Raw genomic sequence first — 51,263 nt, 5'->3', positions numbered from 1 at the left:
TCTTATATGCGGGTTCGTATCACCAAGAATTTCCGACCTACCTTCGCCAGCCCACTACCCAGTATCGCCCATATTTTCATTCCTCAGTGGTGCCGCGCAGCAGCATGGGGGTCTTATATTTGCAAAAAAACTCCCGCTCTCCGCCAACAGCGGAGCCGGAAGTTCTATGTTCCCATGCGCTTATTGCCATAACCGCCGGACCCATGAGAGCAGGCGGAGATCCTGTCCATATCCGCCGATCACGGACAATCCCAGCGGTAGCCCGCCGGGACCCGCCACAGGCAGCGTTACCTGCGGCAATCCTGCCAGCCCGGCAATGCAGCTGAGCATCATCGCCCCGCTGCGGTTCAGTTCCAGCTGCCGCAGGTCCCCGCCGCGCAGCGGGGCGGGTCCAGGCACGGTAGGGATGACGAGACATCCGTCCTCCCCAAGCAAATGACGCAGCCGGGCCGTTATATCGTCACGTTGGGACTGCGCCCAACTGTGATCCTGCCCGGCCACACTTGCCGCCCAAGCGAAGCGGGCAGCAATGTCAGGCCCAAAAACCGGCTGCTCCCGCTCGATCCAGGCTCCGTGGGCTGCCCAAATTTCAGCACCCTGCAGCTCGCGGAACACATCCATCCAGTTTGTTAATCCTTCCGGCGAAACTTCAGTCTCCAGCGTTTGCCCGACTCCTGCCTGGAGAAGATCCAAGCCTTGCTTCAGGCTGGCCGAACTCTCCGGCCCAGCCAAGGCCCAGCCATCCATGCCGATGAACAGCTTGGCCATTTGCTGCAGGACATTACTCTTCCCGGAGGAATCCTCCGGTTCTCCCGCTCCGCCTTCCACTCTCCCGAGCAGAACCTCGCCTACCTGCAGCAGCATTCCGGCGCTGTCTGCGATCCAGCCCACGGTATCAAAACCCGGTGCCAGCGGGATTACCCCGTCTATCTCCACCACCCCGTGGGTCGGGCGGAAGCCGTAAACGCCGCAGTACGCCGAAGGAACACGGATGGACCCGCCTGTATCGGTTCCCAAGGCAAAGTCCACGCTTCCGGAGGCTACGGCCACCGCCGAGCCGCTGGAGGAGCCTCCGGGAATACGCCCCTCCGCACGCGGGTTGACCGGCGTGCCGTAATGATAATTCTCCCCGCCCAGGCTGTACATCAGCTCATCGGTATGGGCGGCACCGCGCAAGGAGGCACCCGACTGCAGCAATTTCAATACGGCTGCGGCATGTGCCGATGAAGGCTCATGACTGCGCAGCCAATGCGGATTGCCTGCGGAAGAGCGGTGCCCGGAGACCGCGAACACATCCTTAACGGCGAAGCTCAGCCCATTCAGCTTGCCACTCACAAGGTTCGGCACCTCCAGCTCCGGGTCAATATATGCGCCGAAACGGTTATTAAGGACCATCTCTTCCCTCCTCCTCCCGGACTGTCCGGGGAGCTTCATTGTTTACTCTTACTTGTTGGCTGCTCTACCAGCCGATGGCTGCTCCGTCGCAGCGAGGATCAGTGCCGCCGCTGCGGAAGCCGTTGCCATCTATGGCAATCGCATGGGCATGCCCCATGATTCCGTCATAGTCTGCGGCTTGGCGGACCAGATGACCGGCCCCGGCCAGCTCTTCGAGCACTTGCGGAGCTACCCGCTTCTCCACCTTCAATTCCTGGGTCGGTTCCCCCCAGGTTCTGCCCCAGACGAACCGCGGCGCATTCACCGCCTCCTGCGGATTCATGCCATAATGCAGCATCCGTGTCAGCAGCAGACTCTGCGTCTGCGGTTGCCCTTCTCCGCCTTGCGTGCCGTAGAGAATGGCCGGCTTGCCGTCTTGGCAGGCCATGGCCGGCATCAGCGTGTGGAACGTGCGCTTATGCGGTTCAAGCGTATTGATATGCGAAGGGTCCAGCGAGAAGAAGGAGCCTCTATTCTGCAGCAGAATCCCTGTATCCCCGGCGACCCTTCCCGAACCAAATTCAAAATACAGGCTTTGGATAAACGAGACGGCATTCCCCTCCCCGTCAACTACAGCGGCATAAGCTGTATCCCGGCCAACCGGCTCACTGCCAAGCGCAGCCGCCCGGCGGAGCGAAATGGAATCTGCCAGCTCCATGGCATACTGCTTATCCAATAGCCGCTCCAGCGGAATCGAGCTGAATTCAGGATCAGTCAGCACCTGATCCCGGTCCCTGAAGCTCAGCTTCAGCGCTTCAACCAGCAGATGATAGTACTCGAAGGACCCATGCTCAATCTCTGCGAGATTAAACCGCTCCAGTATGTTCAGCGCCATCAGCGCAGTGAAGCCCTGCGAATTCGGCGGCACCTGATAAACCTGATGCCCGTGGTAATCCGTGGAGATCGGCTCCACCCAATTGCCCTTATGGTCGGCAAAATCATCACGGGTGAGATATCCCCCGGAAGCCAGCATATCCTTGCTTATCTCCTCTGCGATCACGCCCTTGTAAAAAGCATCACGCCCTCCCGCCGCCAGCGTCCGCAGCGTCCGGGCCAGCTGCTTCTGCACAAACTTCCCACCGGCCCTCAGAACCTTGCCGCCGGGCAGATACACCGCCGCCGCGCCGGGGGACAGCGCGGCTCCCGCCAGTATGCTGTTGCCGTGCTGATCCGGCGACAGCGGAAACCCATCGGTGGCGTAGCCGATTCCCGGCTCCAGCACCTCCGCCAGGGTCAGGCGGCCATACTGGCGCTGGACCGCCTCCCAGCTGTCCGCCATTCCGGGCACCGTAATGGCGCTGCGCACACCCCGCCGGGGAATGGCACTTTCCCCGGCATAGCAGTCCCTGCGGACGCCGTAGCCGGATCGTCCGCTGCCGTTGTAGGCCCGGACGCGCCCTTCACCGGCGCTGTAGGTCAACCAAAAAGCATCGCCGCCAAGGCCCGTCATATGCGGATAGACCACCGCAAGCGTGGCGCTGACCGCTACCGCAGCGTCAAAGGCATTGCCGCCGCGCTGCAAAATACGCGCTCCGGCGGCAGAGGCCAGATAATGGGGACTGACCACCATTGTTTTTGTACCGATTACCGGCCCTATTGTCATGACTCCCAGCTCCATTCCCATGTCAATCAAGTTAGTGCCATTTAACAGCAGATCAAAAACCCCTGTCAATCGGTTACGCACAAACTCAAATTCCCCGGCATTATTTTGTGAACGGTGCACAAAGATTAATCGAAATACACCCTATCCTGTAGTTGCAGTCATACAAATTGATATAGAATGGGCACAAAAAAGCTAAAATCCGTTTATCCCGGAGGAGGAATCCCGTGAAATCCATCAGTAACGAATATGTACAGATAGCAGCCGCGATGTTCAGGACGGGAATTCTCGGCTATGGCGGGGGCCCCTCCGTAATTCCACTGATCCGGCATGATGCCGTAACCCGCTATTCCTGGCTGAGTGATGATGAATTCGGGGAGACGCTGGCCATCGCAAATGCCTTGCCCGGGCCCATCGCCACCAAGATGGCGGCATATCTCGGCTACAAGCTCAAAGGGGTAAAAGGTGCGCTGCTTTCCGTACTGGCGCATATTCTGCCTAGCTGTATTGCGATGATTGCCCTGTTATCCGCGGTGAATTATTTAAGCGGCTCCAAGGTAGTGGCAGGCATGATTGCTGCTGTCTCTCCCGTGATTGCAGTGATGCTGGGAATGATGGCTTACGAGTTCGCGCAAAAAGCGTTCAAAGGATTGGGGAAATGGATCGGGGCTGCTTTCCTGCTGCTGGCACTGGTACTGCTTGAGGGGCTTCACCTGCATCCTGCCATCGTGATCGTACTTTTTCTTGGCTATGGAACGGTTCATTACCGGATACTGGCAAAGAAAAATAAAGGAGGAACCGCCTAATGGAATGGCTCAAACTGATTTACGGCTTTTTTATGGCCAATCTGCTGGGCTACGGCGGCGGCCCTTCCTCCATTCCGCTCATGTACGAAGAGATCGTGCCGCATTACGGATGGCTGAACGATGAAGAATTCTCCAATATGCTGGCGCTCGGCAACGCTCTGCCCGGACCGATTGCGACCAAAATCGCCGCTTACGTCGGCTATGACGTCTATGGCTGGTTGGGACTGAGCGCTGCTCTCGCTGCTACGGTTCTGCCCTCCGCTGCCGCACTGATCATCCTGCTCGGCGTGATGCAGAAATACAAGCAGTCGCCCGTCGTTAAAGGAATGACCTTGCTTGTACAGCCGGTGATTGCCATGATGATGGCCGTCCTGACTTTCAAAATGGCCAAAGGTCCAGCGGACGTTATCGGCATCTGGCAGACGCTGATCATTGCCGCAATTGCCTTTTGGGCTATGAAGCGGCTGAAGCTGCATCCCGCACTCGTGATTCTTGCCGCTTTTGCTTATGGAGGGCTGGTACTCCGGTATACGGTCTAGCGGCGGCTGCCGCAAGGACCTCCTATTTCAAAATGTACTGCGAAAGCACCGACTGAACCTCATAGATATTGACGGATTTATTGAACGTCTTCTTCAGCGGCAGTGAGCTGCCGGATACATAAAGACACAGCTCTGCATCCAGATCAAAGTGCCCCGCCGTCTCCACCGAATAATGGGAGATGTTTTGGTAGGGAATGGAGTGATATTGCGTTTTTTTGCCGGTGATCCCCTGCTTGTCAACGAGAATCAGCCGCTTGTCCGTAAAAATGAACATATCCCTGATCAGCTTGTAGGCCCGCTCAATTTTTTCATGGGGGGTCAAAATCCGCGCGTATTCACGCTGCACTGCCGCCAGATCAACCTGCGTTGCATTGCCCAGCAGTCCATTAAAAAGTGCCATCACTGTTCCTCTTTCCTGTTGCTGATTTGGTGAGCTGCCTCAGCCATATAACATCCTATTGTGCAATTCCAATTATATGCTGTGGTTCATTCCGCTTTTTTTCTATTGCTATTATTGCGAATATTAGGTAAACTACTGTTAAATTTGTATCGAAGGAGGTGTAGAGGAATGGATCGCAATTGGACCAACAGTGTTATTAGCCGGCTGCCTATCGCTATGGCTGGCATCGTTCATGTAAATGCCGACAACGGGAGAAGTCTGTCCATTTACAAGAATTTAATAACACTACACAATTGTGAAATGCCTTTCCTGCCTACACTTCAACGGATCTCATAAACCGGAGAACAAACAGACCGCAGGGAAATTTCCCTGCGGTCTGTTTTTGTTTCATGATGTCCTCCTGGAGGCATCCCCTTTGAAAGACAGCGGAGACAGGGCATTCTTAAAAGGAGAATACCTATGATCATTTCATGTCAAAACGTACAAAAATACCACGGTGCCCAGCTTGTGCTGAGCGATATCACCTTCGATATCCGCCAAGGCGAGAAAATCGGCCTGATCGGCCGCAACGGCTGCGGCAAAACCACCCTCTTCCGCCTGCTGAGCAGTGAAGAACGCCCCGATCAAGGGCAAATCTCCATCCGCAGAAACAGCATCATCGGACTGCTCTCACAGATCCAGGAAGCGGACGGCGACGAGACGGTATATGCCGTGCTCCAGCGCAGCTTCGCGAAACCCCTGGAGTGGCAGCAGCGCCTGCGGGAACTGGAGCAGGAAATGTCCGGGCTGAACGCCGGAACGGACGAACAGGACTGGAACAGGCTGCTCAAGGAATACGGCAGTCTGCAGGAGAAGTTCGAAGCAGCCGGAGGTTATGAGATTGAAGCCTCAATCCAGCGTGTAGCGGCAGGCCTTGGAATCGGAACCGGGCAATACGACCGCCGGTTCGCTTCCCTCTCCGGCGGGGAGAAGACAAAGGTCGGCCTTGCCGAGTTGCTGCTGCGCCGTCCCGATATCCTGCTGCTGGATGAGCCGACCAACCATCTGGATATGGAGGCCATAGAATGGCTGGAGCAGTTCCTCCAGACTTATGACGGCACAGTCCTTGCAATCTCTCATGACCGCTATTTCCTGGATGCCGTAGTGAAGAAGGTCATCGAGATTGAAGATGGCGAAGCCATCACATATCACACGAATTACAGCGGATACCAAGTGGAGAAAGAAGCCCGTCTGCTTCAGCAGTTCGCCGATTACCAGGAACAGCAGAAGAAAATCAAGCAGATGCAGGAGAGCATCAAACGGCTGATTGAATGGGGCAACCGTTCCAATCCGCCGAACCCTTCGTTCCACCGCCGGGCGGCCTCCATGCAGAAGGCGCTGGACCGGATGGTCAAGGTCAAACGTCCAATTTTGGAGCGCAAATCGATGGATTTGCAGCTGCAGCAGGATGACCGGACCGGCAACCAGGTCGTCATCCTCGACAGGATCACCAAAGGTTACGGTAACCGCAGGCTGTTCTCAGAGGCCAGTGATATCCTGCGATATGGCGAGACTACCGCACTGATCGGCGGCAATGGCGCGGGCAAGAGTACGCTGCTGCGGATGATACTCGGCCAGGAGTCCCCGGATAGCGGAAGCTGCACCCTTGGATCAAGGGCTGTCGTTGGTTATCTTGCCCAGGAGGCAGTGCCGGAGGGCGGCGGACAATCGGTGCTGCGCTATTTCCGGGAGGAGGCCGGACTTGAGGAAGGCGAAGCCCGCGGGCAGCTTGCCCGGTTCCTGTTCTACGGCAGCGATGTGTTCAAGGACATCACCAATCTCTCCGGAGGCGAATGGACGCGGCTGCGTTTCGCGATACTGATGCACCGCCGTCCAAATCTGCTCATTCTGGATGAGCCGACCAACCATCTGGATATTGATTCCCGAGAAGCACTGGAAGAAGCGCTGGAGGAATTTCCCGGCACTGTGCTGGCTGTTTCCCATGACCGTTATTTCATCAACCGCTGCTTCGGCAAGCTCTGGGCGATTGATCAAGGCCGCTTCACCTCCTTCTCCGGAAATTACGAATATTATAAGGAAAAGCAGGCTGAAAAGGCTGCCGCTGCAAGGCTGCAAACCGAAATGAGCGACCAAGGCGGCAAACAAGTGCCGAAGCCGGATACATTGCTTAAATCCAAAGTCCCTGCTGAAATAGCTGAGGCTGCGGGTTCACGATCTGGCCTCCCGGCAAAAAGCGGGTCCAAACCTGAACGTTCCACCGATTCCCGCAAGCAGCGATCCAGTATCTCCTGGGAGCAGGAAATAGCCGCAGCGGAGGCGCAATTAGGCCTTATTGATGCTGAGATGCTGAATCCCGTTATCGCCAGCGATGCGGGAAAACTGGCTGAGCTTCAGCATACTAGAGATGCCGCACAGGAGAAGCTGGATGACCTCTATGCGTCCTGGTTGAGCGAAGCAGAGACACACCAATAACATCCTTAAACATAGAGAAAGCAAAGGTGATAACCATGACAGACACTCCGGCCGTGGAGGCCTATTGGAGTACTTAAATTAAAGCCCATCCCGAAGCTGCAGAACTGTATGACAGCGCGTGGTCCTTCGGCGACAATCCCCGGCTTGCCAACGAATTGCTTGAGCTGGTGCTGAAAGGAATTAAGACAGGAACCGCCTCCGATTTTGATTTGAACGAAATCCGCGGACTCACCCAACCCTTTGCCCACGGCCATTCCATCCTTCTGGATGCCAGCGGCGAACCACGGGCAATCATCGAAACTATAAAGGTAGAAGTCATTCCTTTTGACAAGGTAACTGCGGAGTTTGCCTATTCCGAAGGCGAGGATGACCGCAGCCTGGAATCATGGCGCTACAATCATGAGCTGTATTTTACGAGGGAACGCAAAGCCTATGACAAACCCTTCGATCTTCAGATGAAGGTGGTCTGCGAGAATTTTCAGATTGTCGATATCAGACAGCCCCAGTAATTCTTATATTTTCAAAAATGGCTGGCCTTCCTTATGTTAAGGAGGCACAGCCATTTTTTGTTCATTGCTTATGTATACACCCTTGTATCGTCCCGAAGTTGAAATAAGTTCTGATCCATTAAAAAAGGCCGCTTCCTCATGACGAAGAGACAGCCTTCATTGTATAGTTACAATTAGTGTAAGTTGAATCCTTAGGATTAAGGTTTAGTGCCAGATCCCCATGATCCAGCCAACCACCGAGATCCATAAAGGAATGCTAATCAGAATGCCCCAGACCAGTCCGGTAGCAATATTACCTTCTGCAGGACGTGTTGCATTCTCCTGCGTTAGCGGAAGTCTTAACTCTTCTTGTTCCATGCGATCCCCTCCTAAATTTCTTATCGACACAGTAGAGGAAAAAATGTAGACCGCCTGACCCAAAAAGTTGTGTTTCCAAATATTTTTTTAGATACAAAGGCTCAGCGGTCCTTCTATGCAAAGGCTTACATAATTAATATTAACCAATTTTTGTCTCAATTAAAACTTATATTTTATCTATTTCGTACATTATATGCAATTAACTAGTCCAAAATTACCGGCTTTTGCGGATCATTCAAGAATTGAAACATTGTTCGCAGCTGCTCTGCCGTATTCCGCTCCACGGACAGCTCAGGCAGCTCATCTTCAGCGAAAAAATCCACCTCGCTGGTCTCCACGCCTTCCGCTGCCTCCCCGCCGACAATCTTGCACAGGATAAACATTTTGTAGACATGATAAGGCTCCGGGGGATGATTATGAAATTTTTTATCCAGCACGGCCAGCAGACGGACTGCTTCCGCCTGAAAACCCGATTCCTCGGAGATTTCCTTAACAACTACCTCACTCGGAGACAGTCCAATATCGGCCCAGCCGCCGGGAAGCGCCCAATTGCCGTCCAGCTTCTCGCGGACCAGCAGAATTTTCCCCTCACGGAAAATAACGCCGCGCACATCTACCTTCGGTGTGCTGTACCCGCCTTCACCTGCAAAAGAGAGCCGGATCCGCTCCTTGCTCTCAAACGTATAATTCGCCAGAATGTCCACGCTCAGCTCACGCAGTGCTTCATAACGTTCGATGTCGTACACGTCTTTGGCGTAGGTAAGACCTGTCTGGGCAATTCCCTGAATCTCCTTCGCCCAAGTTAACCATTTCTGTTCCATAGTTTTATCGCCTCCATTAACATATCGAAAAGGATTATTGGCATAGCATTAAATGACGGGAGAACATCCCCTTTTTAGCAACACAGCGGTCGATAATTTCAAATCCTGCTGTCTCTATCATCTCATCCATCGCTTCGATAGCCACGATGACAACCCTGTCTGCAATCCGGCGGGCGTTCACGAGTATGGCATACTGTTCCTCAGGGGTAATGCTGGAATATAGATTGTAAGGCATGTCCACGATGGCTGTGTCATAATGTTCCTTAATGTCTGCAATATCTCCCAGCGCCACTTCAGCCTCGAAGCCGAAATGGGCAATATTCGTCCGCGCTCCCGCCGCAATAAAGGGATTGATATCACGGCCAACGATATTGATGCCCATCGATAGTGCCTCTACCATTACTGTCCCGATGCCGCAGCAAGGATCAATGACTTTGACGCCTGCCGGAGTTGGGACCGCCATATTGACAGCCGCACGGGCCACTCTTGTGCTGAGCGCAATGGAATAGCTGCGCGGTTTTTTCATCTGCCGGAACCAGGTTGCCTTGTTCTTGTGATAAGCCCCGAAGTACCAGCGGCCGCCCAGCGTTACTATACCGTATACTAGCTCCGGATGGTTCACATCCGCTTCTCCCTCAATCCGCAGGCCGATTTCCCGCTCAATAATTCTGCGTTCATCATACTCTATTTTATCCGCAGGGGACAAATCATTGGTTTTCACAAAAATCACCTTGAAGGTTTTGCCGTTCAACTCCACCTGCTCGGTCTGCTTATAAATTTCCTGCAGGCTGTCCCCCCCGTACATCACGTCAATCCGTTCCTTAATAAAAGGGCTGCGGCTGACATCCGCTTCAATCTCACTTGCAAAAATGGCAGGCGGAATCTCCTGGCCAAACAGGCAGCGCAGCTCCATTCCGCATAAAGAAATCTCGTCCTCCGAGCATGCGTAAGTATAGATATACGCGGGATTACCGCCCTTATTAGGCATGTTTGCTTCTTCTTTCAGATCTGTATATGAATTCAATGACACGTTATTCCGCTCCTATCGCTCCCGCTGCTGGCGGGGCTTCTGTTTCATTTAGAAATTCTGCTGTATCGGCACCGGTAGGCCCGTTGTCATAGCTGATCCTCGCCCCGGCGATTTCTTCACGATTTCCGTTAACCCATTCAACAAGGGCGGTCAGCGGTTCCAGCAAGGACTCGCCCAATGCTGTAAGACCATATTCAACGGTCAGAGGCACGGTAGGCGTCGCTTTGCGCCAGACTATTCCGTCCCGCTCCAGATGGCGGAGCGTTTGGGTGAGCATACGCTGCGAAATTCCGCCCGAGCGCCGCTGCAGCTCCTTGAACCGCAAAGATTCCACACCTAAATTCACGATAATCAGCACACTCCACTTATCTCCAACCCGGTCCAGAATCTGCCGGGCTATGGTGCAGTCCTCAAGCATCGGCAGCTGACCGTCTTGCTGAGTCAATAATCGATCCATTATGGTTACCTCCATGTAACTTGAGCATATAATAGTGCCTTCTTGCTGCACAAGCCAACTAAGTTTATCATGGTTACTGTTAGTAATCAACAACCGGAAGGGAACTGATATCAAGTGAAAACAATCGCTATCGTAGGGGCAGGTCCGGGACTCGGACTCTCCATTGCCAAGAAATTTGGTACAAACGGTTTTCAAGTCGCTTTAATTTCCCGCAATGCGGACAAGTTAAATCATCTGGTGGACGAATTAAAGGGGCTGGGCATCGAAGCGACCGCCTTCCCTGCTAATCTTTACAATAAAGAACAATTGACTGCCGCTTTCCAGGGGATCAAAGAAAAGTATGGCTTCATCGACGTGCTGGAATTCAGTCCAACCAGCGGCAATTATCCGCCGACTCCGGCGTCACAGGTTACGGAAGAAAATGCACTTGATGCGTTCCAGGCACTGGTAGTAGGCGCTATCCGCAGTGTGGAGCAGGTCTTGCCGGAAATGCTGGCCAAAAAAGACGGGGCTATCCTGTTCACAACCGGCCTCTCTTCCCTCTATCCCATACCGATGATGGGCAATATCGGTATTGCGCTAAGCGGACTGCGCAACTATGCCAACAACCTGCACACCGACCTTGCTCCTCAAGGGATTTATGTCGCTCACTTAGCGCTGGGTGTATTCATTAAGCCAGGTACAGCTACAGACCCGGGTCTTATCGCTGATGCATGGTATGATTTATACACCAGCAAGTCACAAGCCGAGGATACCTTCCCGCAAGGCGTCACTCCGGCCACAATTATCTGGTAAGCCATTTCACCAATCCATTTTGATCCATAGTGAGTTCTCCAGTATAATGGAAGCATTACACTGCCAAACCATGACGGCGGTGCATTGCCCTGAGCTCTAGGCTCAGGGCTTGTACTGCCTGTTTTGCGCAGCGAACTCCAAGGAGGTACATATCACTATGTCTTATGAAACTTATTTTCAGACTGAGCGTGAAGCTCAGCTTGCCGAATTGAAGGAATGGCTGGCCATTCCCAGCATTTCCGCCCTGTCCGTTCACAAGGAAGACGTCAATTCAGCCGCACATTGGCTGATGGACACACTGAAGCGCGCCGGGCTGGAGAATATCGAAATCCATCCCACTGCGGGCCATCCAGTAATCTATGCCGATTATCTTCACGCGCCGGGCAAGCCGACCATTCTGGTATACGGCCACTATGATGTCCAGCCGGTGGATCCGCTTCATTTGTGGACAACCCCGCCGTTTGAACCGGAAATCCGTGACGGCAAGCTGTACGCACGCGGAGCAACAGACGATAAGGGCCAGGTCTTCATGCACATCAAAGCGATCGAAGCCATTCTTAAGCAGGAAGGCACCTTGCCGGTCAATATCAAGCTGTGCATTGAAGGCGAGGAAGAAATCGGCAGCGTGAATTTGCCGCCATTCCTGGAAGCAAGCAAAGACAAACTGGCTGCGGATGCCGTGCTTGTCTCGGATACAGCCCTGCTGGAACGCGGACGCCCTGCCATCTGCACCGGGCTGCGTGGATTGTGCTCACTTGAAGTCAGCGTAAACACCGCATTGACAGACCTGCATTCCGGCTCCTACGGCGGCGGTGTGCCAAATGCGCTGCATGCACTCGTTTCCCTGCTGAGCTCGCTGCATGATGGCAACGGCCGTGTTGCCGTCGATGGTTTTTACGATGGCGTCCCTGAGCTTTCTCCTCTGCTGCGTGAGGAGTTCGCCAAACAGGGTGTGAATGAAGAGAAGATCAGAGAAGCCCTCGGCCTTGAACAGCTGTACGGCGAAGAAGGCTACAGTTTTGTAGAGCGTGTCGGCGCCCGTCCAACCCTTGAACTTAATGGGATTTACGGCGGTTTCCAGGGTGAAGGCAGCAAGACGGTCATCCCTAAGGAAGCCCATGCCAAGATCACCTGCCGCCTTGTCGGCGACCAGGATCCGCAGCATATTCTGGATGTTGTTGAAGCTCATCTGAAAGCGAATATCCAAGCCGGAGCGAAACTGCATGTGAAACAAATGGAAAAAGCGCGTGCCTTCAACATCGACCCGTCGAATCCGATTCTGCAGACTGCGGCAGACGCTTTTGGAAAGGTATACGGCACTCGTGCACTCTTCACCAAAGACGGCGGATCCATTCCAATCATGGAGAGTTTCTCACGTATCCTCAAAGCACCGGTTGTTCTGATGGGCTTTGGACTGGATGACGAAAACCTGCACGCTCCGGATGAACATTTCAATCTGGAAAATTTCGATAAGGGACTGCTTACGATTGTCGAGTTCCTGAAGACAGTTTAAACAAGAAGCCATTCTCCGCTGAGAGTTGCTTATCTAAAAAGGCCGGATTTCCCGTTATTGAGGGAAATCCGGCCTTTTTTTCTGATTCTTTAATAGCCATTAAGTAGAACAATCCCAACCCGCTGTGCAAAATAAAAAACCCTTGCATGACAAGGATTTCGGAGTTAAGTGTATGGAGCGGGTGATGGGAATCGAACCCACGCTATCAGCTTGGAAGGCTGAAGTTCTACCATTGAACTACACCCGCAATGCAAAGTGAAGACAAAAAGTATTGTATCATTCCTATGAATAAAATGCAACCCTATCGGCTCACGGAATTGCTACGAAGACGGCGATGCCACTAAGGGTGTGAGGAAAGCCTGTTCAAATTCAGCCGCCTTGACAGGCTTGCTGAAAAGGAAGCCTTGCGCCTCATGACAATGCTGTTGGCGTAAAAATTGCAGCTGCTCCTTGTTCTCGACACCCTCAGCGGTTACCTTCAGCTTCAGGTGATGCGCCATGGATGTGATCGTCGATACAATCGCTGCGTTGTTGCTGTCTTCCATAACTTCTGAAACAAAGGACCGGTCGATCTTAAGCCGGTCGATCGGCATATTCTTCAGGTAGTGCAGCGAGCTATAGCCTGTACCAAAATCATCTATGCTGATGAACAGCCCCAGCCGTTTCAGACGGTTAAGCTGATCAAAGGCAGTTTCTTTGTCGAGAGTCATGCTTTCGGTAATTTCCAGATCAACATAACAAGGATCAAGCCCGATCTCCTGCAAAATGGCAGCAATTTTGCCGTCCAGGTTCGGTTGAAGAAACTGACGCATGGACAAGTTGATCGAGACACATATCGGCCGGTACCCTGCTGTCTGCCACTGTTTGTTCTGGAGGCAGGCCGTTCTAAGGACCCATTCACCGATTGGAACAATCAGCCCGCTCTCTTCAGCAATCGGAATGAAATCGATTGGCGAAACAAGTCCGCGCTTGGGATGATCCCAGCGCAGCAGTGCTTCCATCCCGACAATTTCTTCGGTATCCAGCTGCACCTGCGGCTGATAGACGAGATAGAACTCATTACGTTCAAGCGCTCTGCGCAGATCATTCTCCAGCTTGAAGCGTTCCTTGGCCTTCATCTGCATGGCCGGGATGTAGCGGCGGATTTCTACGCCCTGTTCTTTAGCATTATGAACAGCGGTATCTGCGTTCTGAATCAGTTCTTCTGCTGTATCCCCGTCTCCAGGGTAAATGCTCATTCCGAGACTTAGTGAAATGTGATATTCTCCCGACTCCAGCTTTACCGGTGTTTCGAATAACCGCAAAAGCTCTGTTGCCCGGACCAGACAGTTTTCCACACCGGTGCGGTCTGTCATCAGAAAAGCGAACTCATCGCCACCCATGCTGTACATTTCTTCGTTTGACTTCACTTCATTTCCTATGCGCTCTGCCACCATCTGCAGCAGCAGGTCCCCTGCGTAATGACCAAGAGAATCATTGATGTTCTTAAAGTGGTTGATATTCATAATCAAAAACGCTGAGAACCCCTGAGTCTTGTCTTTTTCACCGCGTTGAACGATTTCTTCGGTGCGCTGCATCAGACACCTTCTATTCGGCAGTCCTGTTAATTCATCATGATACGCCAAATAATTGATCCGCGCTTCCGCCTGTTGGTTCTCATGAAAAGGCTCTTCAATTGTCAGCCGGTAGACGCCGGTAAGCAAAAGGTAATAGGCTACTCCGCTGCTAAGCATTCCAAAGAGATAATCCATCTCGCCGATACTGAACAGATTCATAAAAAAGACCTGGCCCATGGCGAAGAAGATCAGCGCACGGATAATAATGAGCAATGACGCCGATTTTTCAATCTTGCCCGGGTACACGATAATAGCTACTCCAAGCAGATAAACAAAAAGCACGGCCATATCCACAACATGCTTTAGTGTGTTAATCCATGAATACCCCCACTGTTCCGCAGCAATAGAGTGGCTGAAAATTACTCCCCCCAAAGAAAGTACAATCAGCAAAATAGCAACACTGAAGACCTTCTTCTTGCCTCTAACAGATACCGGCTGGTCCTCTCTGCTAAAAATAACTAGGATTCCAAGTGCACTTGCCAAACGGGAGAAGGTGAGCAGCCAAAGCGATTGTTCTGAAGTAATATACGAAGAAATCCCGGGAATACCTGCAAAGCTTAACGTGTGTAAGAAATCAAAAATACATACTCCAAAAAATAAAGCAGAGGTGTAAAGTCTTGCCTTGGATAATTTATCGGAGAAAAACAGCCAGCCCTGAGCAAAAATTGCGAAACCAAAAGCAATATTGCAACAGCCAATCATAAGATAGAGGGCCGAAAGCCAATTCTGATTCTCAATATTACTGAGCGGTGTACGAAAAATCTGAATTAGAAGGAACAGCACAGCTCCTACTATAGCCGCTTGAATGGTCTTTCTCTCTTCTTGTCTCATAAGTCCCTCGCGTCTGAAATGATATCTATTTTAAAATATACGGATATATTAAGTCCTATGTATAAATATCGGCTTGGCTACCCCATAAAGTTACATTCAGCTTTCTGCATTATAAAAAGAAAAAACAGCAAAAAAGCACCTTCCCCTGGCGTAGAGGTCAGTGCTTCTGCATGTAGTCAATTATTTATCTCCGAAGTTCACCTCAGGAGTTGTAAGCTTGTCATAAAATTCTACAGCCTTATCTTTGTCTTCCGAAGAACGCAGCGCCATTGCAGAGCGCGGATGTTCATCCAGTGTTCCGGTGATCATGTAAGGAATAATATATCCCCATTCTTCCTTCTCGCGCAGAGGAATCATCAACCGCTCAACGATATCCAGAACAGGCCGCAGCGTATATTTTGTATTTTTCAGATGGGTAACCAGCAGCTCGGTCGGGCAGTTGCCTGCGGCGCGGCCCATGCCGTAACAGGAAGCATCAAGCAGTTCTACACCCTTCTCGGATGCAATAAGAGTATTGGAGAAGGCCAATTGCAGATTGTTGTGGGTATGTACGCCCAAACGTTTATTCGGCAAATGCGTTCTGAACTTTTCCACCAGATAATGAATATCATTATGATCCAGGCTACCGTAAGAATCTACAATATATACAACGTCAACCACGCTCTCGCGGATTTGTTCAAATGCCTCCAGCAGCTCATTCTCCATCACATTCGACAAAGCCATAATATTGATCGTTGTCTCATACCCAAGATCATGGAAGGTCTGCACCAGCTGCAAGGCCTTGTCCACATCCTTGCTATAGCAGGCTACACGGATGAGATCCAGCATGCTCTCACTGCGCGGCAGAATATCATTAACATCCACGCGGCCGATATCTACAAGCGCGGAAAGTTTGGTGTTCCCCTTTTGCGGGATGACCTTGCGCAGGAAATCATCGTTCAGAAAACGCCACGGGCCTGCTCCCTCCGCTCCCTTAAGCAGCTTCGGCGAATTTTTATATCCGATTTCCATATACTCAACACCGGCCTCGTTCAATCCGGCGTACAGATTCTGCACAAATTCAACACTAAAATCCCAGTTGTTCACCAGTCCTCCGTCACGAATGGTGCAATCTACAATTTTACTCTGATTACTCTTCACTATTTGTTCTCCCTTCCACATATCCTTCATTATTGCCGCCACCATAGACTTACTATGCAATCATTATCGTACAATCATACTTTAGTGAAGAAGAAGTTGTAAAGAAAATTCCAGGTTTCTTTCATATCCTTTTTCACAACAACGTGACAATGACATATATCACAGTAAATCTCTATGCGAAATGCTACAGTACAAGAAAATGAATGAGATTGATTATCAGTCTCTCTCGGAGGGATAGAAAATGGCTTCTACATCCTGCTCCTTACTGCGTTTACAACCGGGCTCTACAGGCTCCATCCATAAAATAGAAGGAATGAACCCCATATTACGGCGCCGTCTGGCTGATCTAGGGGTGTCCGAAGGCGTTAATATCCGGCTCAAGGGAAAAGGACCTTTCTGGGGGCCTGTTACTCTGGAGTGCAACGGCCAGCTATTTGCCATTCGGCGGAAGGAAGCCTCCCGCATTGAGGTGAATGTATCATGAGTTCAATAGCACTTTTGGGAAATCCCAATACAGGGAAAACCTCACTTTTTAATACACTTACTTCTTCCTATGAATATGTAGGGAACTGGGCCGGTGTAACCGTGGAGAAAAAAGTCGGCAGCCTGAAAAACGGTGCAGGAAAGCTGATCGACCTGCCCGGAATCTATTCGCTGCATCCGCTCTCCCGGGATGAGGGGGTAGCTGCCCAATACCTGATCGATGAATCGCCAGAGGCCCTGATCAATATTGTGGATGCCTCCCAGCTGGAACGGAACCTGCTGCTTACCCTGCAATTGCTGGAATACGGCAAACCTACCGTGCTCGGTCTGAATATGATCGACGTCGCCAAAGCACGGGGCATTGTTGTAGATCATGAAATATTGCAAGAGCGTCTCGGCATTACCGTGCTGCCCCTGATCGCCAGAACCGGCAAAGGAAGCGGACAAGTGCTCAGTGTTCTGGAGAAAAGAACGACAATTCCCCCGGTCAACTTCAAACTTGATTATGGTGAATTGGCTGAAGCGGCCATTTCTTCGATTGAGCAGGAATTACAGCATACCCCGGGTTTACCAAACCGCCGCTGGGTCGCGCTCCAACTGATGGAACAAAATCCTGTCGTCCTTGAACTGCTCAAGAAACGTGTAAATACGGACCGCCTGCTGATGATTTGCGACAACTGTCAAAGCGAACTACAGAACAAGAAGCTGGCGTTGACCCTTCCGCAATGGATTCGTTCAATCCGTATGGATTATATTCGTGCCGTATGTCTGGCGGCGATGGATACAACAGCACAGAAACCGCATAATCTGACGGAAAGACTCGACTCCATTTTGACACACCGTTTCTTGGGATTACCTCTGTTTATCGCCTTTATGTACGCGATGTTCAAAACAACCTTTGACTGGGTAGGCGGACCTTTATCGGATATTGTAGACGGATGGATTTCCGGTCCGATCAGTGAAGGCGCCACTTCCCTGCTTCAAACGATTGGAGCTTCCGGCTTCACGCATGCGCTTATTGTAGACGGTATTATCGGCGGTGTTGGTGGTGTAGTTGTTTTCGTTCCACAGATCTTCATCCTGTTCCTGATGATCTCCTTCCTCGAGGACTCCGGTTACATGGCGCGTGTCTGCCTGTTGATGGACAGCACGATGGAGCGGATGGGTCTTAACGGCAAAGCCTTCATCCCGTTCATTATCGGCTTCGGCTGCAATGTGCCGGCCATTATGGCTGCGCGCAGTATTGAACAGCCCAAAGACCGTATGCTGACCACACTGCTGATGCCGCTCATGTCCTGCTCAGCAAGACTTCCGGTATACCTGCTGTTTGCAGCGGTTTTCTTTCCGGCCCAGCAGGCCACTGCCGTACTGGCAATGTATGTTATGGGTGTCGTATTTGCCCTAATCCTATGTAAGCTGTTCTCCAAACATCTGTTTAAGAATGAATCGTCCATCTTTATTATCGAACTTCCTCCTTACCGGATGCCGCAGCTCAAAGCGCTTGGCCGCAGTACCTGGGAGAAGGGCAAGGGCTTTCTGCGCAAGGCGGGAACTATTATCCTCGCCGGCTCGGTAATTATTTGGCTGATGTCTTACGCAGGTCCTGGCGGATTCAACGTTGAAATGGATCACAGTTTCCTGGCAAAATTCGGGGGAATGATTGCACCACTGCTATCCCCGCTTGGCTTTGGGACCTGGCAGGCAGGCTCAACGCTTGTACCCGGATTCCTGGCCAAAGAGGTCGTAGTATCTACCATGAACATCATTTATCATGCTCCGGATGCTGCTGGACTGGAAGGACAAATTTCCCAAGTCTTTACTCCGCTAAGCTCAATCAGCTTCATGGCCTTTATCCTGTTGTATATTCCTTGTCTGGCTACTGTAGGGGTTATTAAGAAGGAAACAGCGTCCTGGAAGTGGACCTTCTTCTCCATGGGCTACTCCCTCGTACTGGCATATATCGTATCTCTGGTTATTTTCCAGGGCGGACGTTTATTGGGATGGTCGTAGAATCTGCAACAAACAGATTTCTTGATGAAAGCGGGGCTTGGCAATGATAATAAATATTTTAATTATAGCGGCTGTGTTTGGTTACTCCGGCTGGATGATTTACCGGCATGTTCAAAAGGGCAAACAGGGGGCTTGTGCTGGCTGTGACAAGGGAAAAACCTGCTCGGCAGCATCCCTGGACTCTCCGTTCTCCTGCGGTGGAGGAGCAGCCAATAACAAGCTTTAACCGTAAGCACGGACGGACAGGAAGAAATATACGGGTTTGAATTCCCCGTCATACGGGTATGTTTGTTATAAGCAACTGCAACGAAGACCAATACCCAAGGAGGAATAACCATGAACACCAAAAAAACGTTATTTACCACGGTAGCATTGGGAGCAGCCTATTTACTGAAAAATAAAAATACCCGTGACAAAATCATGAACGGTATACAGTCCTTTACTTCTCAAGTAAAAGCCAAAAAATCCAGCAGAACCGTATAGGCCGCTCTGCCGGATGAATGATCAGCATTGGAAAAGCCGTAGAGCTCCGTATGATGGAATTTTACGGCTTTTTGTTTGATGAGATCATCCTCTAGGAATGGGGCTGCTGACTTATTCCCAGCAGATATTCCAGCAACGTCCGGACCATTACACCCGTGGCACCTTTGGGATTAACCCCCCGCTCCCTGGAGAGGAATGCCGTTCCGGCAATGTCCAAGTGAATCCAGGGCAGGCCTTCAGCGAACTCGCCGATAAATAATCCGGCTGTTGTGGCCCCCCCGAATCTCCCGGCAGCATTGCGGACATCCGCGACCTCGCTTTTCAGCATCTCACGGAACTCGGGATACACCGGCAGCTGCCATATCTTCTCCCCGGACAACCTGGAAGCCTCCAGGAGCTCCTGCATAAAGGTCTGGTCATTGGTAACGGCTGCTGTGGCAACATCCCCCAGTATGGACAACACAGCCCCTGTGAGGGTAGCTACGTCTATAAACCGTTCCGCTCCCCACTCCCGGGCATAGGTAAGTCCGTCTCCCAGTACTATCCGGCCTTCGGCATCGGTATTTAGCACTTCAATGGTTCTTCCACTGAGAGAGGTCACAACATCACCTGGCTTAAAAGCACTGGCTGAAGGCATATTTTCGGCAGAAGGAATCACTATTACGGCATTGAGCTTCGGGCGCAACCTGCCCAGCGCCTCTGTGACCCCAAGCACGGCTGCCGCACCGCCCATATCGCTGATCATTTCTTCCATGCCTGGTGCTCTCTTTAGTGAAATGCCGCCGGTATCGAAAGTGATGCCCTTGCCGACAATTCCCACGACGTCCTTCCACTCGTTTGTTCCCTGATAACGAATGACGATCATCCGCGGCGGATGAATGCTGCCTTTGCCGACAGCAAGCAAGCCTCCCATGCCCTTCTGTTCAATCTCCCGTTCATCCAGCACTTCAGCGGGAAATCCATAACGTTCAGCCACATCAATCGCCGCGGCCGCAAGCGCAGACGGTGTCAGCTGATTGCCGGGAAGGTTAGTTAGGTCCCGGGCCAAATTGGTTGCTTCGCCAAAGGCCAGCCCCCGCTCGATCCCCTGACTCCAGCTATTCCCCTCAGCTTCTTCCACCTTAAGCTCACTATGGAATGTAATGGAGGTCAACCCTGCAAACGGAGGCTGCTCCTGCTTATAATGTTTGCGCTGGTACGCCCCCAGTACAAAGCCCTCTGTAAGCGCCTGAGCAGTCATTTCCGGCTCTTTCACCTTTAAGCCGGCAGGTAACTGGATCACGAGTGTTGCCGCCTTTAACCGTAATACAGCCCGGGATACTTGGGCCGCCAGCACCCTGATCTCCTCTGCATCCAAATCTCCGCTGCCGCTCCCCGCCAGCAGAATGACAGGAATTTCAAATGCCTCCCCTGCAGGCAGTGTATAGGTCTGATTCAGCTTGCCCGTAAAAATCCCGGCTTTGACCAGAGGATTCATTCGCTCCTTCCACTCTGTTGCAAGACTGCCCGCCTCAATTTCAGTTTGTGAGACTATATAGCAAAGAACATCGCCCTTTATGGCAGCTATTGAACCGCCGCAGCTCCATTCAATATTCAATAGAACCCCTCCAATCATCTTCCATTTTAATAATCCGTCTAATAACGCAGATAAGGCTGATTCCTGCACTAAGCTGTGCAATGCAGGAATCAGCCTCTTTCGCTTATTAAGTATAACTCAGTATTGTCCAAAAATCCGCCCAGAACCCCCTTTTACTGAATAAGCGGCAAAGAAATGACAAACCGGGTGCCTTCGTTGACTCTGCTGCTGACAGAGATGCAGCCGCCATGATTTTTGATGATCCTGTCACTTACGGACAGCCCAAGCCCCGTCCCGTTTTCCTTCGTCGTAAAGAAAGGGTTGAACAACCTGTCCAGTGTTAAGATATCCATCCCTTTGCCATTGTCGGAAATAAAGATACGGACCTCCGCCCCTTCCCGGCGTGCCCCTACCTCAATCTTTCCAATTTGGTCATCCTCTCGCTCTGTAATCGCTTCCATTGCATTTCTAATCATATTCAGCACCACCTGCTTCATTTGCTTGACATCGCCGGAGATGATCATATCGCCATGTAGCGGGTGGAGATTAATCTGGCAGCCTTTCATCAAGGCTTCGCTCTCTGTAAGCAGGACAACCTCTTTAAGTAATGCCGATACAGGAATCATGCTGACCTGCGGGACCGAAGGTTTGGAAGAAGTCAGGAATTCATGAATAATGTCATTGGCGCGGTCAATTTCAGCCAGTATAATTCTGCCGTATTCTTCTTTGCCCAGTTGATGCAGATGAGGATGCAGCAATTGAATAAATCCGCGGATCGCTGTGAGCGGATTACGAATCTCATGGGCGATGGAAGCAGACAGCTTGCCCAGCATAGCCAGGCTGTCATTCTGGTAAGCAGTTTGCTCAATCAGCTTGTAATCGGAGATTTCTTTGACCGTAAACAAATAACTGCCCTTCATTTGCTCTCCGCAGCATAATGAAACCCGCCAGTAACGGCCGTATTCATCTACGAATTCATAGCTCTGCTTCCCCTTTTGCACCATCTCCCGATAACTCCGCAGTACCTGCTTCTTCTTAAAGCGGCCGAGCTGGATGTGGGATAACAGATGGGCCATCGTGCAGCCCAATAGAGAATGGCGGTTCAGTTCAAGCATGCCATACATTTGTTTATTAACAAAAGTTAGAACTCCCTCTTCATCAAAAAGTAATATCCCACTGTCAACGTGCTCCAGAACATCCTCATATGTAGTGTCCATTGATCCGGATTGAAACGTTCTTGCCGGTAAAAGCAAGCTTTCTTGATATTGGCTTATCACGATACGAAGTTCCCCCTTTTACTGCATTTGACGAAGACGCTTAAGCGACATCAAATTACTATGTATTTGAGTATATGACGAAGCCGCCAGAACATTCGGAAATCGTATTATATTATCCAACCGTTTCAACTATATTCCAATCATATCCAAGAGAAGAAGACAACGCAATCGGAGAAACTGTCGAATCCTAAAAATATTTCTAAAATGATTCTTAAGACACATTAAATATCGATCCAAAACAAAATTCCGCTCTTTTTCCGTACCAAAGGTTGTCCATTATTAAGGAATACTACAAAAAAAAGCCTTCGCTGCCGCGAAGGCTTCCGTAATGAAATATTCCAGGGCTATCCCATCGTATTCTTGGTGACCTTATGCTTTCTGCTGCAAGCGATGGCGCCGCTGGCTCATTACGGCCAGGCGCTTCTTAAGCTCACGTTCCCATTTGGTATCTTCGATCTGCTTGGCAACAGCCAGCAGGTCAAGCGCCATATCGATCTGATTCCGCACAATGGCGAGAGGATCTTCACTCTCCACATTAATGACGTTTTCGAAGATCGCTTCCTCGTCTTCCATCACATAGTCCTGAAAATCAACATCGGTTACCCCGTCGCCATGAGCATACTCTGCCAGAATCTCATACTCGTTTTCGACTTTGTAATGCACCTCTACCCGGTGGCATACCGGACAAAAAAGCAGGGGAACATTATGGACTTGCGTGCGATAATGTTTTAGGGTTCCCTTAGTTCCAACCATACTCGCTCCACAGCAAAAGCTCATACTTGTTCACCCTCCTTGGTAAGTTCCATTGATTTGGTATTATTGTATTACAAGATGCGTGGAGAGATTCCTCTCCTTCAGGCTATATATTAACCTCTGCGCCCGTTTTAAAACGAAATACCGTTAAATGAGGGCTCTTTGTTGCAAAAAACCCCCTTTCCGGGAATTGCTCCCGCAAGGAGGTTCTCATTAGTATATCAAAGAACGCTTAAAGACATAGGCTTACAGGTTCTTGTCACCTGGTTTCCAGTTCATAGCGCACAGTCCGCCGGATTGCAAGGCTTGCAGAACACGAAGCGTTTCTTCCACGCTGCGGCCTACATCATTGTGGTTAACCACTTGATATTTCAATTCACCTTCAGGATCGATGATGAACAGTCCACGAAGCGCCACGCCTTCTTCTTCGATCAGGACGCCATAGTCACTGGCAACTTTCTTCGTGATGTCCGAAGCAAGCGGGAAGTTGACTTGTCCAAGACCATTCATATCTTTTGGTGTTGTAAGCCATGCTTTGTGGCTGTGGATCGAGTCGATGCTCACACCCAGAATTTCTGTATCGAGTGCTGCAAAATCAGCAGCAGCATCGCTCAATGCTGTAATTTCCGTCGGGCACACAAAAGTGAAGTCAAGCGGATAAAAGAAGAATACAAGCCATTTGCCGCGATAGTCGGACAAGCTTACCTTACCAAAATCTTTACCGTCGCCCGTTACTGTTTCCATAGTGAAATCAGGAGCTGGTTTACCTACCAAACGTTCTGCCATTGCTTAAATCCTCCTTTGATTATGTAAGAAAAACAACCACTTGTGACAGCTCCGTGAGGAAACCGGCGCAATATGCTTTTCTTGAATTATGATGGTTGGTCAATTTCTTATTGCTATAGACCAAATGGTATCATCGTACAAAATCAAAGTCAATATTACATTCATTACTTTTTTATAATTATTATAAATAAGCAACTTTCTGTGAAGTTTTTTGTTTTTCTGAGTCAAAGGAGGTAAGCTGTGGTACCTTACGCTTTGCGGATCGCCGCAACAATCAGATCGCCCATTTCGGTTGTGCTGATCGCTTTGCTCTTGTCTACTGCAATATCGCTCGTACGGTGTCCTGCATCCAGCACTTCAGCCACAGCGGTCTCAATTGCAGCTGCTGCCTCCTCGTAGCCAAAGGTCGTGCGGAACATCAGCGCAAGAGACAGGATGGTCGCGATAGGATTGGCCAGACCTTGGCCGGCAATGTCAGGCGCGGAGCCATGGACCGGCTCATACAGGCCATAGCTGCCCTCACCCAGTGAAGCTGAAGCCAGCATACCGATGGAACCGGTCAGCATAGCCGCTTCATCACTCAGGATATCTCCGAACATGTTCTCGGTAACAATTACATCGAAGCTGGAAGGACGGCGCAGCAGCTGCATTGCACAGTTGTCCACGAGCACATGCTCCAATTCCACCTGCGGATATTCCGGAGCAATTCTGTTCACAACCTCACGCCATAAGCGGGATGTTTCCAGGACATTCGCTTTATCGACACTCGCCAGCTTATTTCGGCGTTTACCGGCAATTTCAAAGGCCTGGCGGACAATACGTTCCACTTCCGTTACGTTATATACGCAGGTATCAACAGCTTCTTCCCCATGCTCACCTTGGCGGCGCAGCTTCTCTCCGAAATAAATGCCGCCCGTCAGTTCGCGCACAACCATGAGGTCAGTGCCTTCCAGCACTTCCGGTTTCAGCGTTGACGCATCCTTCAGGCAATCGAATACAACAGCCGGACGCAGGTTGGAGAACAGCCCCAGTGCTTTGCGGATACCTAGCAATCCTGTTTCCGGACGCAGCTCCTTCGGATTGTTGTCCCATTTCGGTCCGCCGACGGCTCCGAGCAGCACTGCATCTGCACTGCGGCAAATTTCCAGTGTATCTTCCGGCAGCGGGGTTCCCCGTTCATCAATCGCAATGCCGCCGAACAGCGCATGCTCAGTTTCAAAGGTGTACCCGAATACCTCTTCCGCTTTCTTGAGTACTTTTTCAGCTTCAGCTACAACTTCAGGTCCGATACCGTCCCCGGCAATTACGGCAATTTTTTTAACCTCGCTCATTCCAGTCACTCCTTAGATTGCCTGCTGCACGCAGACATAGTTCTTCTTAATATTGTTGTATCATACCGCCGGGAAAAGGACAAAGATATAGATTCTATGGAAGTGATAGGTATCTCCTATAAGTCAACCAGACTTGAAGTAAGTGCTGTATCCACAAGTTCGCACAAAAGGCTCCCCAGTCATCTTCTTGCGTCTGACCGGAGAGCCCTTTTACCACAAGCTTGTCATTGATGGATTAATGATTATCGAATCTGATCTTAAAAGCATTCTGCGAATTGGCATTGGCGTTCTTTACGGTGACTACCAGAGAGGCATTCGGAGCCAGATAATTGTTGAGTCCGCCGGACAGGCTGGAACCCCCAATCGTTCCCAGGTTTATTGTTTGTCCGTTGGCATAAACAAGGGAATAGCTGCCTTGAAATTTACCCGTTACCTGGTCGGTTCCCGTATCCAAAGGACCTACGTTGGTAATTCTGAAAATTGCAGTTTGCGTTGTACTCGAAGTATTTTTGTACTTGAAGGTGACTGTATCATCATTTTTCAGGCTGTGCTGGACAAAATAATCCAGGTTGGGAATAAGAACGGTGGAAGAGACAGCGAAAACGGAAGACACCATACTGAACATCATTACTAATGCGACTACAGCAGATAAAAAGCCTTTTCTTCTCATAATCTTCCTCCTTTAGAAAATGTAAGCGTATTTATACGCTTGTCTCCATTCTACCATTATGGTTAAATTTGTATATATATTTTTTACTGATTTCTGCAAGTGCTGCTGTGTTTGCTCTTGTTTCTTAAGTTGTTTACAATTAGTATGCAGTTGTTCGTCAAAATGGATTGAGGGAGTGGTTGCGGAGTGCAATACACGAAGCTTGGCAAGTCCGGTCTGAAGGTCAGCCGCCTATGTCTGGGAACGATGAACTTTGGTCCGATTACGGATGAGAAGGAAGCCTTCCGCATTATGGATGCTGCGCTGGATGCCGGGGTCAACTTTTTTGATACCGCTAACATTTATGGATGGGGTGAAAACTCCGGACTGACGGAGACGATCATCGGCCGCTGGTTCAAGCAGGGCGGCGGCCGGCGTGAAAAGGTTGTGCTGGCCACCAAGGTCTACGGAGCAATGAGCGACAAATTGGACGGACCCAACGATGAAGCAGGCCTGTCCTCCTATATTATCCGCCGCCATCTGGAAGGCTCACTACAGCGCCTGCAGACCGATCACATCGAGTTGTACCAGATGCACCATATCGACCGTAAGGTTTCCTGGGGCGAGCTGTGGGGTGCATTTGAGCTCGCTGTAAGCCAAGGCAAAATCGGCTATGTCGGCTCCAGTAACTTTGCCGGATGGGATATTGCCGTGGCGCAGATGGAAGCGAAAGCACGCGGTTTCCTAGGTCTCGTATCGGAGCAGCATAAATACAGTCTGACCTGCCGTCTCCCTGAGCTTGAGGTGCTGCCTGCCTCGAAGAATCTCGGCCTCGGCATTATTCCGTGGAGCCCGCTCGACGGCGGACTTCTTGGCCGCAATGCGCTCAAGAAGATTGAGGGCAGCCGCAGCGGCGGCAACTCTGAACGTGTAGAGCAATACAAGAGCCAGCTTACGGCTTTTGCCGATTTAAGCCGTGAGCTCGGAGAGCCACAGGATAATATCGCTCTGGCCTGGCTGCTGGCCAACCCTGCCGTAACGGCGCCGATTATCGGGCCGCGGACGCTAGAGCAGTTCGAAAGCGCCCTGCGCTGCCTGGAGATTGTGCTGGAGGAATCCGTGCTGAAGCGTCTGGATGAAATCTTCCCGGGACCCGGTGGGGAAGCCCCGAAAGCCTACGCCTGGTAGACGCAGCGGGCCGTTAACTTCAGCCAATCGGCAGAAGCAGACCGGCAGAACCCTGTCCTTCTATTGATCTTATAAAGCAATAAGGAGCTGCCCCCTTACTGGGGAACAGCTCCTTATTTTTGTTATTCAGTCGTATCCACGGTCACTGCACCGTTGCTGGTTGATAAAGATACCTTATGAGTTCCGTTGCCAAGTACGGCGGTTCCATGGTTATCGCCGTCGCGCTGCCAATTGATATTTCCCTTCAGCGCACCGTTGCTGGTGTCGGCAGTAATCTTTGCATCGCTTGCTGCCGGCAGGCTGGCGGTAATTTTGCCGTTGCTGGATTTGAGATCCCAGTCGCCTGTAGCCGCCGAGTCAATGGTAATCCTGCCGTTGCTGCTCTTGGCCGTTAAGGAGCCGTCTATATTCCCCAGGGTGATCGCTCCGTTGGAACTGACAAGCTTCACTTCCCCCTGGACCTCCTTCATCACCATCGTGCCGTTACTCGTGTGGGCATCTACACCTCCGGCAACATCATGAATATCCAGGGTGCCGTTGCTGGTATCGATTTCAATGCCGGCCTTCAGGTCTGAAGCCTCAACTGAACCATCGCCGGTGTCAACCTCCACAGCCAGATTCATAGGAAGATTGACGTTCAGGTACGGATCCTTGAAATTAAAACCGATTTGAATATCGAGCCAAGTCGTTTCTTCGTCCAGCTCCAGAGTTAGGGTGTCTCCTTCCGTCGTCACCTTCCACTTCTTTTCCAGCGCACTTGCTGCTTCACTTGCCGATTTACCCGGAAGCTCCAGGCTGCCTTCATAATCAAGCGTGCTGCCTTCCACACCTTGAACCTTAACCTTCCCGTTCGGCAATTCAATCTTAATTTTCTTGATTTCCGGCTTTACCTCCACGGTTCCGCTGAGCGGAGCCAACTGTGTCTTGCCGAGAATGCGGCTTATTGAGCCGCCGGTCAGCACAGTCTGTGCTCCACTGGCTGCGACCAGCACAATGATCAGGACAACTGCCCAACCGCTGACACGGCTCTTAACCTCTGATCTGATGAAAAGCCTGAGCAGCATTTCCAGGCCGAACAGAATGAGCAACGCAGGCCAGATAAAACCCAGTGCGTCATACGTTACTACATCAAATTGGGCAAGTACTATAATGACACCCAGCACGATGCAGCCAATTGCGGCCGTGAAACTGCCGATTTTCCATCTCCCCATGGATCATTTCCCCATTTCTCTATACTTTAGGATTTTTTCTAAGCATACTAAGCCCGTACCCGATTAAACCAAGCGACAGCAGAATTGCCCCGATGTTCATATCTGTGAGAATGTGCCAGAGCCATGGGAAAGCAGTAATCAACAGCAGCAAGAAACCCACTACTACACAGCCGATCCCCACCCAGACCGGATTCAGATCGTCATGCGGATAATCTGGAGCCGCAGGCATCCCCATCGTCCACGGCGCTCCGAAACTGTCTGGATGAAACATCATCCGCTCATGCTCAGCGGCGGATACTTTCATCCAGGCCGCTTTCTGCAGCGCATCAAACAGCTGGTAGAACCATAAGGCCGCGAGGGCGAATGGAAATACCGTCGGCATGGAAGGAATAAGTATGATGCAGAGCGATGCTCCAATCATATACTGAAGGCCCAACTTTTTGAATCCCAGATATAAGTGGCCAATCCCTGGAACCATCGCGAGCAGAAACGTCAGCCAGCGTCTTTTTTTAATCATCTAATATGCTCCTTTAGTGTTAATTTTTCTATTTAGCGCTTCCCTGAGCATTAAACCAGGAAGTGACTGAAGTTGACATATGCCCGTTAATTTCATTGATGCCATAAGCCAGATTCTCAAATACTCCAAGTTGCAGCAGCAGGAAGGTTAAGCAAGCAGCAAGTCCATAATGCATCCATGAGGTTCCCGGTGCAGTCCGGCGTCTGGACATAGTCGATTTAACGGTACGCTCTCTGCGCCCGGTTTCAAGCTGTTCAATACGTGACATCACATCAGCAGTAAAATTGGGATACTCGGGAAGATCCACCGGCTCACCGCCCGTCTCCATCTCGCTCCACAGTGCCGCCAGCCCTCTGGCTTCTTCCAGCCATTGCGCGCAGTCGGGACAAGATTCAATGTGCAGACGAACATTCAGCTCCACTTCTGGAGATAGCAAGCCTTCGATATAATGTGGCATCCATTCTTTTACTGTTGCACAATTCATCGCCATTCCTCCCCGCTTTTACGCATCATCTGTCTGGCCCTGTAGAGCTGCGATTCCACTGTTTTGACTGAAATCCCTTTTTGATCAGCAATTTCCTGATAGGAGTGACGCTGAAAATAATACAACTGCACGACCGACCGGTACGGTTCTGTGAGGTTGTTCAAATTCTCGTCCAGCTCCTGCGAGGCTTCCTTGCGCAGCACCGCAGATTCAGGTGTTTGCGTCGTTACCCAGTCATTCTCCGTGTAATCCGCCATACTGCGGTGCCGCCACTCCCTGTCATTTGCCCGTTTCCAGTCGAGACAGGTCCGGTAAGCAATCCGGTACAGCCAGGTGGAGAATGAAGACTGCCCCCTGAAGGAGGGAAGTGCCTTGTAGGCTTTTATGAAGACTTCCTGGGCCATATCCTTGGCCGACTCGGCTTCTCCCGTAATTTTGATACATACTCTGTACACCATGCCTTGATAACGATTGACCAGATGCCCAAAGGCTTGGTGCTCGCCGCTTAGCACAGCAGAAATCCACTCCGTCTCTTCCAGTATTCTCCCCTCCTTCAGCTTCATAGAGTTAGACGCCGGGCAACCGGAGTTCCCTGCAACGTTTTTAAATTTTTTTTGTCGTGGACATTCAAGCCCATTATGTATATCTTACAACAGGATAAATTCCTTTTTGAAGGATTAATGCCTTTTCTTGTCGAAATCACCTCATTTATTATGGCAAAAGCAAACTTATTCTAGGGATTGCCTTAACAACCCGAACTAAAAACTCATAGTAAATTGGCGGTGATTCAATGATTCGCGCAGTGCTTGTGGATGATGAGCGGCTTGCTCTCATGAACTTGAAGATGATACTGGAGGAGCTGGAGACTGTTGCGATTGTAGCTACCTTCACAGATTCAAGGAAAGCCGTCAGCGAAGCTGCTTACCTGAACCCTGACGTTATCTTTCTCGACATCGATATGCCCGAATTAAACGGACTGCAGGCAGCAGAAATCATTCAAATTCACTGCCCCCGGACGAGCATTGTCTTTGTGACTGCTTATAACAGCTATGCAGTGGATGCCTTTGAGCTTCATGCCCTTGACTATGTTCTGAAGCCTGTGCGAAGGGAACGGCTGATAAAGACCCTCTCGCGCGTAGAGGAAAAAATGCACCAGGAGCCGCAAGAAAACAACGGGAGTGAAATAATGATCCGTTGTTTTCAATGTCTCCGGTTCGAACGGAACGGACTGCAGCTGCACGACATCCGCTGGCGCACCGCAAAGGGGCAGGAATTATTCGCCTATTTATTTCATCACCGAAACCGCTTCATCAGTAAAGACACGCTGATTGATCTGCTGTGGCCTGATTTCAGTTTAAAGAAGGCTTCCAACCATCTGTATACAACTATTTATCAGGTGCGTCAATGCCTAAAGCAAGGGAAGACAGATCTGCGGATCAGCAATCTAAGCGGCGGGGAAGGTTATAAGCTGGAAACAGGAAGCAAGCTGGTAGACAGTGCAGAATGGGAAAAAGGAATCCTCTCCCTTGAGCCGATAAATGCTGGCAACTATGGGCAGTACCAGTATTGGTTTGGCTTTTACTCGGGCGATTATTTGGCCGACTATGATTATTTGTGGGCAGAAAGTGAACGCCAGCGCCTGCGAAGCATTTGGCTGCATCATGCGATGGAGATGGCCGAGTTCTATATCGGCTGCGGAAAAATCCCGGAGGCGGTGACCGTGTATCAGAGGATTGTACAGCTGCAGCCTTATTTTGAGCAAGGCCATTTAGGCCTCATGAAGGTCTATGACCGCATAGGAGAACGTTCGGCGGTAGAGGAGCAATACAACATCCTCACGGATTTGCTGAACAGGGAGCTCAGCATTGAGCTGCCCGTAAATATTGAGCGCTGGTATCATAATTGGAAGCAGCACATTCACTGAATCTTCTAGAATGCCCCTTCCTTTTTTGCAATCAAAAAAGCTGCCGGTACAGCAGACATTATTCCACTGTACTGACAGCTCGATAAGAACTTGTTTAGAGACACTGGACTTCTTTACAGCTGGGCGTGATCACGCTGCGTGTAGGTTTTGCGTTTCTCCAGCAGTTTGTTGAGCGCATCCAAATAGGCTCTGGCACTGGCTTCCAGAATATCCGTGCTCAGTCCGCGGCCCTGTGCGGCCACTTCACCCTGCGACAGTACGACATGCACCTCGCCCTGCGCGTCTTTGCCCCGGCTGACCGCTTTAATCGAATAATCTCCGAGTGTCACTTCCTCGCCCGTAGCCTGATCAATGGCATTATAAATCGCATCCACCGAGCCGTTGCCTTCGGCCACCGCCACAATCGGCTGCGCCTCCTGGCTTTTAATAACCACCTTGGCGGTTGGCGTAGCTTCATTGCCATAGGTAACGTAAATCGTCTGCAGGCTGAAAATTTCCGGCGTATCAATCAGCCTCTCTTCCAGCAGCGCCATAATGTCCTCATCGGACACTTCCTTCTTCTTATCCGCAAGATCCTTGAACCTTGCGAAGGCAACGTTCAACTCTTCTTCAGAAACATCGTATCCCAGATCGCTAAGCTTATCGCGGAAGGCATGACGTCCAGAGTGTTTGCCAAGCACTAGCTTGCTCTCTTTGAGGCCGATGGTCTCAGGTGTCATGATTTCGTAGGTAGTCTTCTCCTTCAGCATGCCATCCTGATGAATACCCGATTCATGGGCAAAGGCGTTGGCACCAACAATCGCCTTGTTACCCGGTACCACCATCCCGGTCAGCTTGCTGACCAGACGGCTTGTGCGTGAAATTTCCGACAGCACCAGCGAAGTTTTAGCATCAAAAAACTCACTGCGCGTCTCCAGCGCCAGCGCGACCTCTTCAATCGCCGTATTTCCGGCACGCTCACCAATACCGTTGATTGTGCCTTCGATTTGATCCGCACCATTCTGAATCGCAGCAAGCGTATTGGCAGTAGCCATACCCAGGTCATTATGACAGTGGGCGCTAAGCTGAACCCGCTCGATGTCCGGTACATTGTCCTTCAGGAATTTGAAAATAGCCCCGTATTCCGAAGGATTCAAATAACCTACCGTATCAGGAATATTCACTACATTGGCACCCTCACGGATGGCCATAGCCACCATCTCAGCCATGAAGTCACGCTCTGTACGCCCCGCATCTTCCAGTGAAAACTCCAGCTTGGAAAAATATTTCTTGGCATAGCGGATAGCGGACTGCGCGGTCTCCAGCACCTGTGCTTTATCCATGCGCAACTTGTGCTGGCGGTGGATGGGTGACGTGGCAAGAAAAATATGAATGCAGGGGTCCTGCGCTCCCTTCAGCGCTTCTTTCACCGCATCAATGTCACTCTCTCTGGAGCGGGAAAGACCGATCAGTGTAACATTCTTCACGGCTTTTGCCACTGCGTTTACCGCTGCCAGATCACCCGGTGAAGCCGCAGGGAATCCCGCCTCCATCCGGTCAATGCCCAGTTTTTCCAGCTGGTAAGCGATTTCGACTTTCTCTCGTGTGTTGAGGTTCACACCCGGCGACTGCTCTCCGTCACGCAGCGTCGTGTCGAACACATAAATTTTCCGCATGCTGAGCACCTCCTGAAAATTGTGCTTAAACCCTCAAATGCGGCCCGCAAAAGTTACGGCCGCATCTGAGGATTGCACTATAGTTTCAATAATCTTAAGTATATGAGCCTATTTCTTAATCCAGTGCATCATTTCACGCAGCTGGCTGCCTACTACTTCTACCGGATGAGCAGCTTCGTTGCGGCGGGTAGCTGTAAGGAAAGCACGGCCGGACTGGTTCTCAAGGATAAAGTCACGGGCAAATTTACCTTGTTGAATATCGGTAAGCACAGCCTTCATTGCTTTTTTGGTTTCATCCGTAACAATGCGTGGGCCGGTTACATAGTCGCCGTATTCAGCAGTGTTGCTGATGGAATCGCGCATAGTGGCAAGTCCGCCTTCATACACGAGGTCAACGATCAGTTTAAGTTCATGCAGACATTCAAAGTATGCCATTTCTGGAGCATATCCTGCTTCTGTAAGAGTTTCGAAGCCGGCTTTGATCAGAGCGGATACACCGCCGCAAAGTACAGCCTGCTCGCCGAACAGATCGGTTTCGGTTTCTTCACGGAATGAGGTTTCGATAACCCCTGCACGGGTACAGCCAATGCCTTTGGCATAAGCAAGGCCGATTGCTTTGGCATTTCCGGTTGCATCCTGCTCGATGGCGATCAGGCCAGGAACGCCGAAGCCTTCAACATAAGTACGGCGAACCATGTGACCCGGGGATTTCGGTGCTACCAGCAGCACATCTGCATCCTTAGGAGCAACGATTTGGCCGAAATGCACATTGAAGCCGTGGGAGAACATCAACGCTGCGCCGCTTTTGAGGTTCGGTTCAATTTCATTCTTATATACGGATGCCTGTGTTTCGTCCGGCATGAGAATTTGCACTACATCTGCACGGGATACTGCTTCAGCTACCGGCAATACTTCAAATCCGTCATTTTTGGCGGTTTCGAAGGATTTACCTTCGCGCAGGCCGATGACAACCTGAAGCCCGCTGTCGCGCAGGTTTTGCGCCTGGGCATGCCCTTGGCTACCGTACCCGATTACTGCAATTGTCTTCCCTTTTAACACACTAAGTTCTGCATCCTGTTCATAGTACGTTGTCACTGCCATTGTCAATATCCTCCTTTAATTTGGGACCCATCGTAAAGAGCGGGTACTTCAAGAGCGCCAACTCGCGGTGGTGATCCGGATTGAGATTCAGGCTGCTCCTCAAGTCCCCGCTCTTTAGCGGGGAAATTCAAAATGATCTTATCAAATTAATGCAAACCAGCAGTAATCCGTTAAAGCCGTAAATTATGACAATTAGGCATTGCCGCGAATCATCGCTGTAACTCCTGTACGGGAAAGCTCCTTGATGCCGTATGGCTTGAGAAGTTCAATCATTGCATCAATCTTCTGAGTGTCTCCCACAACCTGTACCAACACGCTTGTTGTACCGATATCGACTACAGAGGCACGGAAGGTTTCGACTACGCCCATAATTTCTGGACGTTCAGCCGGATCAGCTTTGACCTTAATCAGCGCCAATTCACGGGCAACCATCGGTTTGGCGCCAAGATCCACTACCTTAATAACATCAATTAGCTTGTAGAGCTGCTTCTCAATCTGCTCCAGAGTGTGCTGGTCACCAAGTGTAACAATAACCATCCGGGATAATCCAACCTCCTCGGATTGGCCCACAGTAATGCTCTCAATATTGAACCCCCGGCGGCCGAACAACCCTGAAACCCGCTGCAGCACACCTGGCTGGTCATTCACAAGCACAGCAATCGTATGTCTCATCACTGTCATTCATCCCCCATCAGCATTTGATCAATGGTTGACCCTTGAGTTACCATCGGGTAGACATTTTCGTCTTTGGGAACAACGAATTCTACCAGAACAGGTCCCGGCGTTTCCAAAGCTTCCTTCCATGCTGCGCCAGCCTCTTCCTTGTTCGTGGCCCGCAGTCCCTTGACGCCATAGGCTTCAGCCAGCTTTACGAAATCCGGGCTGCCAGCGAGGTCGGTATAGCTGTAACGCTTCTCATAGATCAGATTCTGCCACTGCCGGACCATACCAAGCACCTGATTGTTAATAACTACAATCTTGACCGGAATGTTATTGATAGCACAGATGGCAAGCTCCTGGGAACACATCTGCATGCCGCCGTCCCCATTGATCGAGACAACCAGCCGGTCCGGATGCGCCATTTGCGCTCCGATGGCTGACGGAAATCCGAAGCCCATTGTTCCAAGTCCCCCGGAGGTGATCCATGAGCGGGGATGATTAAATTTATAATATTGTGCAGCCCACATCTGATGCTGCCCTACATCTGTAGTAACGATAGCTTCACCTTTGGTGGTGTCGTTTATCATTTCAATAACCCATTGCGGTTTAAGCTCAGTCTCCGAATCCTTGTAGCGAAGCGGCTGATCCAGCTTCCACTGGGCAATTTGTGTTCTCCAGGCATCGGCACCTGCTGCCCGGCGTACATCGGGAATCAGCATCTCCAGCACTGTCTTCACGTCGCCAACGATCGGAATGTCAGGCGATACATTTTTGCCGATTTCTGCCGGATCGATATCAATATGAACAATCTTGGCTTTTGGCGCGAAGCCGTCCAGCTTGCCGGTAACACGGTCGTCAAACCGGGCACCGATATTAATCAGCAGATCACACTGTTGAATAGCATTGTTTGCGGTATATGTGCCATGCATGCCCGGCATTCCCATCCATAGCTCATCCGCACTCGGGAAACAGCCCAGTCCCAGCAGAGTTGTCGTAATCGGAATTTCCGTCCGTTTTACGAATTCATACATCTCTTCATGCGCTCCGGAGTAGATGACACCGCCGCCTGCAATAATAATCGGACGTTCTGCAGCATCAATGGCCCGGATCAGCTTATCGAGTTGAAGTTTGTTCGGAACGGTCCGCGGGTTATAACCACGAAGGTTAACGCCTTGCAGCTGCACCGGATTGAATAACATTTTGGCTGCCGAGACATCTTTGGGAATATCAATCAGCACCGGACCTTTACGTCCTGTATTGGCAATATGGAACGCCTCATGAATGATTCGCGGCAGATCCTCAACATCACGTACCAGATAGCTATGCTTCGTAATCGGCATTGTGATGCCTGTAATATCCGCTTCCTGGAAAGCGTCGGTTCCAATCAGGCTGGAGAAGACGTTCCCGGTGATGACTACCAGCGGAACAGAATCCATAAAGGCGGTGGCAATGCCGGTTACAAGGTTGGTAGCTCCGGGTCCGGAGGTAGCGATGCATACTCCCGCTTTGCCGCTCGCTCTGGCATATCCGTCAGCCGCGTGAATAGCGCCCTGCTCATGCCGGGTCAGAATATGTTTGAAATCATCGAAGCCATGAAGCGCATCGTAGATGTACAGCACAGCCCCGCCCGGGTATCCGAATACAGTATCAACACCTTCCAGTACTAGACTGCGCAGCAGGACTTCGGATCCCGTAATCACCTCGGGATTCTTCCATTTCTCACGTAACTGCTCTGTAGACCGCACTTCCGGTATATTCGCGCTCATCAGTATTCCTCCCTTCGATATTTAACATTCATTATGCAAATGACAGACCGTCTTTTATACAGCTGTAAGAATTGGCTATGCTCCTTGAAAGTTAGTGTTCACCAACCCAGTGCAGCTAACCATCATCTTATGGGCAACAAAAAAACCTTCCGCCACCCACGCGCAAAATAGAAGCGCGTGAGGGACGAAAGGTTGATCTTCCGTGGTACCACCCATGTTTGCATTACATCTCGCGATGTAACGCCTTATCAGGTAACAAAAATCCATCGATGTAGGCAGGGCCCAAATCTTTGTAACCTGAAGTCCCTAACGCGGACTAAACGATTCCCCCTAATAATTCCACCACTGTTGCCGATGGACCTTTCAGGAAAACAGCTCCGAGGTGAGCTCGTATATAAGGGATTCTGGTGGAGGTTGCAGCAATTCCTCTCACTCTCTGAGCAAAAGAGCCCTTAAAACTTCGTCCTCATCATTGCCGATGCATGTATGTTCGATAAAATGTTTAGACACATTATATGATTCCTCACACGGTTAAGTCAATACCCTTATTTCCGTAACTGACACAAATTGTTGTTCTGTTCTACCGTAACGCCCACACCACCCTGGGCATATGATGTACGACAATGCGTGGAAAGGAGGCGCTCTATGATTCGTTACCGTAGACCCAAGCAGGACGACACCGTCATTCTGGATCTGATTGAAAAGCAGCTCGTCCCTTTATCCCATCTCCCCCAAACCGTAATTAATCAGGTAAGAAAAGATCTGCCCCGCCGCTTGGGGCAAGGAGTTACACTGGTAGCCTGCCCAGACTATGAGAGCGATCCGCTGGGGTTTGTCCACTTTATGCTGCACGGTGATCTGCTGTATATTGATATGCTAGCCGTAGCCCCTGCAGCTAGGCGCAAACATTGGGGGAATATGCTCATGGACCGCGCAGAGCGATTTGCATTATCTCGCGGTTGTCAGCGGGCCAAGGTTGCTGTTGATACTGGAAATACTGCCGGTATTTCCTTTTATCAAAAAATGGGCTACAGAGTAGCCCGTTATCAGGCGCAAAACTACTGTTATGAGTTTGAAAAGCAGTTCAATTGACTCTGCTGCTTATAAACTTCTTAGAAAAAGCCAATCGGAGGTACCAGAGCTCCGCCATAAGGTCCAGGAGCATATCCTCCATACTTGTTATAACCGTATCCACCATATGGATTGCCTCCATACGGGGAGCCTCCATAACCTGGGCCATATCCGCCAGCATAAGGGGCCGTACCTATGGCAAGCAAATCAAACAGCACCAGCGGAATCAATGCTTTGGTTTGTACTTTCTTACCGCTGACACGCTGTAGGATCAGACGGTTTCCAGAAATGCGGAGCAGCTTGCCCGTCACTTTAGAACCATCTTTTTTCACTGCAACGATATTTCTGCCCACCAGCTTCATTACCTGTTTCTTTGTAACCGGCTGTGCCATAATATCCCTCCTAAAATTTTATAAGCATCTGCTTACACACCTGTCTCATATGCATTCGCATAAGTTTCAACACAGTTTATTCGGCGCGTCTGCCGTTCGCCTGTACACATGCCCTGTCCAGCGAAAGAGTAGCAATAACTTGCGGTTTAGCCACACTGCATCCTCTGCAGATATGGCTCAAAGCCAAGTGGAAACGGCTTTGCCGTCCTCAAAAGGACGGTATCCGTTTCAGCGAGATTTATAGCGTGAAGCATATAAATTCTTATATTCGCACAAAAAAACGCATTTTCAGCAACAGCCGGAAATGCGTTTTTGAATAATACTGCTATTCAAATCAACTGCGGGTCTAACGTTTGCTGGGATCGTATGGCTCACCGAGCGCTTTTGGCGCCGAAGAGCGGCCGACAGCACTTACCAGTACTATAATCGTCAATACATAAGGAATCATAAAGATAAATTCCTGAGGGATACTATTGGACCATTCAAACAACTGCACATAGTTGCGGATAGCCTGGGAGAATCCGAAGAATACTGCGGCTGCAAATGCACCAAGCGGATTCCATTTGCCGAAGATCATCGCTGCAATGGCGATAAAACCTTGACCGGAGATCGTATTGTGCCCAAAGGTACCTGTAGTCGTCAGCGTAATTGTCGCTCCGCCGATACCGGCCAGCAGGCCACTCAGCATAACTCCGATATATCTCATCCGCTTTACATTGACACCCAGCGTATCTGCAGCACTCGGATGTTCGCCAACTGCGCGCAAGCGAAGGCCAAACGGAGTCTTAAACAGCACAAAGTAAATGACAATAACCAGCACAATCGCCAAATAGGTTGTTGGATAGGAATTAAAAATCCCTTCGCCAATAACCGGAATCTTCGAAAGACCTGGCACCGGTATTTTTTTGAAGCCATCCAGCAGCGGTGTTTCACCAGCGCCGTCAAAAAGCAGCTTAACTATATAAAGCGTGCTGCCGGCAGCAAGGAAGTTAATTACCGTACCGCTGATCGTCTGATCGGCTTTAAAGGTAATTGCGGCCACCGCATGAATCAATGAGCCAATCACACCCACAGCCATAGCGCAAATCACACCAACCCACGGAGCCCATGCCCCCATTCCGGCATCCTGGGCATAATATCCGCCCACGGCTGCCGCAAAGGCACCAAACATCATCAAACCTTCAAGACCGATATTAACTACCCCGGAGCGTTCAGAGAAGATGCCGCCCAGCGCGGCAAAAATGAGCGCTGTGGAGAATACAAGCGTTGTATTGAGCAGTTGTCCTAACGTCTGCAGATCCATCTATAACACCTTCTCTTTCTTGCGCTTGAAGTAAAACGGTTTAAGCACCCAGCGGACAATTCCTTGTGCCGCAATAAAGAATATAATTGAACCGATTACGATACGAATCAGGTCCGGTGGAACATCTGCTCCAAAGCTCATGCCTGCCGAACCATACGTCAGTATTCCATATAGGATAGCGGCCAATACGACTCCAAGCGGATGAGTCAGTCCAAGAAGCGCGACGGCGATGCCGTCAAATCCATAACCCGGCGAGGCTGCGAAGACAGATTGATAGTGGAATACGCCCAGCACCTCACCTGCTCCCGCCAGCCCGGCGAAGGCGCCACTGATGAACATCGCCTTCACTACATTGCGTCCAACATTCATCCCGGCATATTCTGCGGCATGCGGATTGAGTCCAACCGCACGCATTTCATATCCCTGTTTGGTCTTCCATAAGTACACGTAGAAGAACAGCGCTGCAGCAAGCGCAATAACTGTACCCCAGTGCAGACGGGCGTTATCAAACAGAGAATTCAAGAAGTTCATGGAAAGCGAAGCGGGAATATCCTCCGAACGGTTTTGCTTTGGAAGGAGCAAAAATGTTTTGACAATGTAATTTGCCAGATAGAGCGCGATCCAGTTCAGCATAATGGTAGTGATAACTTCATTAATGCCGCGTTTCGCCTTAAGGAATCCGGCTATTCCGGCCCACAGACCGCCGCAGAGCCCTGCAGCGATAACAGCAAGCGGGACCAGCAAGAACGGCGGCAGGCCAGCCAGCTTAATACCGATCACTGAAGCGGCGGTCATACCGATAAGCACTTGACCATCCGCACCAATGTTAAACATTCCTGAGCGGAAGGCAAATGCTACGGCAAGCCCGGTAAACATCAGCGGCGTCATTTCACGTATTGCCTCACCGAAATCATAAGCACTGCCAAATACACGCTGGAACAGGGATGAATAAGCGAGGATAGGGTCATATCCGCCGACCAGCATCACGACAGCTCCTACCAGGAAACCCATTATTATTGCAACAATCGGCACAATATAGCTGTCTGTCGCAAATATTTTTTTCAGTCTATGCACCCGCTTTTCCCCCCCGCTTCAAGCTGCCCGCCATCATCAGACCCAGTTCCTGGTCATTCGTATCCTGCGGCAATACTTCGCCGACGATTTGCCCTTCATAGATAACGGCTATTCTGTCGGAAACATTCATAATCTCATCCAGCTCGAAAGAAATCAGCAGCACAGCTTTGCCCTGATCACGCTGGGCAATCAGTTGCTTCTGAACGAACTCAATCGCTCCGACATCAAGACCACGTGTCGGCTGAGCCGCAATCAGGAGTGTCGGATTTTTGTCTATTTCCCGCGCAATAATCGCTTTTTGCTGATTACCGCCTGACAAAGAGCGGGCTTTGTTCTCAATGGAAGGCGTACGCACATCAAACTGTTTGACCAAATCTTCGGCATGCTGATTGATTACGTCTTTCTTCAGGAAGCCAGACTGGTTATACGGACTCTTGTAGTACGTTTCCAATACCATATTTTCACTTACACTGAAATCGAGCACAAGCCCGTGTTTATGACGGTCTTCCGGAATATGGGATACATTCATTTCCGAGATTTTGCGTGGAGACAGGTTGGAAATTTCTTTGCCGGATACGGTAATAGAACCGGAATCAATTTTGCGGAGTCCCGTGATGGCCTGGATCAGCTCACTTTGTCCGTTGCCGTCAACGCCTGCAATCCCAAGGATTTCACCGGCCTTCACTTCAAAGCTGAGGCCATTCAGCACAGATACGCCTTCCTTGCTCTTGCTGCTGACATTGGACAGCTTAAGGACGCTGGATCCCACATGCGGAGCCTGCTTGTCCACTTTGAATGTCACGCCGCGTCCGACCATTTTTTCGGCCAGCTCATTCGGATTCGTCCCGGCAGTCTTAACGGTATCAATCACCTTACCACGACGGATGATTGTAACCCGATCGGAAATCTGCATGATTTCTTTAAGCTTATGTGTAATTAGAATAATGGATTTGCCCTCTGCAACGAGCCGCTTCATGATCGCCATAAGCTCAGTAATCTCCTGCGGCGTCAATACAGCGGTAGGCTCGTCGAATATAAGTATATCCGCTCCGCGATACAGGGTTTTCATAATCTCTACCCGCTGCTGCATGCCGACCGAAATGTCATGAATTTTGGCATTCGGATTGACCTGCAAGCCATATTGCTCCGATAGTTTGCGAACCTGCTCAGAAGCGGATTTATAGTCGATTTTAAGTCCTTTTTTCGGTTCCATGCCCAGAACAATGTTCTCGGTGACCGTAAAAGGCTCTACAAGCTTGAAATGTTGGTGGACCATACCAATGCCAAGCTCAATAGCTTTATTAGGGCTATCGATAATAACCGGTTTCCCGTCGATTTCGATGCTGCCTTCATCGGGCTGGTATAGTCCGAATACGATATTCATCAAGGTGGACTTGCCTGCACCGTTCTCACCGAGCAGCGCATGGATCTCCCCTTTTTCCAGCGTCAGACTTATAGAGTCGTTCGCTACAATACCGGGAAAGCGTTTTGTGATTTGCTTCAACTCTACGACAGGAGCCGCAGCACTCATGGAATCACCCTCATCACAGAATATATAATAGACATACAGACACGGCTGTACCGCCCCTTGCGAGGCGGCACTGCTGTGTTCACGTATAACTTTTAACAGGGAACAAGGCCAGCTTTAGAACCGGCCTTGTTCCTTATTACGTTATTGTAAAGCTTTAAGAATGACTCAACGCTTACTCGGATGGAACAGTAATCTTGCCATCGATGATTTGTTTTTTGAAATCCTCAACTTTAGCCAGAATTTCTTCGGATACGTTGGCTTTTGATGTTTCAGGAAGGCCCACGCCGTTGTCTTTCAGACCCAGTACGGTTGTAGTGCCGCCTTTGAATGTTCCGTCAACTACTTGTTGGGAAACCTTCTTAACTGCTTCGTCAACACGTTTGATCATGGAAGTCAAAGTTACATCGTCGCCAAATTCTATGGATTGGTCTTTGTCTACACCGATTACCCATACTTTATCGCCGCCTGCATCATTGCGGGATTTAGCTTCATTGAACACGCCGTTGCCAGTTGCGCCGGCAGCAGGGAAGATGATGTCGTTACCGGCATCGTACAGGGTAGCAGCCAGGGATTTACCTGTATCAGGCTTGTCATAAGCGCCTGCATAAGTATTCGTTACTGTTGCTTCAGGATTAACTGCTTCTACGCCAGCCGTGAAGCCAACTTCAAAACGTTTGATAACCGGGCTGTCCATACCGCCTATAAAGGCCACTTTGTTAGTTTTAGTTGTCAAACCGGCAACAACACCCACCAGGAAGGAACCTTCATTCTCAGAGAAAGTAACGGACTCAACATTTGGAGCGTCTACAACGCTATCGATGATTGCCAGTTTGGCATCCGGATTGGCTTTAGCTACTTCCAGCAAAGCGTCTCCAAGGTCAAAGCCGATCCCCCAAGTCAGATCGTAGCCGCCTTTTACGAATTGGTTAAGGTTTGGCACATAGTCTGCGTTGGCTTTACTTTGCAGATATTTAATTTCCACACCGGATTCTTTATTAAGAGCTTCCAGGGCTTCCCAGGCAGATTGGTTAAACGATTTATCGTTTACCCCGCCTACGTCTGTAACCAGCCCTACCTTAACGTCGGATGCGCCGTCTTTTTTGTTACCGCAACCTGCCAAAATGACACTGGTTGCCATCAACATAACGAGCGACAATTTGAAAACCTTTTTCATCGAATGTGATCCCCCTTAAGAAATTGGATGTCTTCTGTGTTTTGCTTGGACATACCATTAGATCAAATTATAACTGTAAAAAAACCTAAAATCCAGTCTATAAATGACCTCAGGTCAATAATAATTTGCATTTTTCACCAAGAAAACGCTTACCCTGACACAAAGTGTTATACTTATGTCTATTTGATGTTAGGAAAGCTCGAAACAGTTAAACATATTCCTAAAACCTTATAATTATTATTGCACACAAATGTATTTTCTATTATCATGATTGTTTATATCTTGCATGAAAAGGGAGTACTGAAAAATATGGATGAACAAAACACCCCACAAGTCGCGCCCGCCTTTAAATACAGCCGTGAATCCCGCGTGTTCAAAACCGGCCGCGTCTTCCCGAATGATGTCAACAACCACAAAACCCTGTTTGGCGGCAAGCTGATGAGCACCATTGATGAAGTTGCCTCTATCTCGGCTATGCGCCATTGCCGCACGAATGTGGTAACCGCCTCTGCTGACTCCGTTGACTTTCTTCTGCCAATCAGACCTACGGACTCCGTGTGCTTCGAATCCTTCGTCTCCTGGACAGGACGCACAAGTATCGAGGTGTTTGTGAAGATTATCTCGGAGAACTTATACACAGGCGAGCGCGTTGTCGCCGCTACGTCATTCCTGACCTTTGTAGCGGTGCACGAGGATGGCACACCTGCTCCAGTTCCGGCTATTATCCCCGAGACCGATGAAGAGAAGCTGATCAGCGAATCTGCCAATGAACGTTCAGAGCTGCGCAAACTAAGACGGACAAACAGCAAAAAGCTGGCTTCACAATTGAGCACCACCAAGTACTGGGAATAAAATTTCAGCTGCAAGCCCCCTCCCTTACAGAATCTGGCCGGCAGGGGGCTTCTCTGAATGTCACCGCGCAAAAAAAGCACCACCCGCAGGTGGTGCTTTTCGGTTTATTCATCCCTCTTACGCGTTAATCTTCTCTTTGGCTACAACAGCCAGGGAGTTGAATGCGTTAAGATCGTTTACTGCCAGGTCAGCCAGCATTTTACGGTTCACTTCTACGCCAGCCAATTTAAGGCCGAATACAAGCTTGCTGTAGGACAGGCCGTTCAAACGAGCTGCTGCGTTAATACGAACGATCCACAGTCTGCGGAAGTTACGTTTAGTTTGACGACGGTCACGGTATGCGTAAACCATCGATTTCATTACTTGCTCGTTAGCTGTTTTGAAAATGCGGTGCTTGGAACCGAAATAACCCTTTGCCAATTTCAACACTTTTTTATGTCTACGACGAACTACAAATCCGCCTTTAACTCTTGCCATATTAATAAACCTCCCAAAAATGTGTGATAAAACTATTTCAAGTTAGCGAGTCCTTGTTTCAAACGTCTTACATCCCCAGGGGCCATTACTGGATTGCCGTTCAATACGCGTTTAGCGCGTTTCGATTTGTGGGACAGCAAGTGGTTCTTGTGAGCTTTGTAACGCAGTACTTTACCAGTTCCGGTAATTTTGAAGCGGCCTTTCAGGCTGCTATGTGTTTTCATTTTAGGCATGGTGTTTCCTCCTTGAATATTATGCGGCGCCAAATTGCTGTGCAAGTGACTCCAAATTATTGGGCTTTAGGAGCCAGAATCATAATCATGCTGCGGCCTTCCAGCTTAGGCTGGCGCTCAACAACAGAGATATCTTCCACTTCGGTCTTAACACGTTCCAGGATTTTCTGGCCGATGCTAGCGTGGGTAATCTCACGTCCGCGGAAACGAACGGAGCACTTCACTTTATCGCCTTCGCCCAGGAACTTAATCACATTGCGGAACTTGGTTTGGTAATCATGTTCCTCAATGTTGGCACGGAACCATACTTCTTTAAGATCCACGATCTTCTGGTTCTTGCGTGCTTCCTTCTCTTTCTTCTGTGTTTCATAACGGAACTTGCCGTAATCCATGATGCGGCATACCGGCGGTTTCGCCTGCGGTGCTACGTTGACTAAATCAAGATTAAGATCAATCGCCATTTGCAACGCTTCGCGGATCGGCTTAATTCCGATTTGCTCGCCTTCCGCTCCAACCAACCGAACCTCTTTGGCCCGAATTTCATCATTGATCATATGTTCCTTACTGATAATACTCCACCTCCGGATCTACTTTACAATTATTTTATTTACGGTTCTCCATAAAAAAGGGATGCCGGTAACTCCCCGACACCCCGTTTGATCAACGTTCATGAATTATAACCATTCATAAAGCATTGAGATCAAAACCAGCTGGCGTATTTGCCAGTCAGGTGAGAAGCCGGTGCTTCTGCTTGCAATCCCTATGTTTTGCATACTTGAATACTATACAATACTCCGCAAGGAGTGTCAACATGTTCTTTTGTGAAAATCCGGGCTTATCCTTGCTTGCTCTGAACTTCCTCAAGCCTCACGACACGCGTGTGCTTGGTATGGCTCCATTGCTTGTTGTTCTGCGTGAAGAAGGCATAGAACGTAATTGGATACCAGGAAAGCAGATACACCGGAAAGACCAGCAGGTAAAGATACACTTTTTTGAACTTGACCTTCTCCAGCGCCATGGCCAGCAGGAAGGTGATAATATTGGCGCCGACTGCAAAGAAGCTGAGCCACAACGGCAAATAACCATAAATATTGGCAATATGCGGACCATTAAGCAGCGAAGTGTCTACCCACATTACAGCAGTCATCAGGAACGTCAGCAGCACGATGTAGACATTCACCCCATACAGCGCGAGATCCAGCTTCGTCAGGCTGCGTTCTTTAATGGCTTGCCACAGCAAAGGGAAGAAGTAGCGGCGGGCCACTGTAAAGTGTCCCTGCATCCAGCGCAGCCGCTGTCTGGAGGATGCTTTGAACGTGAGCGGCTTCTCATCAAATACCTTGGCGTCATAGTTGAATTTTGGAAATACGCCTTTGGATGCGCTGCGCATCGTAAACTCCAAATCCTCGACAAGGCTTGTTGCTCCCCAGCCCATCTCTTTAAGCAGATTGGTTTCGAAGCACATGCCGGTTCCGCCCAGGAAGTTGGCCATGTTCAAATTATGGCGCGACAGCTGCCACAAACGGTTGATGTACCAGTAAGATACACCGTATGCAGCAGTAATCCATGAATCCTCCGGATTCTTTGTATCAATATAGCCTTGAATTACGCGCCCGCCTGCGCAGAGATCATTATTCATCTCTGTGAGGAATTCGGTATGTGCAAGGTTGTCGGCGTCGAACATGACAACTGCATCATACTGTCTCGGCATCGCCCATAGTTCCTTGAGCATCCATTCGATTGCGTAACCCTTGCCCCGAAGGTTGGTATTGGTGCGGACACAGGCATTCATTCCGTGCTCGCGCACAATTCTTGCGGTGCCGTCTGTACAATTGTCGCAGATGACAAATACATCGTACAACTCTTGGGGATAATTAAGCTGTTTCAAATTCTCCATCAATGCGCCGACGACTTCTTCCTCGTTGTGCGCGGCAACCAATACAGCAAATGATTTTTCCGGCCCGAACTGTACCTTATTCTTTTTCTTGCGCAGTCCAAACAACGATAATGTGAACTGATAGACTGCGATTGCCGCCAAGATCACTTGGAGCGTAACAAACAATGCGTCTGTCATGATCTTTTGATGCCCCCTTTTTCACTCTTGGTGTGCTTTTTTTCTTTTTTTCTCTCTCTGTCTTATTAAACGTTCTTTCTGACCCTTTTGTTGCATTCCTTACAGTAGACCAAGAGTTTCCCCTTTTTGTGGAGTAGGCTTCAATTTATATCTATCCCGTTTATAAAGATGTTATAGAGATACCAAATGGCGGACTCCTCAATTCTCTGTAACCTTATAAACATGTTTAGCCTACTTGAATCATTGTAAGGTGTAAGGGGTTGTTAAGTCAAAACTGGCATTTTCCGACCTTAACCGAGCTTTTTCTTGAAATGGACTGCTTTAAAAACGTATGATAAAGACAGCTTTCAGGTCTTGGATCGAGTGGCTGCTGCTGCGTTTATTATCCTCAGCCGGACTATCGGAGGGACAAAGTATGAAACATTTATTCATGAAACTACATCTCTGGGAACGGCAAGTTTTCAAGTGGATCAACGGACGATTGCACAACCCTTTTTTGAACTTTTGGCTTTTCTATCTTACCCATCTGGGCGGAGCAACAAGCGCCATCGGTATCAATGTGCTAATCTGGGTGCTCTCACCCCAGCCTTTGAGAACAACGGGTCTTCAGGCTCTCACCGCTCTGGCTGTCAGCCACCTGCCCGTCGCTGTTGCTAAAAAGTTATACCCGCGCATGCGTCCTTATCTGGCGCTGCCGGGAACGAATACGTTTCACAATCCGCTTAAAGATCATTCTTTTCCATCAGGTCATACTACAGCTATCTTCGCCTCAACGGTACCTTATATGGCGGCTTACCCTGCCTTGACCGTTTTCCTGCTGCCGCTGGCCGCTATTGTCGGTTTCTCCCGCATTTATTTGGGACTGCATTACCCTTCTGACGTTCTTGCAGGAGCAGTTATCGGCACTGGCGTTGCGGCAGGCACCGTTGTTTTATGGATCTGAAGCCTGCATCACAAGTCATATCGGCGAAATCCATCCGGGAACAGGTGAATCCAACATTGCGCAAAAAAAGAGTTTTATTGCTGTCGGAAGGTTTTGGTGCAGGACATACGCAGGCAGCTTACGCGCTGTCGAGCAGCCTGCGCAAGTTATCGCCCCAAGTGCAAACGAAGGTGCTGGAGCTAGGAAATTTCCTGAATCCAAAGCTGGCGCCTCTTGTTGTGTCGGCATACCGCAAAACAGTGACGACCCAGCCCCGCTTGATGGGGTACGTGTACCGTCACCAGAAATCATTTAATCGTCTTACCACGCTTGCCTTGCACCGCTTATTTTATACACATACGCAAAATATTGTGAAGCAGCTGAAGCCCGATATTATCGTCTGCACCCACTTTATTCCCAGCGCTGTGGTGTCCCGCCTGAAACGGCTGGATCCGGCCTTCAAAGCGCCGCTCGTTACGGTGATCACGGATTATGATGCCCATGCCACCTGGATCAGCCCTGAGGTAGACCGGTATCTGGTGTCCACTCCGGAGGTCAAAGCCAAGCTGCGCCGGCGAAACGTATCCGCCGCCAAAATCCAGGTTACCGGCATGCCGGTTCACCCCAACTTCTGGGAGCATCCCGGAAGAGCGGAAATTCTGGAGCAATTCGGCCTGCAGGACTTGCCGACGGTTATGGTTATGGGCGGGGGCTGGGGCATGATGAACGATGAGGTCGTGAACGAAGCGCTGGCGAGCTGGCGGGAGAAAGTCCAGATTGTCTTTTGTCTCGGCACGAATGATAAACTGCTGAGCGAGATGAACGAGGACCACCGGTACATTCATCCCAATATCTCCCTGATCGGATTTACCCGCGAGATTGACAAGCTGATGGAGGTATCCGATCTGCTCGTTACCAAGCCAGGAGGAATGACCTGCAGCGAAGGGCTGGCCAAGGGTATCCCCATGCTCTTCCATCACCCCCTGCCAGGTCAGGAAGAGGAGAACTGCCGCTACTTCACGGCTGCAGGTCTTGGAGAACCGATTTCATCGCTGGATGTAGTCGACAAATGGATGGAGCGGCTGCTCTACAACTATGAGGACGTGCAGGCCAAACGAAAAAGCCATCTGGAAGAGATCGCCAGGTTTCATCCGCTGCAAAGCGCCCAAAGCATTATTGATATGCTCGAATAACGCCCACAAGAACAAGGGGACATATAAAAATGGCAGTCCGGGAATTTCTCCTTGGACTGCCATTTTTATATACTTCTGCTTTGGTGGAGACATAAATCGGCATTAACTGTTCTACAGCCGGTATTTATCCAGCCGGGCGGCCTGATACCGCTCCAGCGCCTCTGCCCCGACAATCGCTTCGCAGCGCTGGATATTAACGCCACGGCCGTAAAATTTGGTCTCATATTCCGTCATGACATGCTCCTCATTAATGACACCGTCCGCATGCAGGTCAAGAGAGATATTCTTCATTTGCAGCCCATAGTCGGCAAACGCATTAAGGGAGAACTCAAACAGGCTCCGGGAATCCGTCTTCAGATGAATTTCCCCCAGCGGACTGAGTAACCCGCGGTATTTGTCAAGAAAACGCGGATGCGTCAGGCGGCGGCGGGCATGCTTGCTCTTCGGCCAGGGATCGCTGAAGTTCAGATAGATACGTTCCAGCTCTCCTGGAGCAAACACTTCCTCCGCGTAGTTAATATTGGCGAGTGCCACTCTGAGGTTAGGCGGCGTCTCATGTCCTGCCGGCTCCCACACCAAACGGGCTTTCTCAGCCGCGCGGCGGATCAACTCATCGTACATATCAACGCCGATAAAATTAATATCGGGATATTTGAAGCTCATTTGACTAATGAACTGTCCTTTGCCCATTCCGAATTCCACATGAATCGGATGATCGTTGCCGAACAATTCAGACCACCGCCCCTTGAGGCTGCGTGGATCGAGGATTACCAGATCGGTCTGTTCCTCCAGGCTTTCACGTATTCCTTTTCTTCCGCGTAAACGCATAGGTATTCCTCCGCTTATTCACTTATTACAATAACTATCACTTGCAATATTGTGCCGAACTTATCTGCAAAAGTAAAGGGATTTCAGTGAAGAGATGCTGATTCCGTCATTTTCTACATATATTTGCCAAAAGGAAAAGGGAATTCTCCGACGGGGGCAAAAAATCCGCCGGAGAATTCCCTTTATGTTGTATTTGGAATTGGGGTCCACTAGTTCAACAGTTCATAGTCTACCTTGCCGGTGTATTAAAATCAAATTTCTTCTCGAACGCATTTCTGATCTTGCGCTGCGCTTCTGTCTTAATCTTATGGTTGCCATTAAACTCCACGCCCGTAAGCGCAAGCGCTTCATCAGGAGTCAATTGCACATCAATGGAGCCTTTGCCTTCGGCATATGATGTTTGAGAATTCATCGTGATCACCTCTTGGGTTTTATTATGGATCGGACGACACGAAATTATGAATTCAATAAATGAAGATTATGCTTGCTGTATCAGGTTTTTTACAATTTAAATATAACATAATGTGTAAGCATTAACAAGTGAAAACCCTTTATTTTTAGCCTTTTTTTCACGGATTCCGCAGGCGCCAATGTTACGCTGGGCGCTGTTTTTTGTTACAATGGATAGGTTAAAATAAAATGGCTCTACGTTGCCTTTCCGGAACACCGTCATTTTAGCGACAATATAAGGATAACTTCAGGGGGAAAGCAGTCATTCAGCCCTAAAAATAAACGTTCTTATATTTAAGAGAGGAGCTGCACCTGTTGAGTCTTCTAGAGACCTCTTCTCCACTGCTGTGGGGAGATAAACGATTTCATACCTGGAACTACGAAATGCGCGAACAGATGGATACCAAGGTATTCAAAGTAATGCTCGACGCCGGTTTTACTTGCCCTAACCGTGACGGCTCTATCGCCAAAGGAGGCTGCACCTTCTGCAGCGCCAGAGGATCAGGCGATTTCGCCGGAAGCCGCCGCGACGATCTGGTTACCCAGTTCAACAATGTGCGCGACAGACAGCATCTGAAATGGCCGAATGCAAAGTATATCGGTTATTTCCAGGCCTACACCAATACGTACGCTCCGGTCGAGGAGCTGAGAGAATATTATGAAGTGATTCTGCAACAGCCGGGTGTGGTCGGACTTGCCATCGCCACACGTCCGGATTGCCTGCCGGATGATGTCGTCGAATATCTCGCCGAGCTGAACCAGCGTACGTACCTGTGGGTGGAGATGGGTCTGCAGACCATTCATGATTCCACTTCCGAACTGATCAACCGCGCCCATGATACCAAGTGTTATGTCGAGGCTGTCGAGAAGCTGCGCCGTCACGGCATCCGCGTCTGTACCCATATTATCCACGGGCTTCCGCAGGAAACTCATGAAATGATGCTGGAAACTGTTTCGGCTGTTGCCCGCATGGGTGTTCAGGGCATCAAAATCCATCTGCTGCATCTCATGCGCAAAACGCCGATGGTCAAGCAATATGAGGCTGGCCTCCTGCGGTTTTTGGAGCAGGACGAATATGTCAAGCTGATTGCCGACTCGCTGGAAATCCTGCCGCCGGAGATGATTGTTCATCGTCTGACCGGGGATGCCCCGCGCGATCTGCTGATCGGGCCTATGTGGAGCCTTAAGAAATGGGAAGTGCTGAACGCAATTGATGATGAGCTGGTTGCACGCGACACCTGGCAGGGTAAGTACTGGAGGAAGAGCTAATGGGCTTCATGTCCGTCCTTAGCTTTGCTCATAAATTAACCGCCGAACGCCTAATGTCCGGCGGCAGAGCCATTGACGCCACCGTGGGCACCGGTGCCGATACGCTGTTCCTCGCCAAGGCGGCAGGGCCGCGAGGCGGGGTGTACGGCTTCGACATTCAGCCTGCGGCGCTGAAGCTTGCGGAAGAGCGCCTGCGGCTGGCCCGGGAGGAAGCGCCGTCAGCGCTTTCTCCCGTGACGCTGCTGG

General features: G+C 50.1%; 53 protein-coding genes and 1 tRNA gene (1 of these 54 only partly in view). 19 read left to right on the top strand and 35 right to left on the bottom strand.

Translation table 11 applies throughout. The features are described from left to right. Window positions 1-180 precede the first annotated feature (180 nt). Window positions 181-1,395, bottom strand: a complete 1,215-nt coding sequence (locus ACAN56_RS30465) for an amidase (RefSeq protein ID WP_379147557.1) — start codon at window positions 1,393-1,395, stop codon at window positions 181-183. A gap of 64 nt (window positions 1,396-1,459) precedes the next feature. Then, window positions 1,460-3,037, bottom strand: coding sequence for a gamma-glutamyltransferase (ggt, locus tag ACAN56_RS30460; protein WP_379147566.1), 1,578 nt, complete (start codon window positions 3,035-3,037; stop codon window positions 1,460-1,462). A gap of 224 nt (window positions 3,038-3,261) precedes the next feature. Between ggt and chrB the strand changes: the two genes are divergently transcribed. Then, window positions 3,262-3,840 carry a chromate efflux transporter ChrB gene (chrB, locus tag ACAN56_RS30455; protein WP_038587317.1) on the top strand — a complete coding sequence of 193 codons (579 nt, stop codon included), beginning with the start codon at window positions 3,262-3,264 and terminating at the stop codon, window positions 3,838-3,840. Continuing rightward, the gene (gene chrA, locus ACAN56_RS30450; RefSeq protein ID WP_038587315.1) at window positions 3,840-4,379 is read left to right on the top strand and encodes a chromate efflux transporter ChrA; all 540 of its coding nucleotides are present in this window, start codon (window positions 3,840-3,842) and stop codon (window positions 4,377-4,379) included. Before chrB ends, chrA begins: the two co-directional genes overlap by 1 nt. Window positions 4,380-4,401: 22 nt before the next feature. Here the strand turns inward: chrA and ACAN56_RS30445 are convergent, their stop codons facing one another. Then, window positions 4,402-4,779 carry a PH domain-containing protein gene (locus ACAN56_RS30445; RefSeq protein WP_038587313.1) on the bottom strand — a complete coding sequence of 126 codons (378 nt, stop codon included), beginning with the start codon at window positions 4,777-4,779 and terminating at the stop codon, window positions 4,402-4,404. A 168-nt stretch (window positions 4,780-4,947) separates the two neighbouring features. Here ACAN56_RS30445 and ACAN56_RS30440 point away from each other — a divergent pair, with 168 nt between their 5' ends. The 3 genes from ACAN56_RS30440 (at window position 4,948) to ACAN56_RS30430 (ending at window position 7,760) form a co-directional block, all read left to right on the top strand. Next, a complete protein-coding gene (locus ACAN56_RS30440; RefSeq protein ID WP_179091806.1) occupies window positions 4,948-5,115 on the top strand; it encodes a hypothetical protein in 168 nt (55 codons plus the stop codon). Window positions 5,116-5,238: 123 nt separating this feature from the next. After that, on the top strand, window positions 5,239-7,251 hold the full coding sequence (gene abc-f, locus ACAN56_RS30435; RefSeq protein WP_379147553.1) for a ribosomal protection-like ABC-F family protein: 2,013 nt from the start codon (window positions 5,239-5,241) through the stop codon (window positions 7,249-7,251). A 77-nt stretch (window positions 7,252-7,328) separates the two neighbouring features. Next, a complete protein-coding gene (locus tag ACAN56_RS30430) occupies window positions 7,329-7,760 on the top strand; it encodes an ASCH domain-containing protein (protein ID WP_489685711.1) in 432 nt (143 codons plus the stop codon). A gap of 204 nt (window positions 7,761-7,964) precedes the next feature. Here the strand turns inward: ACAN56_RS30430 and ACAN56_RS30425 are convergent, their stop codons facing one another. The 4 genes from ACAN56_RS30425 to ACAN56_RS30410 all read right to left on the bottom strand — a co-directional run bounded on the left by ACAN56_RS30425 (window position 7,965) and on the right by ACAN56_RS30410 (window position 10,425). Next, window positions 7,965-8,117 carry a hypothetical protein gene (locus tag ACAN56_RS30425; protein ID WP_179091807.1) on the bottom strand — a complete coding sequence of 51 codons (153 nt, stop codon included), beginning with the start codon at window positions 8,115-8,117 and terminating at the stop codon, window positions 7,965-7,967. 203 nt (window positions 8,118-8,320) lie between these two features. Beyond that, window positions 8,321-8,938 (bottom strand): NUDIX hydrolase, encoded by a 618-nt coding sequence (locus ACAN56_RS30420; RefSeq protein ID WP_342438826.1) that lies wholly within the window; start codon window positions 8,936-8,938, stop codon window positions 8,321-8,323. 34 nt (window positions 8,939-8,972) lie between these two features. Next, window positions 8,973-9,926: an RNA methyltransferase gene (locus tag ACAN56_RS30415; protein WP_379147564.1), complete on the bottom strand. Its 954-nt coding sequence runs from the start codon at window positions 9,924-9,926 to the stop codon at window positions 8,973-8,975. Between the two features lie 43 nt (window positions 9,927-9,969). Beyond that, window positions 9,970-10,425, bottom strand: a complete 456-nt coding sequence (locus ACAN56_RS30410; RefSeq protein WP_231578388.1) for a winged helix-turn-helix transcriptional regulator — start codon at window positions 10,423-10,425, stop codon at window positions 9,970-9,972. A gap of 114 nt (window positions 10,426-10,539) precedes the next feature. On the opposite strand from ACAN56_RS30410, the gene ACAN56_RS30405 reads away from it, so the two are divergent. Further along, on the top strand, window positions 10,540-11,220 hold the full coding sequence (locus ACAN56_RS30405; protein WP_379147548.1) for an SDR family NAD(P)-dependent oxidoreductase: 681 nt from the start codon (window positions 10,540-10,542) through the stop codon (window positions 11,218-11,220). A gap of 157 nt (window positions 11,221-11,377) precedes the next feature. Continuing rightward, window positions 11,378-12,733, top strand: a complete 1,356-nt coding sequence (locus ACAN56_RS30400; protein WP_379147546.1) for a dipeptidase — start codon at window positions 11,378-11,380, stop codon at window positions 12,731-12,733. Between the two features lie 173 nt (window positions 12,734-12,906). Here the strand turns inward: ACAN56_RS30400 and ACAN56_RS30395 are convergent. The 3 genes from ACAN56_RS30395 to ACAN56_RS30385 all read right to left on the bottom strand — a co-directional run bounded on the left by ACAN56_RS30395 (window position 12,907) and on the right by ACAN56_RS30385 (window position 16,350). Beyond that, window positions 12,907-12,980: transfer RNA gene (locus ACAN56_RS30395), tRNA-Gly, on the bottom strand. Between the two features lie 73 nt (window positions 12,981-13,053). After that, window positions 13,054-15,180 carry a putative bifunctional diguanylate cyclase/phosphodiesterase gene (locus ACAN56_RS30390; RefSeq protein WP_379147544.1) on the bottom strand — a complete coding sequence of 709 codons (2,127 nt, stop codon included), beginning with the start codon at window positions 15,178-15,180 and terminating at the stop codon, window positions 13,054-13,056. Window positions 15,181-15,360: 180 nt separating this feature from the next. Beyond that, complete coding sequence (locus ACAN56_RS30385) at window positions 15,361-16,350, bottom strand: aldolase catalytic domain-containing protein (RefSeq protein WP_231578387.1); 990 nt, start codon at window positions 16,348-16,350, stop codon at window positions 15,361-15,363. A gap of 211 nt (window positions 16,351-16,561) precedes the next feature. Here ACAN56_RS30385 and ACAN56_RS30380 point away from each other — a divergent pair, with 211 nt between their 5' ends. The 4 genes from ACAN56_RS30380 (at window position 16,562) to ACAN56_RS30365 (ending at window position 19,296) form a co-directional block, all read left to right on the top strand. After that, window positions 16,562-16,804, top strand: coding sequence for a FeoA family protein (locus ACAN56_RS30380; protein WP_038587302.1), 243 nt, complete (start codon window positions 16,562-16,564; stop codon window positions 16,802-16,804). After that, on the top strand, window positions 16,801-18,813 hold the full coding sequence (gene feoB / locus ACAN56_RS30375; RefSeq protein WP_340894223.1) for a ferrous iron transport protein B: 2,013 nt from the start codon (window positions 16,801-16,803) through the stop codon (window positions 18,811-18,813). The genes ACAN56_RS30380 and feoB overlap by 4 nt, the downstream gene beginning before the upstream one ends. Window positions 18,814-18,856: 43 nt before the next feature. Beyond that, complete coding sequence (locus ACAN56_RS30370) at window positions 18,857-19,039, top strand: FeoB-associated Cys-rich membrane protein (RefSeq protein ID WP_052091870.1); 183 nt, start codon at window positions 18,857-18,859, stop codon at window positions 19,037-19,039. Between the two features lie 110 nt (window positions 19,040-19,149). Then, window positions 19,150-19,296: a hypothetical protein gene (locus ACAN56_RS30365; protein WP_179091809.1), complete on the top strand. Its 147-nt coding sequence runs from the start codon at window positions 19,150-19,152 to the stop codon at window positions 19,294-19,296. A gap of 91 nt (window positions 19,297-19,387) precedes the next feature. On the opposite strand, the gene ACAN56_RS30360 is transcribed toward ACAN56_RS30365, so the two are convergent. The 6 genes from ACAN56_RS30360 to ACAN56_RS30335 all read right to left on the bottom strand — a co-directional run bounded on the left by ACAN56_RS30360 (window position 19,388) and on the right by ACAN56_RS30335 (window position 25,689). Next, window positions 19,388-20,893: a leucyl aminopeptidase gene (locus tag ACAN56_RS30360; protein ID WP_379147539.1), complete on the bottom strand. Its 1,506-nt coding sequence runs from the start codon at window positions 20,891-20,893 to the stop codon at window positions 19,388-19,390. A gap of 152 nt (window positions 20,894-21,045) precedes the next feature. Further along, entirely contained in the window at window positions 21,046-22,149 is a 1,104-nt protein-coding gene (locus ACAN56_RS30355) for an ATP-binding protein (RefSeq protein ID WP_340894229.1), read from the bottom strand. A gap of 369 nt (window positions 22,150-22,518) precedes the next feature. Next, complete coding sequence (locus ACAN56_RS30350; RefSeq protein WP_038587294.1) at window positions 22,519-22,926, bottom strand: hypothetical protein; 408 nt, start codon at window positions 22,924-22,926, stop codon at window positions 22,519-22,521. 222 nt (window positions 22,927-23,148) lie between these two features. Further along, a complete protein-coding gene (locus ACAN56_RS30345; RefSeq protein WP_038587292.1) occupies window positions 23,149-23,688 on the bottom strand; it encodes a peroxiredoxin in 540 nt (179 codons plus the stop codon). Window positions 23,689-23,936: 248 nt separating this feature from the next. Next, a complete protein-coding gene (gene leuB / locus ACAN56_RS30340; RefSeq protein WP_038587290.1) occupies window positions 23,937-25,019 on the bottom strand; it encodes a 3-isopropylmalate dehydrogenase in 1,083 nt (360 codons plus the stop codon). Window positions 25,020-25,254: 235 nt separating this feature from the next. Further along, window positions 25,255-25,689, bottom strand: coding sequence for a hypothetical protein (locus ACAN56_RS30335; protein WP_038587288.1), 435 nt, complete (start codon window positions 25,687-25,689; stop codon window positions 25,255-25,257). Between the two features lie 186 nt (window positions 25,690-25,875). Between ACAN56_RS30335 and ACAN56_RS30330 the strand changes: the two genes are divergently transcribed. Then, window positions 25,876-26,856 carry an aldo/keto reductase gene (locus ACAN56_RS30330; protein WP_038587286.1) on the top strand — a complete coding sequence of 327 codons (981 nt, stop codon included), beginning with the start codon at window positions 25,876-25,878 and terminating at the stop codon, window positions 26,854-26,856. 122 nt (window positions 26,857-26,978) lie between these two features. Here the strand turns inward: ACAN56_RS30330 and ACAN56_RS30325 are convergent, their stop codons facing one another. The 4 genes from ACAN56_RS30325 to ACAN56_RS30310 are packed head-to-tail and all read right to left on the bottom strand — an operon-like array spanning window position 26,979 to window position 29,631. Next, a complete protein-coding gene (locus ACAN56_RS30325) occupies window positions 26,979-28,067 on the bottom strand; it encodes a DUF4097 family beta strand repeat-containing protein (RefSeq protein WP_038587284.1) in 1,089 nt (362 codons plus the stop codon). Between the two features lie 19 nt (window positions 28,068-28,086). Continuing rightward, window positions 28,087-28,584: a hypothetical protein gene (locus ACAN56_RS30320; RefSeq protein WP_038587282.1), complete on the bottom strand. Its 498-nt coding sequence runs from the start codon at window positions 28,582-28,584 to the stop codon at window positions 28,087-28,089. Between the two features lie 28 nt (window positions 28,585-28,612). After that, complete coding sequence (locus ACAN56_RS30315) at window positions 28,613-29,068, bottom strand: anti-sigma factor family protein (protein ID WP_379147534.1); 456 nt, start codon at window positions 29,066-29,068, stop codon at window positions 28,613-28,615. Further along, complete coding sequence (locus ACAN56_RS30310; protein WP_052091868.1) at window positions 29,065-29,631, bottom strand: RNA polymerase sigma factor; 567 nt, start codon at window positions 29,629-29,631, stop codon at window positions 29,065-29,067. The genes ACAN56_RS30315 and ACAN56_RS30310 overlap by 4 nt, the downstream gene beginning before the upstream one ends. A gap of 227 nt (window positions 29,632-29,858) precedes the next feature. On the opposite strand from ACAN56_RS30310, the gene ACAN56_RS30305 reads away from it, so the two are divergent. After that, window positions 29,859-30,992 carry a response regulator gene (locus tag ACAN56_RS30305; protein WP_081965709.1) on the top strand — a complete coding sequence of 378 codons (1,134 nt, stop codon included), beginning with the start codon at window positions 29,859-29,861 and terminating at the stop codon, window positions 30,990-30,992. Window positions 30,993-31,105: 113 nt separating this feature from the next. Here ACAN56_RS30305 and ACAN56_RS30300 read toward each other — a convergent pair whose 3' ends face one another. The 4 genes from ACAN56_RS30300 to ilvB all read right to left on the bottom strand — a co-directional run bounded on the left by ACAN56_RS30300 (window position 31,106) and on the right by ilvB (window position 36,174). Next, window positions 31,106-32,647 (bottom strand): 2-isopropylmalate synthase, encoded by a 1,542-nt coding sequence (locus tag ACAN56_RS30300; protein WP_038587278.1) that lies wholly within the window; start codon window positions 32,645-32,647, stop codon window positions 31,106-31,108. Between the two features lie 108 nt (window positions 32,648-32,755). Further along, window positions 32,756-33,748: a ketol-acid reductoisomerase gene (gene ilvC, locus ACAN56_RS30295; RefSeq protein ID WP_038587276.1), complete on the bottom strand. Its 993-nt coding sequence runs from the start codon at window positions 33,746-33,748 to the stop codon at window positions 32,756-32,758. 192 nt (window positions 33,749-33,940) lie between these two features. Further along, on the bottom strand, window positions 33,941-34,429 hold the full coding sequence (ilvN, locus tag ACAN56_RS30290) for an acetolactate synthase small subunit (protein WP_038587274.1): 489 nt from the start codon (window positions 34,427-34,429) through the stop codon (window positions 33,941-33,943). Next, window positions 34,426-36,174, bottom strand: coding sequence for a biosynthetic-type acetolactate synthase large subunit (gene ilvB, locus ACAN56_RS30285; protein WP_038587272.1), 1,749 nt, complete (start codon window positions 36,172-36,174; stop codon window positions 34,426-34,428). Before ilvB ends, ilvN begins: the two co-directional genes overlap by 4 nt. 645 nt (window positions 36,175-36,819) lie before the next feature. Between ilvB and ACAN56_RS30280 the strand changes: the two genes are divergently transcribed. Continuing rightward, window positions 36,820-37,266: a GNAT family N-acetyltransferase gene (locus tag ACAN56_RS30280; protein ID WP_038587271.1), complete on the top strand. Its 447-nt coding sequence runs from the start codon at window positions 36,820-36,822 to the stop codon at window positions 37,264-37,266. 20 nt (window positions 37,267-37,286) lie between these two features. Here ACAN56_RS30280 and ACAN56_RS30275 read toward each other — a convergent pair whose 3' ends face one another. From ACAN56_RS30275 to ACAN56_RS30255, 5 genes are all read right to left on the bottom strand, one after another. Further along, complete coding sequence (locus ACAN56_RS30275; RefSeq protein WP_038587269.1) at window positions 37,287-37,637, bottom strand: hypothetical protein; 351 nt, start codon at window positions 37,635-37,637, stop codon at window positions 37,287-37,289. Between the two features lie 346 nt (window positions 37,638-37,983). Beyond that, complete coding sequence (locus ACAN56_RS30270; RefSeq protein WP_038587267.1) at window positions 37,984-38,940, bottom strand: ABC transporter permease; 957 nt, start codon at window positions 38,938-38,940, stop codon at window positions 37,984-37,986. Beyond that, on the bottom strand, window positions 38,941-40,014 hold the full coding sequence (locus tag ACAN56_RS30265) for an ABC transporter permease (RefSeq protein ID WP_038587265.1): 1,074 nt from the start codon (window positions 40,012-40,014) through the stop codon (window positions 38,941-38,943). Continuing rightward, window positions 40,007-41,545 carry an ABC transporter ATP-binding protein gene (locus ACAN56_RS30260; RefSeq protein ID WP_038587263.1) on the bottom strand — a complete coding sequence of 513 codons (1,539 nt, stop codon included), beginning with the start codon at window positions 41,543-41,545 and terminating at the stop codon, window positions 40,007-40,009. The genes ACAN56_RS30265 and ACAN56_RS30260 overlap by 8 nt, the downstream gene beginning before the upstream one ends. Before the next feature lie 172 nt (window positions 41,546-41,717). Further along, window positions 41,718-42,719 (bottom strand): BMP family lipoprotein, encoded by a 1,002-nt coding sequence (locus ACAN56_RS30255; RefSeq protein ID WP_038587261.1) that lies wholly within the window; start codon window positions 42,717-42,719, stop codon window positions 41,718-41,720. Window positions 42,720-43,028: 309 nt separating this feature from the next. Between ACAN56_RS30255 and ACAN56_RS30250 the strand changes: the two genes are divergently transcribed. After that, window positions 43,029-43,571, top strand: coding sequence for an acyl-CoA thioesterase (locus ACAN56_RS30250; protein ID WP_038587259.1), 543 nt, complete (start codon window positions 43,029-43,031; stop codon window positions 43,569-43,571). Window positions 43,572-43,688: 117 nt separating this feature from the next. Here ACAN56_RS30250 and rplT read toward each other — a convergent pair whose 3' ends face one another. From rplT to ACAN56_RS30230, 4 genes are all read right to left on the bottom strand, one after another. Beyond that, the gene (rplT, locus tag ACAN56_RS30245; RefSeq protein WP_038587257.1) at window positions 43,689-44,048 is read right to left on the bottom strand and encodes a 50S ribosomal protein L20; all 360 of its coding nucleotides are present in this window, start codon (window positions 44,046-44,048) and stop codon (window positions 43,689-43,691) included. A gap of 32 nt (window positions 44,049-44,080) precedes the next feature. Continuing rightward, window positions 44,081-44,281 (bottom strand): 50S ribosomal protein L35, encoded by a 201-nt coding sequence (gene rpmI, locus ACAN56_RS30240; protein WP_036696104.1) that lies wholly within the window; start codon window positions 44,279-44,281, stop codon window positions 44,081-44,083. Between the two features lie 56 nt (window positions 44,282-44,337). Beyond that, window positions 44,338-44,835 (bottom strand): translation initiation factor IF-3, encoded by a 498-nt coding sequence (gene infC / locus ACAN56_RS30235; protein WP_038587254.1) that lies wholly within the window; start codon window positions 44,833-44,835, stop codon window positions 44,338-44,340. Between the two features lie 281 nt (window positions 44,836-45,116). After that, window positions 45,117-46,355, bottom strand: coding sequence for a glycosyltransferase family 2 protein (locus ACAN56_RS30230; protein WP_038587252.1), 1,239 nt, complete (start codon window positions 46,353-46,355; stop codon window positions 45,117-45,119). Between the two features lie 415 nt (window positions 46,356-46,770). On the opposite strand from ACAN56_RS30230, the gene ACAN56_RS30225 reads away from it, so the two are divergent. Continuing rightward, window positions 46,771-47,298, top strand: coding sequence for a phosphatase PAP2 family protein (locus ACAN56_RS30225; protein ID WP_379147525.1), 528 nt, complete (start codon window positions 46,771-46,773; stop codon window positions 47,296-47,298). A gap of 56 nt (window positions 47,299-47,354) precedes the next feature. After that, window positions 47,355-48,470, top strand: coding sequence for an MGDG synthase family glycosyltransferase (locus ACAN56_RS30220; RefSeq protein WP_379147562.1), 1,116 nt, complete (start codon window positions 47,355-47,357; stop codon window positions 48,468-48,470). 111 nt (window positions 48,471-48,581) lie between these two features. On the opposite strand, the gene trmB is transcribed toward ACAN56_RS30220, so the two are convergent. Beyond that, window positions 48,582-49,298 carry a tRNA (guanosine(46)-N7)-methyltransferase TrmB gene (gene trmB, locus ACAN56_RS30215; protein ID WP_038587248.1) on the bottom strand — a complete coding sequence of 239 codons (717 nt, stop codon included), beginning with the start codon at window positions 49,296-49,298 and terminating at the stop codon, window positions 48,582-48,584. 229 nt (window positions 49,299-49,527) lie between these two features. Then, window positions 49,528-49,710, bottom strand: a complete 183-nt coding sequence (locus tag ACAN56_RS30210; protein ID WP_038587245.1) for a hypothetical protein — start codon at window positions 49,708-49,710, stop codon at window positions 49,528-49,530. A gap of 353 nt (window positions 49,711-50,063) precedes the next feature. On the opposite strand from ACAN56_RS30210, the gene mnmL reads away from it, so the two are divergent. Both mnmL and mnmM read left to right on the top strand, forming a co-directional pair. Continuing rightward, window positions 50,064-51,017, top strand: coding sequence for a tRNA modification radical SAM protein MnmL/YtqA (gene mnmL / locus ACAN56_RS30205; protein WP_038587243.1), 954 nt, complete (start codon window positions 50,064-50,066; stop codon window positions 51,015-51,017). Next, on the top strand, window positions 51,017-51,263 hold the 5' end (the start) of the coding sequence (gene mnmM / locus ACAN56_RS30200; RefSeq protein WP_379147521.1) for a tRNA 5-(aminomethyl)-2-thiouridylate-methyltransferase MnmM. 359 nt of this gene lie beyond the right edge of the window; 247 of the gene's 606 nt are visible here — the first part of the coding sequence; the start codon lies at window positions 51,017-51,019; the stop codon falls past the right edge of the window. Before mnmL ends, mnmM begins: the two co-directional genes overlap by 1 nt.

Source organism: Paenibacillus paludis, from assembly GCF_042610515.1.
In the GTDB taxonomy this organism is placed as follows: domain Bacteria; phylum Bacillota; class Bacilli; order Paenibacillales; family Paenibacillaceae; genus Paenibacillus_AQ.
This window is presented reverse-complemented; position numbering and strand designations above follow the sequence as displayed.

What these genes read in the sequence shown, in the direction of transcription:
- ACAN56_RS30465 (WP_379147557.1), bottom strand. Translation starts at nt 1,395, where the DNA reads ATGGTCCTTAATAACCGTTTCGGCGCATATATTGACCCGGAGCTGGAG.
- ggt (WP_379147566.1), bottom strand. Translation starts at nt 3,037, where the DNA reads ATGACAATAGGGCCGGTAATCGGTACAAAAACAATGGTGGTCAGTCCC.
- chrA (WP_038587315.1), top strand. Translation starts at nt 3,840, where the DNA reads ATGGAATGGCTCAAACTGATTTACGGCTTTTTTATGGCCAATCTGCTG.
- ACAN56_RS30445 (WP_038587313.1), bottom strand. Translation starts at nt 4,779, where the DNA reads ATGGCACTTTTTAATGGACTGCTGGGCAATGCAACGCAGGTTGATCTG.
- ACAN56_RS30440 (WP_179091806.1), top strand. Translation starts at nt 4,948, where the DNA reads ATGGATCGCAATTGGACCAACAGTGTTATTAGCCGGCTGCCTATCGCT.
- abc-f (WP_379147553.1), top strand. Translation starts at nt 5,239, where the DNA reads ATGATCATTTCATGTCAAAACGTACAAAAATACCACGGTGCCCAGCTT.
- ACAN56_RS30425 (WP_179091807.1), bottom strand. Translation starts at nt 8,117, where the DNA reads ATGGAACAAGAAGAGTTAAGACTTCCGCTAACGCAGGAGAATGCAACA.
- ACAN56_RS30420 (WP_342438826.1), bottom strand. Translation starts at nt 8,938, where the DNA reads ATGGAACAGAAATGGTTAACTTGGGCGAAGGAGATTCAGGGAATTGCC.
- ACAN56_RS30415 (WP_379147564.1), bottom strand. Translation starts at nt 9,926, where the DNA reads ATGCCTAATAAGGGCGGTAATCCCGCGTATATCTATACTTACGCATGC.
- ACAN56_RS30410 (WP_231578388.1), bottom strand. Translation starts at nt 10,425, where the DNA reads ATGGATCGATTATTGACTCAGCAAGACGGTCAGCTGCCGATGCTTGAG.
- ACAN56_RS30400 (WP_379147546.1), top strand. Translation starts at nt 11,378, where the DNA reads ATGTCTTATGAAACTTATTTTCAGACTGAGCGTGAAGCTCAGCTTGCC.
- ACAN56_RS30390 (WP_379147544.1), bottom strand. Translation starts at nt 15,180, where the DNA reads ATGAGACAAGAAGAGAGAAAGACCATTCAAGCGGCTATAGTAGGAGCT.
- ACAN56_RS30385 (WP_231578387.1), bottom strand. Translation starts at nt 16,350, where the DNA reads ATGAAGGATATGTGGAAGGGAGAACAAATAGTGAAGAGTAATCAGAGT.
- ACAN56_RS30380 (WP_038587302.1), top strand. Translation starts at nt 16,562, where the DNA reads ATGGCTTCTACATCCTGCTCCTTACTGCGTTTACAACCGGGCTCTACA.
- feoB (WP_340894223.1), top strand. Translation starts at nt 16,801, where the DNA reads ATGAGTTCAATAGCACTTTTGGGAAATCCCAATACAGGGAAAACCTCA.
- ACAN56_RS30370 (WP_052091870.1), top strand. Translation starts at nt 18,857, where the DNA reads ATGATAATAAATATTTTAATTATAGCGGCTGTGTTTGGTTACTCCGGC.
- ACAN56_RS30365 (WP_179091809.1), top strand. Translation starts at nt 19,150, where the DNA reads ATGAACACCAAAAAAACGTTATTTACCACGGTAGCATTGGGAGCAGCC.
- ACAN56_RS30350 (WP_038587294.1), bottom strand. Translation starts at nt 22,926, where the DNA reads ATGAGCTTTTGCTGTGGAGCGAGTATGGTTGGAACTAAGGGAACCCTA.
- ACAN56_RS30345 (WP_038587292.1), bottom strand. Translation starts at nt 23,688, where the DNA reads ATGGCAGAACGTTTGGTAGGTAAACCAGCTCCTGATTTCACTATGGAA.
- leuB (WP_038587290.1), bottom strand. Translation starts at nt 25,019, where the DNA reads ATGAGCGAGGTTAAAAAAATTGCCGTAATTGCCGGGGACGGTATCGGA.
- ACAN56_RS30335 (WP_038587288.1), bottom strand. Translation starts at nt 25,689, where the DNA reads ATGAGAAGAAAAGGCTTTTTATCTGCTGTAGTCGCATTAGTAATGATG.
- ACAN56_RS30325 (WP_038587284.1), bottom strand. Translation starts at nt 28,067, where the DNA reads ATGGGGAGATGGAAAATCGGCAGTTTCACGGCCGCAATTGGCTGCATC.
- ACAN56_RS30320 (WP_038587282.1), bottom strand. Translation starts at nt 28,584, where the DNA reads ATGATTAAAAAAAGACGCTGGCTGACGTTTCTGCTCGCGATGGTTCCA.
- ACAN56_RS30315 (WP_379147534.1), bottom strand. Translation starts at nt 29,068, where the DNA reads ATGAATTGTGCAACAGTAAAAGAATGGATGCCACATTATATCGAAGGC.
- ACAN56_RS30310 (WP_052091868.1), bottom strand. Translation starts at nt 29,631, where the DNA reads ATGAAGCTGAAGGAGGGGAGAATACTGGAAGAGACGGAGTGGATTTCT.
- ACAN56_RS30305 (WP_081965709.1), top strand. Translation starts at nt 29,859, where the DNA reads ATGATTCGCGCAGTGCTTGTGGATGATGAGCGGCTTGCTCTCATGAAC.
- ACAN56_RS30300 (WP_038587278.1), bottom strand. Translation starts at nt 32,647, where the DNA reads ATGCGGAAAATTTATGTGTTCGACACGACGCTGCGTGACGGAGAGCAG.
- ilvC (WP_038587276.1), bottom strand. Translation starts at nt 33,748, where the DNA reads ATGGCAGTGACAACGTACTATGAACAGGATGCAGAACTTAGTGTGTTA.
- ilvN (WP_038587274.1), bottom strand. Translation starts at nt 34,429, where the DNA reads ATGACAGTGATGAGACATACGATTGCTGTGCTTGTGAATGACCAGCCA.
- ilvB (WP_038587272.1), bottom strand. Translation starts at nt 36,174, where the DNA reads ATGAGCGCGAATATACCGGAAGTGCGGTCTACAGAGCAGTTACGTGAG.
- ACAN56_RS30280 (WP_038587271.1), top strand. Translation starts at nt 36,820, where the DNA reads ATGATTCGTTACCGTAGACCCAAGCAGGACGACACCGTCATTCTGGAT.
- ACAN56_RS30275 (WP_038587269.1), bottom strand. Translation starts at nt 37,637, where the DNA reads ATGGCACAGCCGGTTACAAAGAAACAGGTAATGAAGCTGGTGGGCAGA.
- ACAN56_RS30270 (WP_038587267.1), bottom strand. Translation starts at nt 38,940, where the DNA reads ATGGATCTGCAGACGTTAGGACAACTGCTCAATACAACGCTTGTATTC.
- ACAN56_RS30260 (WP_038587263.1), bottom strand. Translation starts at nt 41,545, where the DNA reads ATGAGTGCTGCGGCTCCTGTCGTAGAGTTGAAGCAAATCACAAAACGC.
- ACAN56_RS30255 (WP_038587261.1), bottom strand. Translation starts at nt 42,719, where the DNA reads ATGAAAAAGGTTTTCAAATTGTCGCTCGTTATGTTGATGGCAACCAGT.
- ACAN56_RS30250 (WP_038587259.1), top strand. Translation starts at nt 43,029, where the DNA reads ATGGATGAACAAAACACCCCACAAGTCGCGCCCGCCTTTAAATACAGC.
- rplT (WP_038587257.1), bottom strand. Translation starts at nt 44,048, where the DNA reads ATGGCAAGAGTTAAAGGCGGATTTGTAGTTCGTCGTAGACATAAAAAA.
- rpmI (WP_036696104.1), bottom strand. Translation starts at nt 44,281, where the DNA reads ATGCCTAAAATGAAAACACATAGCAGCCTGAAAGGCCGCTTCAAAATT.
- infC (WP_038587254.1), bottom strand. Translation starts at nt 44,835, where the DNA reads ATGATCAATGATGAAATTCGGGCCAAAGAGGTTCGGTTGGTTGGAGCG.
- ACAN56_RS30230 (WP_038587252.1), bottom strand. Translation starts at nt 46,355, where the DNA reads ATGACAGACGCATTGTTTGTTACGCTCCAAGTGATCTTGGCGGCAATC.
- ACAN56_RS30225 (WP_379147525.1), top strand. Translation starts at nt 46,771, where the DNA reads ATGAAACATTTATTCATGAAACTACATCTCTGGGAACGGCAAGTTTTC.
- trmB (WP_038587248.1), bottom strand. Translation starts at nt 49,298, where the DNA reads ATGCGTTTACGCGGAAGAAAAGGAATACGTGAAAGCCTGGAGGAACAG.
- ACAN56_RS30210 (WP_038587245.1), bottom strand. Translation starts at nt 49,710, where the DNA reads ATGAATTCTCAAACATCATATGCCGAAGGCAAAGGCTCCATTGATGTG.